This window comes from Ureibacillus thermophilus, from assembly GCF_004331915.1.
GTDB lineage: Bacteria > Bacillota > Bacilli > Bacillales_A > Planococcaceae > Ureibacillus > Ureibacillus thermophilus.
The window spans coordinates 2,953,112-3,010,782 of record NZ_CP036528.1; the positions used below are offsets into that span (position 1 = coordinate 2,953,112).

Consider the following 57,671-nt stretch of genomic DNA (forward strand, 5'->3'; position numbering starts at 1 on the left):
TCCACCCACTATTGTTCCGATGACAACATATATTGCAATTTTCTTTTTGTGGTTTGTCGCTACGCCATTTAATACTTGCTTTCTTACAATGGCGGCAAATCCAACAAAGGTAAAGGCAAAGACATAATCTAGGAGAGCTTGCGCCCAATGGACAATATACGGATTAATCGTCATATTTAGCAGTCCAACTAGCAAGCCTGTAATAAGCCCAGCTGATAGTCCCCAACGAATAGCGATTAAAATAATGGGCAGCATCACAAAACTTACAGAACCGCCTTGCGCCCAAATGGAAAATTTGATTTGGTCCAGCACGTAGCCAATGGCGGCAAACAAAGCAATCTCAATCATCCATAATAATTTTTTATTTCTCATTCTACATTCTCCTTTCTCTTCGTTACTGGAACGCGAGAGAAGGATAGAAAAGAAAAAAGCGTTCGGACAGATCCGAACGCATTTGTTTCGGTTTCTATCCCACATCCCTACGCAAGTACTAACTTACAGGTTCAAAGGGTTAGTGCAATACGGCACACTCTCAGCTGACTTCATCAGCACCCCTTGTGGTACACCTAAACTATTCTGTTGGGAACAATGCCATTGTATCAAATTATAAAAATATTTCAACACTTTATTATTTTAATAGAATGGTTGTTTTACTATAGCCTTCTTTTAATTTTTCCACGTGTAAAACAGCAGGCATTGCAGATTTTAACTCTTCCACATGAGATATAACCCCGATCATTCGTCCGGATTTTTGAAGTTCGATGAGCGTGTCGATTGCTTTCATTAAAGATTCTTCATCAAGGGAGCCAAATCCTTCATCGATAAACATTGTCTCAATATTGACATTTCCTTGGTAGCTTTGAATGACATCTGCCATCCCGAGCGCCAAACTTAAAGAGGCATTAAATTTCTCTCCGCCAGATAATGTTTTGACATCCCTTGTTTGCCCAGTATACGTATCATATACATCCAATCCTAACCCGCTTGCTCGTCCATAAGATTCTACCCGGTCTGAAACTTGCAAGTAATACTGGCCGTTTGATAAGTTTTTCAGGCGCAGATTGCTCGCTTCGGTAATAAGCTCCAAATAACCCATTTGCACGTAGCGTTCAAAGGAAATTTTTTTGCTGTTTTGTCCACGGAGCAAATTGTAAAGGTCGATGATTTGATTGGATTTCTCCTCCATCCGAAATATATCGCTTGCTACTTGCTCCAACTTTTCTGCAAAGTCAATGCAATGCTTTTCACAAGCTTTGGAATGATTTAAAGCGTCCAGAGCTTTTTCATAATTGGACTGAAGCACTTTCAACTCTCTTTCTGCTTCGGTTAAGTCCACCTTTTCTTTGCCTTTCAGCTTTTCTTCCCCTTCCCTCACTTGGGTTTCCAATGAATGAAGTTGTTTTGAATAATCTTCATATTGCTTTTGCAATGATTCTATTTTTTGCGGCGAAAGCTGGGCCTGCAAAAATTCTTCCGTTGAAGCAAATTGCGCTTCCTTAAGGGCAGATAGAAAAGCTTCTTTCACCTTTTGAACTTTTCTTTGAATATGGTCTGCTTGTTCCGTTGTTTGTTTAAATGCTTCTTCAACCGCTGCGATTTGTTTAGAAGCTTCCTGATATGCAATTTGCGCCCGCTCCCAAGATTCTTTTAACTGACCTTTTAGACGGATGGCTTCTTGCAATGCGGTTTTCAATTGAGAAAGATCATGGATTTCTTCAGGAATGGATTTTTTTTGCTGCTCAAGTATTGTTTTTTCCTTCGTATATTTTTCATGGACTTCATTATATTTTTGTGCACTTTCCTTTTGAAGCTTCTCAACCTGCTCTTTTGCTTCCTGCAGCCTTTTTAGGTGTTTTTTGCTGGAGGAGAGCTCTTCTTTTTGTCCTTCCACTACTTTTACCTTGTTTTGAATGGTTTGCAATTCATTAATGAATTTCTCTTCTTCAGCAATCGGTGCATTTAAGGTGATGAATATTTCTTCGATTTCGCTCAATTGTTGACGCTTTGATTCCAATTGACCTTGTACAGCAAATTTATGTTTCTGCGCTTCGTCCAAAGCCGCTCTCAGTTTTTTCAATTCATCCTGTTCTATTATTTCTATCGTTTCTTTATGTTGGATGGAATGCTCCGTGCTGCCGCAAACCGGGCATGGCATTCCAGGCTTAAGGTTTGCTGCAAGAATCGCCGCTTGGTTATTCAGCCATTTTTCTTCTTCCTTCGCATAGATTTCATGAATATTTGTATAGGTTTCGTTGGCGTTTTTGTATTCATCTTCCAACTTTTGAATCTTTGACTTTGTTTCATGATATTTGGAGAAAGCATCTGCAATTTCTTTTAATCGGCGCTCCTCTTCCAACAGTTCATTATAGGTTTCTGTGGCTTCTTCAAGCTTTTCGATTTTTTTGCTTAGCTCTAAAGCAGCCGCAGTTTTCTCTGCTAATTGCCGCTCTAAAAGTTGAATGTGGGATTGCAATTGATTTTGTTCAGCCCATAATTTTTCTACCAGGACGCTTTGTTCATTCATTTGTTCATAGATTGGAACAAGGTTTTCCAATTCTTTTACCCGTTCATTGGTCCGTTCCCGTTCATTTTCTTTTTCCGCTTCCTGTTCATAGCGTTCTTTTGCTTCCACCAAAATTTGATTGGCCTCTTCTAGTTGTTTTTCCACACCCAAACGTTTTTTCTCAAGCTCCGTTTTTTCTTTCTCTAGTTCTAACAGTTGGGAATAGATTGGTGAAATTCTGCTTGCCCGATTTGCAGCATCAATCGTTTCCTTTACTTGTTCATAATGCGCGCTTTGTGATTGCAGTCGGAGCAGCTGGTCTTTCTTCATTTCAAAGATTTCAATCTCATCATTTAATTTTTTGTTTGCTACATAGACTTCATATTTTTCTTTATGCAGATTGAAAGCTTCTCGATAGCGCTGGTCATCTTCTTTAATTTTTTCCTGATAATATTGCTGCTCTTCCGCCAACCCTTCAAGTATTTGATAAATGTTTGAATTTTGGCTAAGCGCTAGAAATAAAGCCGATTCCCTTTTTGGAAGCGCCCCTTCGATTTGGCTGATATAGCTATTTTTCAATGCACTAGCTTCATTCAGCTGCTGGTCCATCGCCCTCTTTTTCTCTTCCAATTTATCCGCCATTTGAATGAAACGTTCCGTTCTAAAAATTTTTCTTAAAATCTCTTCTTTTTCATCCGACTTCGAAGTTAATAATTTTCGAAACTCTCCTTGGGGAAGCATCACAATTTGGCAAAACTGGTCGTAAGTCAACCCTATGAGCTCTTCCAATTTTTGATTAATTTCCGATACCCGTTGCCGCTCCACCGCAGGAATTTCTTCATTGTTAGGCAAAACTTCAAATAGCTCATATTTTTCCCCTGTTGCTGTTTTTCTTCCTTTTTTCACATGAGGGAGTCTGCGCAACACCCGGTATTTCTTTCCGCGTATCTCAAAGATGAATTCAACTGCTGTATGAACATCATCATCGGCAAAATCACTTCGTAGCATCTTTGGTTCTTTCCGGTCTTGTCCGCTCGCACAACCGTATAAGGCAAAACAGATGGCATCAAAAATCGTTGTTTTTCCTGCGCCCGTCTGCCCGGAAATGACAAAAAGCTTCTTCTCTTCCAGCTTCGTAAAATCGATGACCTCTTCATCTTTGTAAGGCCCAAAGGCTGTCATTTTTAATAAAATCGGCTTCATTTCACCACCACCGCCTCTTTTGTTTCTCTTTCTTCACTCAGCAATTCTTCCAACACTTCTGTAAATAATTGAAGGGCTTCTTCTGTCGGTTCTGTACCGACAATTTCTTGATGGAAAGCTTTAAATAAAGTGAGTTCATCCAACTGCTCCCGCCGAATGTTGATACGTTCTTCTCCGCTTTCCGTTTTGTGGATGGTTTTTCGCTCTACATGCATGGCATTTGGGTATACAGTGCGGATTTGCTCCATCGCTCCTACAACAGGCGTTAAATCCGTCAGCCTAACAAAAACGTAATCTTCGCAGTAGTCGTGTTTTAAAATTTCCTGGATGGAACCTTCAATGATTCGCAAATCCCTTCTTGGTGTGAAATTGCGCTTTTCAACGGAAACTTGTCCTTTTTCATCTAAATAGACAATGAGAAATCCTTTTTGATGATTTGCTTCAGATGCAGAATATTTTAGCGGAGAGCCGGCATATCGAATGGTTTCATTCAACACATAATGCGCTTTATGAAGATGCCCTAGTGCTGTGTAGTGAAAGGATTGAAAATAATGGGCATTGACACATTCTGAACCGCCAATGGCAAGTGGACGCTCAGAGTCGCTAGTATTTTCCCTTTGTTCTCCTGAAGGTGTAACAAAGGCATGCCCCACCAATACATGCCGCTTTGTTCGATCCATTTTTTCTTCAATTTTTTCAATGATGGCTTTCATCGCGTCATCATATGTATGAATGGATTCGCATTGGAACACATTTCGCACCGTAGAGGGCTCTGCAAAAGGAATGAGGTGAAAATGCACTTCTCCAAATTCATCTTGCAAAATGATTGGTTCTAATTGGTAATCTACTTCTCCCACAATGTATAATCCGCTTTCCTTCATCAATCGGCTGCCAAATTCAAGGCGGGTTGGGCTGTCATGGTTTCCTGCAATGCTTAGTACAGGAACTTTCCGTTTTAACACAATTTCCTCCAACACCTCATTCAGCAAATCCACTGCTTCCACCGGTGGAAGGGCGCGGTCGTATAAATCTCCTGCAATGATGACAACATCCGGCTTTTCTTCATCGATTGCCTGTATAAATTGGTTCAGCACATACCGCTGATCATCAGTCATGTAAACTCCTTGGACAAGCTTCCCTAAATGCCAATCTGCCGTATGAAAAATTTTCATCTTCAATCGACCTCCCCTTTTTGCTTTGTTTCTATTGTAGCATGGGATAAATAAAGGTGGCTATATTTTTACGAATATATGTTCTGTATTTTTTGGACATTTATTTTTAGAAATCCTTGCGCTTTCATAAAAAAACCACATCCTCCCCCGAATTAAGGAAGAATGTGGGTACATTACCTTATTAAAAAGCCCAATTTCCGTTTCTAAAAATCGGCTCTCTTGTACCATCCGGCAAAATTCCATCAATATCCATCTCGCTGCTGCCAATCATAAAATCCTCATGGGTGATTGAAACATTGATTCCTAAAGACTCTAGCTGCCCTTCCTCTAAATCGCGGCCGCCTTCAAAGCATGTTGGATAGGCTTCTCCAATCGCTAAATGATTGGATGCATTTTCATCAAAGAGCGTATTGTAATACAAAATATTAGATAACGAAATTGGTGATTCATGAGGTACTAACGCCACTTCTCCTAAGTAGGCAGACCCTTGATCTGTTTTGATTAATTCCTGCAATAATTCATTGCCGACTTTTGCGTGGGCTTCAACAATTTTTCCTTTTTCAAATGTGAGCGTAAATTCATCGATAATGTTTCCTTGATAAACAAGAGGCTTCGTATTGCTCACATAGCCGTTTACACCGAATTTGGAAGGAAGGGTATAAACTTCTTCTGTCGGCATGTTGGCAATGAATGTTACTCCTTCTGGTGTTTTGCTTGAGCCAGTGCACCAAATATGCTTATCAGGTAACTCAATTGTTAAATCCGTACCTGGGGCTTTGTAATGCAATTTGGCATATTTTTTGCTGTTTAATTGTGTTGCACGCTTTTCTAAATTTTCGAGATGTTTTCTCCAATTTTCAACCGCATCCCCTTCTCCAATGCGGACAGCTTTAAAAATTGCTTCCCAAAGAGCCGGCACTTGCTTTTCTTCCGGCAAGTCTGGAAAAACTTTTTTCGCCCATTTTTTTGAAGGCACTGCAATAATAGACCAGGCAATTTCATCATTCATAATAGCTTTCCGATAGTTCACAAGCGCCTCTCCACTGGCCTTTTGCTGAGCTGATATGCGGCTTACAGGAATGCCGCTCAATAAATCCGGATCTTCTGAATCAATCCAAAGAAGAGCGCCTTTCCGTTCAATGCATTCATCTCTTTGCGCTACAATCCATTTTGGAAACTTGCTGAATTCTTCTTCCGCTCCGTGTTCATAAAAGGCGCGGGTAATCTCTTCATCAGTAAAGTTGACATGGACCCTTCCGGCACCAGCTTCGTAAGCTTTTTTCACAACCAATCTTGTAAAATCCAACGTGTCTATAGTTGTGTTGATTAATAAATATTGACCTTTTTGAATGTTCACACCGACTTTTACAGCCAGCTCCGCGTATTGTTCCAATTTTTCTTCAAACGTCACGTCTATTCCCTCACTTTTTTGAAACGGTTTTGGAGTTCCCTTCCATCAATTGTCCCTTGTAAATCACCTTTTGCACAGGTTTTTGCCCTACTTGTCTCAACAATTTCTTATAATTTTTCTCATCTTTGTATGAAAGAAGTGTCAACACTTCCCCGTCAGCACCTGCTCTTCCGGTGCGCCCTGAACGATGCAAATATTGCTCCACTGTATGCGGCAAATCCACATGAATCACATGAGTCAGTCCTTCAATATCCAATCCCCGGGCAGCTAAATCAGTGGCAAGCAAGATGCGCGCTTCTCCCTTTCGAAAATCCTCCAACGATTTTTTCCGCTGTTCCTTCGTCATATCCGCATGCAAAGATACTACTTTTGCATCTTTATATTTTAATTTCATTTCTTTCAATAACAGCTGATCTAAATGATTGACAAAAGCAAGGCCTCGAACGCCTTCTATATTAGCGAGCCTTCTTAACGCATCCGTTTTATCCCGCTCTTCTACTTTCACAAAAGAATGGACAACTTTCCCGACTTTGACCATATCTTCCGGCTTAATTTGAATATTCAAAGGTTCCTTCATCATTCGGCTTGCCACCAACCGAATTTCATCGGTAATCGTTGCGGATACTAATACCACTTGCCGATTAGGGGACGCCCCTTCAATAAAGGATTTCACGATGACCCGATACTCTCTGCTCAACAATTGATCACATTCGTCTAATACAACGATTTCAATTTCTCTCAATTTTAATTTATTAGTTCTGACTAACTCATTGATTCGGCCAGGGGTCCCTACTACAATAGTAGGCTTTTTCTTCAATTTTTCTATTTGGCGTGCTATGTTTGCTCCTCCAATAAGCTGTTGAACGGTGATATTTGTTCCTTCACTCCACTCACGAATCACTTCTACAATTTGCATTGCAAGTTCTTGAGAAGGTGCAACAATCAATCCTTGAGTGCTTTTTTTTGAACCGTCCAATTTATGAAGCATTGGTAGCACATAAGCCAGCGTTTTCCCAGAACCTGTTGGGGATTCCGCCACGATATCTTTTCCTTCAAGCATCGCTGGAATCATTTCATCTTGAACTTTCATCGGTTTTTCAAATTTCCATTTTCTCTGTAATGTTTCGTTTAATAATTTTATGACTGACATGGTTTCCCCACCTTCCCATCTTTAGTTTACCACATATTAACAAGACTCCATTGCACCTTTCTTATAAGTGGGATGAAATGATGAAAAAAGAATTCGCTATTTGTGCTAGAATTCTTTAGCACAATCCGAATTCTTTTCAATTCATTTTATTTTTTTACTTCATATCCGCAGCGGATGATGGCCGTCTCTGCCAACACTAGCAACGAATCAATATAGCGTTCTCCCAATTGTAAATTTTTATTTACTACAGAAAGTTCGGTGCATCCTAAAATAATGCGGTCGCAATCGAGGTCGAAAACCGCTGCTTCAATGTCGCTCCATTTTTCCCTCGTTACTTCTTTCCCGGATTTTACATGATCATAAATGATCGACATCACCAATTTTTGCGTATGTTCATCCGGAATGACCGGCTCAATCCCTTCTTCCATCAGCGCCTTTTGATACACTTTCGAATAGATGGTGCCATCTGTAGCTAAAATCGCTGCTTTTTTTGCTTCTAGACTTTTCGCCCGTTTCGCTGTCTCACGAATCATGTGAATCACAGGTATAGGCGAGCCCTGTTGGATTTCTTCGTAAAAAGAGTGGGCCGTATTGCATGGGATGCATACTAAATCGGCGCCATAGGAAGCGAGTTTTCGCGCATCTTCAATAATGACAGGCACCGGATTTTGATTGGATTTCCCTAAAATGAAAGCGGTGCGGTCGGGAATTCTTGTATCATTGTCAATAATGGTATGAAGATGTTCTTGATCGTTTTTTGCATTTGTCAGGCGAACAATGGCTTCCCCTAGAAACATTGTTGCCAAGGGACCGACTCCGCCTATAATACCTAACGTTTTTTTCATTATTCCGCCAAACCTTTTTTATTAAAGTATTTTTTATATTTTCGATAGTAATTTAATTTATTTAACGTGAGCTTAATCCACCGTTTTGGATTCATATCGTATGGATAATAGAGGGAGTTTGTATATCTTCCTTCACGGATTAATTTTTTTGCTTCGATTTTCAATTTTTCATTGGTAGCATATTTGAACAAAACCCCTTTTGGGATGACAAGCCATAGATGTTTGTTGTTCGCATAAGTTAATTCTTGTTTAATATTAAACACATAGTCATCTGCCACATATTTCATTAAATTGTAGCCTGCCGCTGTCACAAAATAGCTGGAACGGCCGTTTCGCAAGTTAATCTCAAACAAATTGTATTGCCCAGTTCTTGGATCTTTTTTCATATCGAAATTCGCAAAACCGGTAAATCCAATGTCTTCAAGGAAATAACGTACCTGGTCCATCAATTCTTTATCATAAGTTGTAATTATTGCCGCATAGCTTCCTATTCCTTCAGGAGAATGCTCCTCTAAAATCGGATTGCCCAAACACATTAGTTTCACTTTGCCGTCTTTTCCAACATAAGCGTTTAACACGCGCATATAGGAATCGTCTCCTGGAATAAATTCCTGGATGATTAAATTATCTTTATAAGTGGAGCTGTAAATGGCGTCTAATATTGCATTTTTCTCTTTTTCATCATGGGCGACAAACACTTTTTTCTTTCCAGGGAACTTGCATGCCCAATAAGCGACGGAATTGGAAGCTTTAATGATGATGGGATAATCGAACGGAATTTCAAAGTCTTTATAATTTTCATAGCTGATAATCGTTGTTTTCGGATATTTAAAGCCGTATTTTTCGCACATACTATAGAAATTTTCTTTTAATAAAATTTGATCCATCAACGATTCATCAATATAAGGCACGATAAAATGTTTCTGCAATTCAGGTTTATTTTTAATGATTAATTTTGCATAATCATCTCCGCAAGCTAGGAGCAGAAGTTTCGTATCCTTATATTTTTCTGCAATTTTTTCTAATGCTGGCAAAAATACTTCTTGTTTATTGAATTGATCTACTTGTTCAAAGATGATGATTTTGCTGTCTTGCGTCGCTGTTAAGTGGGAGCGGCCCACCACTAGGGACTTTATTCCATAAGCTTCATGGAAGGCACGAGCCATTCCATAGGCATTCATGTCTGAACCGCATAAAACTGGCAAGAATGGTTGAGTCATTGTTTCTTCATCTCTCTTCATTACTTTATTTGCATACATTTTTCTTGACTAAATTGAAAGTAGCATGAAATGGTATCAAAATCAATTATTTGTACAAAGGAATTATTGAACTGTAATCATTAGAAAAGTTAAAAACATTCTGCCTTTTTGAAATAAAAAACGAGGTTGGGACAAATCTAAAAAGAGGCTGGGACAAATCTAAAAAAGGGGCTGGGACAAAAGATAAAAAAGGGGCTGTCTAAAAAGTCCATTTTAGTTGAAAATCCGCCAAAATTAAAACCCAAAGAATGTTGATTTTACAGCATTCTTTGGGTTTGCTTTTTTTAGATTTCGGGATTAAATACTACTTTTCGGACAGCCCCTTCTTACCTCTAGTCAAGTGTTTTTTATTAAATAATTTGGTTCACATAGATTTTATTTTGGAAGGAAGGGGTACCCCTTCCTTCCAAAATAAATTTTCGCATGACAAATAGACCTCACGATTTCCATTTTTTTCGCCAGGTCTTTGTGATATAATCTTACTTACGATTACTGATGCATTGTTGCCTTTTCGTAATCGTATTTCAGATTATGTGTGATAAGGTGATAAGCCGATTTCAAGAACTTATTCACGCATGCTATGGACGCAACTTTATGAGGTTTCCTCTGGGGTTGCGTTTTTAATTTATCATAATAATCTACAATATGATTTTGTGTATTTTTCCGTAGTTGGATCATGGTCTGGATCATGTAAAATAGAATCTTTCTAAGTTTGTTATTTCCTCTTTTATTAATCTTGTCTTTATAAAAGGTATTCCCAGATTGATATCTCATGATATCAATACCGACGTAAGCATTCAGTTGTTTATGGTTTTTGAATCGTCGAATATCTCCTAGTTCTCCAATTAAACGAACTGCAGTCGTTTCTCCGATTCCTGGAAATGAAATTAAAATCTGATACTCTTGTTTATCTTTCGATAATTTAACCATCTTTTGGACAAGTTGATCTCTTTTCTCCTTCAAGTCTGCAATCCGTTTGGCATAATCCCGCACTTGTTCGTGGACTTTTTAAAATTACAAGAGGCTTATTACCTAATTTTATAAAAGTTAAATTAAATATTATTTTCCATTAAATGTAACGTTAAGTTGATGACATTGGGCTCGAGCCTCCTCGGAGCTCAATTCTTCGCTCCTGCGGGGTCTCGAGACTCGGGCTGTTCCCGCAGGAGTCGCCCCGTCACTTCAATCAATTTTTAGTTATATCAATTTTTTATCAAAACTCTTTCAACTGCCCCTTTAATTTTTTGTTTATGTCCCAGCCTCTTGTTATCAAACTTTTTCAACTGCCCTTTCATTTTTTGTTTATGTCCCAGCCTCAGGCATTGTCAAAATGGTACTTTTCATCCGGGGATTCTTTTCGAAAAACTTCTTCAAGCAGCTCATCGCCTTCCGCTTTCACCCGCTTATTCAATTCATCGACCGGAATTGCATCCACCGTCTGCATATCCTCATGCAAATCAAAAATACTGACATTGTCTGATGGAACGCGGTCCGGTTTTTCTTTATAAGGCATTTCAGCAAATCGCTTTTTAGATTTTGGCAATGAATCTTTTTTCATCGTCAACACACTCCTTTACGGTAGTATGTGTTGAACATCCTTCTTTATTCAAGCCATCATATATTCTAATTTTTCGGCAAAACTTATATTGTTTGGATTCCATCTTCTATTTGGACATTGGTACACTTTGTAAGGCAGACCCAGGGCTCGAACAAATTCAGCAAATTTTCCATCAAACCAAGGCGGACTCCATGCGCCAGAACGACAAATATGTACCACGCTTGTTTTTATTCCTTTATATAAATCATCCCATTTTATATAATCAATGGAAAATGCTTTATTCATTTCTTTGAAAAATTCCGGTTTTTCTTTTGTGAAAGGACTATAAATGATATAGGCTTTTTTGATGATTCCATTTTGTAAAAGCTTTCCAAGCCAATTGGCGCAATTTACCTCAAATTTTAAAGAATCTAATCCACCATACCCCAAATCCGAATGGGCATCAAACAGATAGACTTCCTCCACGTCAAATTTTTCAGCAATTTTGTATGATAAAGCATGAGAATCCGATACGTAGATGTTCACATTCTGGTCCCATTTAAAAAATTGTTTGATTTTATCCCAAAATGAATCCACTTCATCGGAAAGGGAGAAAAATTTCTCAAAATCCTTTCCATAGGATTTGTATTGAAAATATTTTTTATACCATAAATCATGAATCGTCCGTTTGTTCTCAACACTTGATGCAATTTCTTGATTTTCAGCGGAAATGAAATAATCCCAGTCAATGGACAAAAGACTAGCCATTCTAATCCCTCCAAAAATCAAAGAGTATTGCTACTAAAATCGTAATACTCAAAAAATGGAAAATCAAATGATGGACTCTACTTATGAAAAGAAAACATATTTTTAGAGAGGAAATTTATATTCTGGTAGAATGGTAAATATAGAAAAAGTTAGGAGGGATTTATATGTATGATATAGCCATTATCGGAGCAGGTCCTGCTGGAGGAAGCGCTGCGATTTTCACAGCAAAAGCAGGAAAAAAAACAGTGATTTTAGATAGCGATCAAGGTGTTACAAAACGCGCAATGCTATACAATCACTACGGTGTAAAAGAAATTACAGGCCCTGAATTAGTGAAAACGGGAATTGAACAAGCGAAACATTACGGCGCTGAACTGATTGAAGCAAAAGTGACTGGCATCACTAAAACCGAAAATGGATTTAAAGTGCAATATGAAAACGGAGAAGTAGAAGCAAAACACGTTATCCTTGCCACAGGATTTTTAACTGACCTCGCTGAAAGCATCGGCCTTAAAACAAAACCTGGAACAGAACCAAGAGTCAAAACTATTTTTGATGTAGATGCAAACGGAAAAACAAATGTGGAAGGTATTTGGGCTGCTGGCACTTGTGCGGGAGTAAGCGTCCATACTATCATTACTGCTGGAGACGGCGCAAAAGTGGCGATCAATGTCATCAGCGAATTAAACGGCGAACGTTATGTAGATCACGATGTATTAAAATAATTGCTATTTTAATAACCGGGGAAGCGGTTCTCTTCCCCGGCTTTTTTATTTATATGGAAGCAATGTTTTTCCACAAAATCGAAAAATTTTTTGTATTCGCTTTCATGATATAATATTTCAAACAAAAGGTGTGATTGCAATGATTGCAAATTACACAAATATTTTAGTTGCCATGGACGGTTCAAAAGAGTCTGAGGCCGCTCTTCGGCAAGGAATAATAAAAAAATAATTTTCTTACAAAATAATGAAAACGCCTCAAAATGTAGAGGCGTTTTCGTTTAATCATTATTTATTTATTTTGTTTTTGCGGATTTGGATTAAAACCGCCTTCTTCTGCAATTTCTTCTCTTACTTTTTGGATGCTAGTTCCAGCGGCTGTCTTTGCTGGAGCTGGGCTTGGCTGAGCTTTACTTGAAAAACTGCTTTCTTGGGCAATCTCTTCTCTCACTTGCTGGATGTTTGTTCCAGCTGGTGTCTTTGCTGGAGTTGGGCTTGGCTGAGAAGAACTATTTCCAAAACCGCCCTCTTGTGCTATTTCTTCTCTTACTTTTTGAGGGTTTGTTCCAAAAGTTGAACTTGAACCTTGGGCATTTTGACGTTTTACTTCTTCCATATTTGTTCCAGTTTGTGTAAATTGTTTATTTTGATTCGGCATTTGTACACCTCCTAAAGTGTTATGCCTTTATCATGCTAATTTCTCATCAATTTATTCGCTGCAGCCGACACTTATTTTCTTCCAAGTAAAAAACATATTACTTGGCATAACGGGAGAAAATGTTTTAGAATATTTCCCTTGTAATCGGAACATACCAATTTTGCATTTTCTTATTTGTCCTTTCATACAATAGTGCATGTCCTGCGATGGAGGAATATCATGTACTATATACAGAAAGGACTAGCCATACTGATCGGCAGCATTTTATTATCAATCGGCATCAATCTTTTTCTGGCTCCTTATGAAATTTTAGACGGCGGCATTATCGGGCTTTCCCTCATTTTGCATTATTTGTTCGATTTAAAAATTGGATTAATGGTGATTATGTTGAGCTTGCCAATCTTTGTGATGGCATGGTTTAAATATAGACCATATTTTTACAACAGCATTCACGGATTGCTTGTATCTTCCGTCATTATTGATCTGTTGAAACCCCTTCGTTTTCTTTTGGATATTGGGGCCACTTACGCAGCCATTATTGGAGGAACCTTCGTCGGACTTGGCATTGGCATTATGCTAAGATTTAATACAAGCACCGGAGGAACGGATTTACTTGCCCAATTCATCAGCGACAAAACAAATATTAATGTTGGAGTGATTATTTTCATCATCGACTCCATCATCGTCCTCATTGGAGGAATTTTGCTCTCTGCCAGCACACTCCTATTGTCCATCGTCGCCATTACCTCCGTTGGTATTGCGACAAGCGCAGTTGCCAGAAAGGGATGATTCATAAAAACAAAAAGGGACTGTCCAGAAAGTGTAAAACTTTCAGAACAGTCCCATTTCTAATAGTAAAATGCTTTGAAAAATCTTCGCTCCTGCGGTGGTCACATTAAACGCATCTTCTCGTCGCAATTTATCTGCGGCGAAGCACTAGCTAAAGCCGCAAAGGGGACGTCTCAACTTTTCAGAGCCCCCTTTTTTATAAATCATTTGATTTCTCTTATATTTTTTACCGACTTTCCTTTGAGAAAATCAAGTTTTGTTTCAGCTAAAATAATAGCCGTCAAAATCAAAAAAGCTCCGACAATCATTCTTCCAGTCAATACTTCGCTTAAAATGATAATGGAGAAAACCATGCCCCACAATGCCTCTGTCGATAAAATAATCGCAGTTTTCGTTTCGTTCGTATATTTTTGCGCCATCGTTTGAAAGCAGTAGGCAAGGGTCGTTGAAAATAACCCTAAATACAATACAGATAATGTCCCTTTCCATTCAAGGGCAAACTCCACTTCCCCTTTGAAAAATAAGAATAGCCAACTAAAAAGAGCGGCTGCCCCCATTTGCGCAACTGTGAGCAAAATGGGATCTTCATCCTTCACATATTTGGCTGTGTAATAAATTTGATAAGCAAAACCAAAAGCACATCCTAATGTCAATAAATCGCCTAAATTGATTTCGGAAATGGATAATTCCAACGATAGAAAAGCAATGCCGATAATTGCCAAAAAAGCCCCGGACAACTCAAATCTATCAATTTTCCTTTTGTCCATAAAAAAGGCGATAAAAGGGACAATGACCACGTTAATCGCCGTAATAAATGCATTTTTCGATGGCGTTGTATATTGCAGACCGACTGTTTGCAAAAGGAAAGCCATATATAATAGCAAGCCTAAAATGAATCCCCGTTTGATGGTCGATTTCTTCATATTTTTTAACCGCTGATAAAAGATCAGACTTAAAATGAAAACTCCTATGGTAAAACGAACGGCTAATATTTGATAAGGTGTAAAATAATTCAACGAAATGGCGCTGAATGCAAAACCGCTTCCCCAAATAATCGCTGTTGTAAACAGCATAATTTCCCCTATATATTTCCCCATTGTTTCCTCCAATAAAGATTTATTCTATCTTTATATATTTTATCATGAAAATTTTTCTATATCTCAAAGGAATTTTCTATTTTTTTAATAACCGTTATGATAAACTTATTGACAGTTTAGATTTTTCTTGTTTTTGGAGTGCATGTTAGAAAGGAGGTAAACCTTTTGTTTCAATCCATTCTATCAAACATTGCAATTATTTTGCTGATGCATTTAACCATGACCTTCATATCTGATAATCATAAAAAAATTCCTCTCTTTTTTCGAAAAGTGATCACCGTCTCATTAGTTTCCTGTTGTACAATTATCCTTTTTTATTTGCCAATCCATTTGAATGAAAACTTTTTTGTGGATATGCGATTTATTCCTCTTATTTTTTTAGCGTATTTGCAGGGATGGATTGCTATCCCAGCACTATTGATAGCTTCCGCCTGGCGATTTTTCATGGGTGGAGCTGGTACGGTTCCAGGCATTGTATTTGGCATGGCACTTCCAACAATCATCGCCCTCGCCTTTCATCCACGCTCTCATTTGAAAAAACACTATATCGAAAAAATTTCAATTGTTCTTTTATGCTGGATTGTTTGTGATTTTCCTATTATTTTCATTGTACCAAATGGATGGGAAATTTTTAAGAATACCGCTTTGTTTCGCGTCACATCCTTTATTGTTACTGCCGTCATTCTATACATTTTTATCATGCAAGACAGGCAGAGAAGATTTTTAAATAGCCAGCTGGAAAAAATGGCAGATGAAGATCCGTTGACGAAGCTTTTAAATAAGAGGAAGTTTTATGAAGTGGTTGAAGAAAAGAGACATACTTTAAAGCCAAAACATTACATCGCAATGCTGGATATTGATCATTTTAAAAAAGTAAACGATACCTATGGCCATTTATTTGGAGATAAAATTTTAGTAGAAGTAGCAAACATTTTAAAAAAATACGAATCCGATCAACTCGTTACCGGGCGCTTTGGAGGAGAAGAATTTATTATTTATCTTGGCGAAACAAACATCAATTCAGCTACAAATCTGTTGGAAAACATTCGATTGGATATTAAACATACTTCCTTTCCTTATAAGGAAATTGAAAGCGTCAGCATTACGATTTCAACTGGTGTCTCTGAATTTAAAGATGACAATATACTCGAAGCTGTTTATTCTGCAGACCAAAACTTATATAAGGCAAAGAGAAGCGGACGGGATTGTCTAGTGGGCCCTGTACAAAGATACATAAATGAACCATCCAGACGAAACTTTTAGAATATGAATTCATTGAACATTTCATGATTAGCACCGATAGCCTCTGTTCTGAATACTATGTATTTAGTGAATGGGCGGGAGGTGTAAAAATGATTCATTATGTGAGACCCGGGGAAACGCTTGCGCAAATTGCAAGGGATTATCGGGTGGAATATTTGATTTTATTGGAAAACAACCCTCAAATCACAAACCCGGATTTGTTATATATAGGTCAGCCGATTAATATTCCGGGTTTGCCAGACCCAAGTACAATCCCTTATGAAATTGATGTGTCAATCAATAACCGCACTCTATCTTTATATAACAATGGGGTTTTAGTGAAAACTTATCCAATTGCGGTGGGACGGATGTTATATGAAACGCCTACGGGAAATTTTGTTATTGTCAATAGAGCCCCGAATCCAGGTGGCCCTTTTGGTACGATGTGGCTGACGCTTTCCAAAGAGACTTATGGAATACATGGGACAAATGATCCCAGCTCGATTGGTTATGCTGTTTCTAAGGGCTGCGTCCGGATGTTAAATGAGGATGTGGAAGAATTGGCAAGCATCGTGCCAAATGGAACAGCCGTATATATCCATTATTGATCCATTGGGGGCGTCTAATACATGTAGATGTCCCTTTACTCTTCAAAATATAATAACCCTCGGCACTCCTTCCTTGCCAAGGGATTTCCTTCAGGATCAATTGTGAGCCCAGTTGTTTACTGCTATTTTTTCGATTTCTCGTGATCCCCTTTTAATGGTGACGCTGATTTTTTGATGCCAATTTTTGCATTCCTGCCAAATTTCCTCATACTCTTCCGAATCCTTCTCAATTCCCTTCTTGTCTTCAAAAAAGACAAATTCAATCAATGGCTTCGACAAATCATCTACAATGATTTTTAAGCTTAATTTATGAATGGTATCCTCTTCTTTAAAATCTTCTTCATTATAAATTTGGGCATCGTAATTAATGATTGACCATCCGTGGGTGCCGCCCTTTGAAATTAATGAGCATATACTGTCGTTTACGGCAATGGCACATTCGTAGATTTCATCAAATGAGTAGCTTTTCTTTTTAAAGTTTGATTCCACATCATCCCGTTCTAGATAGTAAAAAGTTTTGGATAGCTCGTCCAATAAAATGGCCGATAAACAATCATCAGAAACTGCTCTTCGGTTGTGAGGAATTTTTTCTAGCTTCTGAATCGTCTCCTGCTCAATTTTTTCTTGCCGAAGCCGCGCCTCCCTTCTCATTTCATAAATCCACCAAAGGAAAATTCCTAATGCAATAAAGAAAAACAACTTATTTCCTGACCCCATCCATAAAAATAAATAGACTATTTCCAACACACAAATAATCAGTGTCATTTCCATATCACCTCTAGCAAAATCATTCGCCAAAACTCCAATCCATCTACTATTTATTAACCATACTATTCGATAAAAAGAGATTTATGATTGTTCAAGTAAATATTTTTCTTTGAATATGAAAGAAAATCATTTCCCATAATGATAAAAGGAAATTAAATGGATTGAGGGGATGATTTTGTCATCTAAAAATATGCTTTCAATTTGTGCTTTAGGCGGTGTATTAATGAAATCAGGAAAAACATGTATGTCATTGAATACGGAGTCAAGTGACCTTTTTTAAAGTAAGCCATTATTCCAGATTGTTTAGGGATTGTCTTCCATCCTCCTGAAGGAAAAGCCGTCCTTTTATATTAACAAAATTTCAAATAAGTTACCTAATTTAAGAGACATTAAACCATTTTATGCATCATAGCAAGTTTTAAAAAAACGATTCTATCATTTTATAAATGTTATCATATAAGGAAATAATGAAATTCATCATCTTAATTTTTCTAAAAAAATTAAGCCCATGAATATTTCATGAGCTCGTTCAACCATCCGTTCATAACGTCCTCCTTGAATTTCTCTTTCCATCATAGGAATAGAGAACAGGCTTCCCTTCTACAATAGTTTCTAAGTGGACTGAACGCCCCCAAAGCTGGTAAACATAAGGCAATACATTTTCTAAATAATAAGGGTCCAGCTCCATTCCTTCATAGCTATGCTTCAAATACAGCTCACCATTTCTTTGATAATCCCCATCTTCGACCACGATATATGGAAATCCTCCATTTACCCGCATCGACACAAGCTGATCCCGAACTCTTTCAAAATCTTTCGTTGTAATTTGATACGAATTGCCTTTTTTCTCGAATAAATATAAATCCTCTTGTTCTACTAATTCCTTTGTTAAATAGTTGCGGATAAAGGAAATATCCGATTCGATTTCGCGTACTTCAAAAATTTTTTCCCTTCCTGAACCCGGTTTAACCCCCATTTTTTTCATTTCTTCCGTCGGATTGTCGTATCGTCTTTCAATATCTTCGAAGATTTTGAGTCCTAGATAATATGGATTGATGGACGTTCTTGAGGGCTGGAGCACCCCGGCATTGAGCTTTGCGTATTCGATCGTTTCAGCTGTATCCAAGTCCAGCTCCCTCATAATCCGTTGATGCCAGTAAGAAGCCCATCCTTCATTCATAATTTTTGTCTCAAGCTGCGGCCAAAAGTATAGCATTTCTTCCCGCATCATTGTCAAAATATCCCGTTGCCATTCTTCCAGTTCTCTGCTGTATTGTTCAATGAAAAGCAGCAAATCTTTCTCAGGTTTTGGCGGGAATTTTTTCTTTTTCGTCTTCTTCTTTTCTTCTTTTTTCCCTTCCAACCGTTCATCCAACTTCCATAAATCATCATATGGCGTCGGAATGACGATGTTTTCCTCTTCATTCTCATCTTCTTCATCATACATTAACTGAGGTCGAATTAAGGATGGATTAATATGCTCTTGGATGGACAGCACCGCATCTAAAAATTTTTCCACTTCATATTGTCCATACTGCCGTTCGTAGCTGGCTATGCGTTCAGCTGTGGCTGTCATGCTTTCCACCATATCTCTTCTTGTATTGGAGAAACGAACGTTATTTTTAAAGAAGTCGCAATGGGCTAACACATGAGCAACAATTAATTTGTTTTGCGTCAAGGTGTTGGATTCCAACAAGAACGCATAGCAAGGATCAGAGTTGATGACAAGTTCGTATATTTGGCTCAAGCCTAAATCATAATGCAATTTCATTTTGTAAAATTGCTTTCCGAAACTCCAATGGGAAAATCTTGTCGGCATCCCATAGGCGCCAATTGTATAAATAATATCTGCTGGACAAATTTCATAGCGCATTGGATAAAAATCTAACCCGAATCCGCGAGCAATTTCCGTAATTTCATCGATTGCTTTCTGAAGCTCTTTATCCACTTCCTTCCCCCCTCTAAGCGTTGGCTTCCTGTTTGCGGAACATGCTCTTTAACGTCTCATACACATCGCTTTTTTGCCGAATCACATAATGGCGAAATTTCGGGTTATTGATTTTTTTATACGTATTCATCAAAGTGGAGTAACGATTTAATGCGTTCACTTCCCCGTAGCCAAACATTTGGGAAACTTCCATCAACTCGCCCACTAGTTTTAAACAATTTTCATTGTCGCTGGACATATTTTCGCCGTCTGAAAAGTGGACAGGATAAATATTGTAGCGACTTGGACTATATTTTTGTTTAATCAATTCAAGGGCCTTCAAATAGGCTGATGAGCAAATCGTTCCCCCGCTTTCACCCTTTGTAAAAAATTCTTCTTCCGTTACAATTTTGGCTTCTGTACTGTGGGCAATAAATTCAATTTCCACTTTTTCGTATTTTGTTCGCAAGAAACGGGTCATCCAAAAAAAGAATGTCCGGGCGCAATATTTTTCAAAATTTCCCATCGAACCGCTCGTATCCATCATGGCCAATACAACCGCATTGGATTCCGGCTTTACGACTTCATTCCATGTTTTAAACCGCAAATCTTCCTCTGTTATCGGGGAAATTTGCGCTTTTCCCCTAAGCGCATTGCGTTTAATGGCAGAGAGAATCGTACGTTTCTTATCAATATTTCCCATCAGCCCTTTTTTGCGGATATCGTTGAATTCAATTTTTTCTGTTATGCTATTGGACATTTCTTTTTGCTCCAAATTTGGCAATTCCAATTCACTGAATAAAATATTTTGCACTTCTTCCAAACTCACTTCTGCTTCATAGTAGTCTCTTCCTGGAAGATTCCCTGCTTCTTTCCCTTTTCCTGGACCTTGGGCTCCTCCTTGCGAATCCCGCGCAACAATGTCGCCGATTTTGCTATTTCCTTGCCCTTGCCCAACGTGTTTTGATTTTCCATAGTTATAGCGAATTTTATATTCATCCAGTGAACGAATTGGAATTTTTATCACTTCTCGGCCGTTTGACATAATGATGCTTTCTTCGCTGATTAAATCAGGTAAATTGTTTTTAATAGCTTCCCTGACCTTTTCCATATGACGCTGTTGATCTTGATATCCTTTTCGATGCAAAGACCAATCTTCCCGAGAAACGATATAATCTCTTTTGTTATCTTTTGTCATTCGATCATCACCCATCTTTCATGATTTTCCGACTTCCGGAAAATCACTTTTTGTATCATATGCGGCAAAATCCCTCAATTACCACAACATTTTGGTATGAAAAAATGTGCTAAGAAGCGTTCTTAGCACATACATTGTTTGATGGTGTATTCAATTTATCGGTTCAATAAACTTCCAACATAACGCAGCAATTCATTCGCTGAAGTGGAGTTATAGCCGTATTCATCAATTAATCTAGCAATCACTTCATTGATTTTTTTCAACTGGGCTTCATCCGGCGTTTTAGTAGATGTCGTAATTTTGACTACATCTTTCAAGTCGGCAAACAATTTCTTTTGAATTGCTTCTCGGAGTCGTTCATGGGAATTGTAGTCGAATTTTTTTCCTTTTCGGGCATAAGCGGAAAGACGAATGAGAATTTCTTCGCGGAATGCTTTTTTCGCATTTTCGGAAATGCCAATTTGTTCTTCAATGGAACGCATGAGTTTTTCATCTGGCGGAAGTTCTTCACCCGTTAACGGATCTTTAATTTTTTGCTTATTGCAATAGGCTTCCACATTATCTAAATAGTTGTTAAGAAGAGTTTTAGCCGATTCCTCATAGGAATAGACAAAGGCTTTTTGCACTTCATTTTTGGCGATTTCATCGTATTCCTTTCTGGCAATGGCAATATAGTTCAAATATTTTTCCCTGTCTTCCGGCGTAATGGATGGATGCTGATCTAGTCCATCTTTTAATGATCTTAAAACATCCAATGCATTGATGGATGGCACTTCTTTTCGAATAATCGCCGATGAAATTCGGTTGATGACATAGCGCGGGTCAATGCCTTGCATTCCTTCATTTGGATATTCTTTTTTCAATTCCTCGACATCTGCTGAATTGAAGCCTTCCACTGTTTCTCCATCATAGAGCCGCATCTTTTTCACGATGTCAATGCCTTGCTTTTTCGGCACTTCGAGTCTTGTCAACACTGAGAAAATAGCCGCCACTCTTAAAGCATGAGGCGCAATATGCACGTGGGCCATGTCGCTTTCCTTAATCATTTTTTCATAGATTTTTACTTCTTCACTTACTTTTAAGTTATAAGGAACAGGAATAACGATAATTCTTGAATGAAGCGCTTCATTCTTTTTATTGGCAATGAAAGAACGGTATTCGGTTTCGTTAGTGTGCGCCACGATGAGCTCATCTGCTGAAATTAAAGCGAACCGTCCAGCTTTGAAGTTTCCTTCTTGTGTTAAAGATAATAAATGCCACAAAAATTTTTCATCCAACTTTAACATTTCTTGGAATTCCATAAGCCCACGGTTGGCTTTGTTTAATTCTCCGTCAAATCGATAAGCTCTAGGGTCAGATTCGGAACCATATTCAGCAATTGTGGAAAAATCAATGCTTCCTGTTAAATCGGCAATGTCTTGTGATTTTGGATCCGATGGGGTGAATGTTCCAATTCCAACGCGCTTATCTTCTGAGAAGAAAATGCGCTCTACCATTACATCTTCAATGCGGCCACCATATTCTTGCTCCAATCGTAATTGATTTAATGGCGATAAACTTCCTTCAATGCGTATTCCATATTCTTTGTAGAAATCCTCCCGCAAATGGTGGGGGATTAAATGCAGAGGATCTTCATGCATCGGACAGCCTTTAATCGCATAGACCGCTCCTTCATCGGTGCGGGTGAATTTTTCCAATCCTCTTTTCAATAAAGTAACAATCGTTGACTTCCCACCGCTGACTGGACCCATAAGGAGCAAAATCCGTTTCCGTACATCAAGCCTTTTCGCTGCAGGATGAAAATATTCTTCTACTAGCCGTTCAATTGTTGACTCCAATCCAAAAATTTCATTGTTGAAAAATTTATATATCTTTTGTCCATTTTTTTCCTCTATTCCTGCGCTTTTTATCATATTGTAAACCCGGGCATGAGCGGATTGTGCGACTTCTGAGCGTTTTTTTACAATTTCCAAATACTCGGCAAAGGTGCCTTCCCACTTCAGCTTTTCCTCTTCTTCTCTATGCTCTTTGATTTTCTTTAAAATTTCGATAGCGCCTTCCCTCCATTCAGGGCTTTTAAAACATAGTATGTTTACGTTTTGTTTCTGATACCAAAGATTTTTAATTTGCGGTTTTTGAGATAGAAAAAAGCTCCCCTAAGAGCACAATCGCTTTAGGAAAGCTTTTTCAATATCATATTATGTGGATGCGCTATTTTTATGAAAAAATTTTAGCCTCCATAATAGAATCCTGTTTCTTTCATTGTAAGCGGATCTCCTTCTCGATGAACGCCCGCATTGATTACTTCGCCAACATAAATGTAGTGGTCTCCTTTTTCAATCTTGTCCATCACTTTGCATTCAAAGAAACTTAATGCATCTTTAAAAATCGGGCAGCCTGTTTCTTCTGTGTAGAATTCATAGCCTGCCAATGTATTGCCTTCTGGCTGCAAAGATTTAAAGAAGGCAGTCACCATATCTTTTTGCCCGCTTTCTAAAATATTGACGCTGAATACGCCGCTTTCAGCAATTTGTTTTTGGGAGCGAGTGCCTTCCTTTACTGCAATCGCAACAAGCGGCGGCTCAAAAGAAGTTTGTGTTAAAAAGTTGCCAGCAAATCCATTTACTCCTTCTGCATCTTTTGTTCCGATAATATACAACCCATATGTGATGCCTCTTAATGCCGTTCTTTTTGCCTTTGGATCCATTTCCATTCCCTCCTGCAATGCTTTTAATAATTTTCCAATTTTATTATACAAACTTTAGCCTCCACTTTTCCACATTTTAGGACTTGCCTATTAATCTACAGAACAATTTTACAATGAACTGCCATAAAAAAAGCTGCCTAGAAATATACTCTTCTAGACAGCTCTTTAATTCCCACTATTTTTTGCTTTTTCTTTTATATAAAATACCTAATGTATTGGGTCCGCAGTGAGTGGAGATGGTGCAGCCGGCAGTTGTTTCAATTATTTCATCGAACTTGGCATATGTTTCAACTGCTTCCCTTACTTTTTGGACCGTTTCCGGCGAGCAGTAGGAATGGGTGATAAATACCCTTGAATAATCGATATCATCGTTATTTTCAAGACGATCCTTTACATAATTCACAATGCAGCGATCAAAATTTCCTCGATATTTTTTGCCGACAATCATTTTTCCGCCGACCACTTCGATGGAAGGTTTAATTCTTAACAAAGTGGCGCCGAACGCTTCAACACCTGAACAACGTCCGCCTTTTCTTAAGTATTCCATTGTATTAATAACGAAGCTGGCATCCACTTTAGGAACCAACTCTTCTAAATGTTTCACAATCTCTTCTGCTTGAACTCCCCCTTGTGCTAATAAAGCCGCTTCATAAACAATATGACCGCTTCCAGTAGAAAGATTTTGCGAATCGACAACATACACATTGTCAAACTGTTCAGAAGCTATTTTCGCATTTTGGTAGCAAGATGAGAAACCGGAACCTAAGCTAATATGTATCACAGCATCATATTTTGGCGAAAATTCCTTGAAAAAATTTTCATATTCAAAAGTATTCACTGCAGCCGTTTTGCATGATTTTCCTTCTTGGCCAACATAACGGAATATATCTTTCGGTTCAATATCAATTCCATCGCGAAAATCTTCATCATCAATCAAAACATGCAAAGGTATTAGTGAAATATCAAATTGCTTAATAATTTCAGGAGATAAATCACAAGTACTATCAGCTGTAATTTTTATCATGAAGTTCACCTCAAAATATTTTTCATATCCCACAAAATTTTTTCAATTGTAACATATTCCATAGGAGTAAAAGCATTATCGCGCTTTCTTCCTTTAAACATTTAATTTTTCATTTTCCTTAACTGTTCAAAAATTTTTGAATAATATTTGAAATTCTGTTATCACGCTTTTAATCTTTACATTTTCAGGTTAAAATTTAACAAAAGGATGGATGGATTACAATTCCTACATTGTTGCCCCATGCCTTAAATCCTTACTTTCAAAACCCCTTTCTTATCTACTCCCTTTTGGTGCGGGTACTTCCTCGCACCACTTTTTTATTGCTTCTTTTTTGGATAGAAAAAATGGATTCTTTCATCCTCCTCTATTTGATAAACTAAAAATAGACTTGCAAAAAATGAAGAGGATGGAAAGTAGGTTCAACAATGAGTATTCAAAGGATATCCATAATCGGTTTAGGGGCATTAGCAATATGGAATCGACACACCTATAAATAAAATGTTGTATGAAAAAATTAAAGAAATGGAAGCTGAATACGTTCATTAAACAAAAAGAGGTTGGGACAAATCTAAAAAAACATTATTTTCTCCAAGGAGAAAATGATGTTTTTTTGATATGTTATTAAAATTGATTTCCGTTCCGGGGACGCTTTCCGCGGGCCCGGCTCGAGCCTCCTCGGAGCTCATTGCTTCGCTCCTGCGGTGTCTCGAGACACGGGCTGTTCCCGCAGGAGTCGCCCCGTCACTTCAATCAATTTTTAGTTATATCAAATATTTATCAAAACCCTTTCAACTACCCCTTTAATTTTTTGTTTATGTCCCAGCCTCTTTTTAATTCTAAAGAGGAACGAATTGGGATGCCCCAATCCGCAATGCACTTTTTTAAAACTCGATTTGTCCATTTCCTTCCGCTTCCCACTTCGCAACTTCTTCCCTGACAATCGGCGCAACTTCTTTTCCCAACAATTCGATGCATCTCATCACATCCTCATGAGCCATGGAACCGACAGGACAGTGAAGCATAAATCGGGTAACACCTACATTTTTGCGCAAGAATATGATTTTTTCAGCAACCGTTTTGACATCGCCGCAATACAACGCGCCTTCCAAGCTTCTTGCATAATCAAAAGTCGCCTGCGTATATGGACCCCATCCTCGCTCTCTGCCTAAAACATTCATGGCATATTGAGTTGGAGGGAAAAACTTTTCAACGGCCTCTTCTGTTGTTTCAGCAACAAAACCGTGGGAATGGGTGGCCACTTTTAATTTTGAAAAATCATGCCCCGCCTTTTTCGCCGCCCGATAATACAGCTTTACTATAGGTTCAAATTGCAATGGACTGCCTCCGATAATCGCTAAACATAAAGGCAATCCTAGCGTTCCTGCCCGAACTGCCGACTGCGGAGTTCCGCCGCTTGCAATCCAAATTGGAATCTCATGTTCTGGTCTTGGATATACACCGCGTCCATTAATGCTAGGACGATGTTTCCCGTTCCAATGAATAATTTCGTTTTTTTGAATTTGCAGCAATAATTCCAACTTCTCTTCAAATAATTCATCATAATCCTTTAAGTCATATCCAAATAACGGGAAGGATTCAATAAAAGAACCGCGCCCTGCCATAATTTCTGCTCGTCCCTCTGAAATCGCATCGAGCGTTGCAAATTGTTGGTACACCCGAACCGGATCATCAGACGAAAGCACCGTTACAGCACTTGTCAGCTTGATTCGTTTTGTTTTCGTTGCCGCTGCTGCAAGGACAACTGCCGGAGCTGAACAGGCATAGTCTTTTCGGTGGTGCTCCCCAACTCCATAAACATCCAAACCTACTTCATCAGCCAGTTCAATTTCCTCCACCACTTCCCGAAGCCGCTCTGCATGGCTGATCACTTTTCCTGTTCTCACATCCGGCGTAGTTTCAACAAAAGTTGTTAATCCTATTTCCATCTCTCTTCCCCCATTTATTTATCTCGAAATTGAAATGTTTTTCTTATCTTACACAAATTTCGGAAAGAGAATCAATCATTCTGTTTTCTGAGAATATATTTTGCACAACAAGCAAACAATAAAAATAAAAACAAGGAATGAATGATGATGAGACAAAAAACATTTGACTCTAAAGCCATTGAATTTATAATGATGTTAATATTCAGCTTCGGCATTGTGATTGCCCTTTTCAATTTGCTTTCCATCGAGCTTAACATGTATGACTTCAAATTATATTTTATGATTTTCATCTTCATGATTATTTTTTATAAACCTTTTCAAAAGGCAAGTTTCTGTTTCCTTTTCTACTTCATTTTCCGCATGATTCGCTTAATAAAAAGTCATCATATAGAAGTGAATATGCAGGAAATTGGAAACCCGGATGAATTAAAAAGCCTTTTCGAAAAACAAGGATACGTGGCCATCCCGGCGCAAGAGTTGGGAATCAACGATGTAGACTTCTTATTATGGAAAGGTGCCAAAAAATACATCGTAAAAGTCTATCCGGATGTTGTTGATATTCGATGCGTTCAAAGAGTTTCCGCAAAAAGAAACAGCAATAGTGCCGATGAAGCAATAATCATTGCCAACCATTCCTTTACATCGGCTGCCAAAAAATTTGCCTCATTGCATCGAATTCAGTTATTAGATCAGGATGACCTAATGAAAATGATGGATGGCGAAAGAAAAAAATTCTTTTTTCAAACAGCCTTATCCTTTATTTTGCACCATAAATAAAATAATTCGCTAGCTTTCCCACAAAGCTAGCGAATTCCTTTGATTAATGTTTCCATAATGCCGGAATCAATCCTCTTAATACCCCTAATTTTTCAAAAGCATCTGCATTGCCGTTTAAGAAGCCATACTCACCTAAAGGTTTTTCCGATTGATGGACAGCTTTAACAACGCGGTCTGTAATGGAGCGATTCAATTTCCATACTAAATTGGCAAGCCGCTTCTCGCCTTTTAATCTGCCGCCAAGCACTTCATCAATGTGTTTTTCATATTCATCCACGTTGTTTTCCTCAATGCATTCAATGGCGATTTTTCCTGAGATGCAAGCACAGTCAATGCCACCGCCATGCAAAGCGGAAACAAGCCCTGCAGCATCGCCGGTTAATAACACATTGTCATATACTAACTTCTTCGGACGGACAACTGGACAAATGCCTCCTAATTTGCGGGATCTTTCATAATCGGATAAGCCTTCTTTTTCAAGAATGCGTTCAAGTTCTTGCCAAGGATTTAAATCATTTTCTGTAAAAAAGATAATACCTATATTTGCTTCCTGTTCAGATTTCGGGAAAATCCAATAATAACCATTATAATGTTCTTCCAATGCAGCCTTTAACCGCCCCAACCATGAACTAAAATCTCCATGGAGCGTATATTGAGCCGTAATACCTGCATTCTCCTTGTAAAATGTGCTAAAACCATAAACTCGTGATGTAACCGATGGCGCCCCTGTACTGTCTATAACCCAATCATAATGTTTTCTTAATTCCTCATATTTTTCTTTTGAAATCGGCGAATTTTCAATTACATTGACGCCCAAGCTTTTTGCTTCCTCTGCCAATCCTCTTTGCCATTCACTCCGGTCAATCATCCAAATGTTCACTTTTTCATCTAATGGAAAGGTGTATAAATGTTCAATTTCCAATTCCAGCTGGTCCACTTTAAATCGAACCCCGTATTTTGGCTCTCCCAATAAATTTAACGTATCGAAAAAGCCTTCTGCACAGCGGATATCATCACCCACTTTGTAACGTTCAAACAAATCCACCTGAAACCCTTTTTTTGCACCTTCTATTGCTGCCGTCAATCCTGCTGGTCCACCGCCAATAATCGCAACTTTTGTCATTGGAAGCCCCCCTATATAAAAAAATATTTTCTTTCTCCATTTTAACATCCTTTATTTTCTAATTTGGAAAATAAGACCAAACAAAATAAAATTCTATTTAAATCGCAACAAGAGTAAATTCTTATTTTTTTAATTATACACTCGAATAGTCTAAATTTTTCTGCATTTCATATAATAAAGAAAAATATATACTGCCTAAATCATTAATTAATATTGCATTTCAAATTAAAAGAATATAAAATGAATTTAATTATATATCGACTTATTTCAATTCAATATTGTTTTGAAGTAAGGATAGAGGTGCAAAGACCAAGAGTACACAGTTTGAGGATAATGAGGTCCTATGACAATTGTGGAAAGGGGGATTTGCCGAAGTCTCTAGAAACTCATTTTTCTAGAGGCTGGTTCTGCATTGAATAAGTGCAGGACTGTCATATAGGAAACTATATGGAGGGCTATCTTACGCAAAAAATTTATTCTTTTTTGCAACAGCGAGGCTCTTCGTTGTTGCTTTTTGCGTTTAATTGAAAATTGCCCTTCTCCATTACAAAAAATGAAAAGGATGTGGAGAAGAAATGAATTTTGGAAGAGTATTAACTGCAATGGTAACGCCATTTGACCAAAATGGTGACGTAGATTTTGAAGCTACGGAAAGATTAGTTCATCATTTAATGGAAAACGGAACAGATGGTTTAATCGTCTGTGGAACAACTGGAGAATCTCCTACATTAACAGAAACCGAAAAAGTCGAACTTTTCAAATTTGTCAAAAAAGTCGTAAATGGCAGAATTCCAGTAATCGCCGGTACAGGTTCTTATAACACAAGAGCCTCCATTGAACTCACAAAAAAAGCGGAAGAAGCTGGCGTTGATGGTGTCATGCTTGTCACTCCATACTACAATAAGCCAAATCAAGAAGGTATGTATGAACATTTTAAAAGCATTGCACAAAGTACAAAACTTCCAGTGATTTTATATAACATCCCTGGACGCAGTGTAGTCAATTTATCTGTTGACACAGTGGCCCGTCTTGCAAAAATTCCTAATATTGTTGCCATTAAAGAGGCAAGCGGGAATTTAGAGACCATGGCGCAAATTATTGAAAATACGCCAGAAAATTTCTCCCTTTACAGTGGAGATGACAGTTTAACATTACCTGTATTAGCAATTGGAGGAATTGGCGTTATTTCCGTTGCTTCTCACATTATTGGGAACGAAATGCAAACCATGATTCAACATTTCTTAAACGGCAATATTCAAAAAGCAGCAAAAGAACATCGAAGACTATTACCGGTTATGAAAGGAATGTTCATCGCTCCAAACCCTGCTCCGATAAAGGCAGCCTTGAACTTAAAAGGAATTTCTGTTGGAGGCGTGCGTTTGCCTCTAGTGCCATTGAACGAAGAACAACAAAAAACAATGGAGTTCTTGTTAAAAAATTTTGATTTAAAATTAGAATTGATCTCTTAATCCTGCCCATTTCTGGCAGGTTTTTTTATTTTTCATTTACGCTGACATGAATAATGAAGTGATAGGAAAAACAAAATCAATATTGTAAAATAGCACTTGTGAAACCAAGACATCACAACATTTCAGCTGACTTGGAGGATTCTATTTTGCTTAACTTAGTTTTAGCCCTCTTCATTTTTATCCTTACACTATTCCTCATTATTCGGCAGCCAAAAAATATCAATATCGGATGGATTGCTTGCGGCGGTGCAGCCCTTGCATTGCTAGCAGGTGTTGTAGAATGGAAAGATGTTTTTGCAGTCGTGGATATTACCTGGAATGCCACCTTGTTATTTATTGCCATTATTATCATTTCATTAATATTAGACCAAATCGGTTTATTTGAATGGGCTGCATTGCACATGGCGCGCATCGCAAAAGGAAACGGCATCAGAATGTTCGTTTACGTTACAGTTTTGGGCGCTTTTGTTTCAGCCTTTTTCTCCAATGACGGGGCGGCATTAATTTTAACGCCGATTGTTCTTGCGATGGTTCGAAATTTGCAATTTAGCGAAAAGATGATTTTCCCTTTTATTATGGCAAGCGGATTTATTGCGGATACGACTTCCCTTCCCTTTTTAATCAGCAATTTAGTGAATGTGATTGCAGCTGATTTTTTTGGAATAAGTTTTAAAGAATATGCTTTGCGGATGATTGTGCCGAATTTATTTTCATTAATAGCAACAATCGTTGTGCTCTTTTTATATTTCCGCAAATCCATTCCATCAAAGTACGATGTCAAAATGCTTAAAAATCCTCAAGAAGCCATTCGGGATAAAAAGTTGTTTATATTGGCATGGCCGGTGATGATAATTTTATTAATTGGCTATTTTACGGCGGAACTTATACATATTCCTGTTTGCATCATCGGTTGGATTATGTCCATTTTCTTATTAGCTTTAGCTTGGAAAAGCCCTGCCGTCAATTTAAAGGCGGTCATTAAAGGAGCGCCATGGAATATTGTCTTTTTCTCCATCGGAATGTATTTAGTAGTCTACGGTCTTGGGAATGCCGGCTTTACTAAAGCTATTGCTTCTTTAATCGAATGGACTGCCCAGGGGGGGTTATTTGCGGCAGCGATTGGAATGGGCTATATTTCGGCTTTTCTTTCTTCTATTATGAACAACTTGCCGGCAATCATGATTGACTCATTAGCCATTGCAGAAACAAACACATCCGGCGCCATTCGAGATGCGCTTATTTTCGCCAATGTCATTGGTTCGGATTTAGGACCGAAAATTACACCGATTGGCTCCCTTGCCACCCTTGTATGGCTGCATGTACTGAAAACAAAAGGAATCAAAATTTCCTGGGGTACTTATTTTAAAATGGGAATTGTACTGACGATTCCAATATTATTTTTCACATTAGCCGGTTTATATTTAACCTTGTTATTGTATTAATTTTTTCCTACGTCTAATATTTGTCATGATGGTTAAAATAGTATCGTATATAAAAAACGAAAAAAGAGACTGTCCATAAAGTGTAAACTTTCCGGACAGTTCATTCTAATCGTAAAATTCTTTGAAACATCTTTGCTCCTGCGGTAGTCACATTAAACGCGCCTCCTCGTCGCAATCTAAACTTGTGCGACAACCGCAAAGGGGGCGTCTCAAAATAACTTTTCAGACGCCCCTTTTCTACAAACTCATTATTCAGATTTTCCTTGCAATTGTTGCTGCGCTATTTGCACAAGACGTTTCGTAATTTCCCCACCAACAGAACCGTTAGCACGAGATGAAGTATCTGGTGAAAGATTTACGCCAAACTCTTGTGCGATTTCATATTTCATTTGATTTAAAGCAGCTTCTGCACCAGGGAACACCAATTTATTTGAACTGCGGTTTGCCATGTTGTTCACCTCCTTGTGCCTTTAGAATGTACAAGGAGAAAGTTTTAATACTTTAGAAATCAAGGGAACATTGAGAGTGCTTGGAAAACGATTATGAAATGATGCGTATACAAAATCTTCCTTCCAAATGGTATCATGAAATAAAAAGGGTACCAATGGGAGGACAAAAATGATTAAACTGCGTGGTCATCATCTTTTTTGCCTTGTGGGTTTTAGAGGAATGGGCTATTCAGAAGAATTTGCAGAAAACATGAAAAACATTCATGAAGAGTTAAGAAAGAATCCAAAAACCTTAATTCAACTTATTGATGGTGTAGATCATATTTGTGAAAAATACCCAAAATACAAAGAATATCATTGTCTTGATCAAAATATTTTTGATAAAGACAAACAAATATTAGATAAATTAAACTTGCAGGTTGGACAAACATTAACATGGGAAGAAGTAGAAAACTGCATTCGCAAATATGTAACGCCCGAAGATATTGACGTCATATGCTATCGATGTTCCTGGCGTTCACATGGTTTATGCAAAGGCGGAATCCAAAGAATTCTTAATGGAGCAGGCTTGTGGGAAATAAAGTAAAGTTTTTCTTAAAAATCTCCAAATAAAGGAGATTTTTTATTTTGTCAAAATAAATATATTTTTCCCACTATTCTAAAATAACAAAATTTTTAAGGGTTTCAAAAATTCGTGCTAAACTAGAATTGTCCTTTTGGAGAAAACAATTGTATTTTCACCGAGTATTAATCTTTGGAGGTTTTTATGAAAAACATTTGGAATATATGGAGTAGGATTAGTTTAGTCAGACGAATATTAATCGGATTAATTCTAGGTATTCTTTTAGCAATCACAGTACCTAACGCTTTCAGTTGGTTATCGATTTTTGGAAGCTTATTTGTCAGCGCCTTAAAAGCGGTTGCCCCAGTGCTTGTGTTTGTATTAGTCATCCAGGCAATTGCCAATCACACAAACAGCGGAAAGACAAATATGAAAATGATTTTAGTTCTTTATGCAATCGGTACAACAGCAGCAGGTGCCATTGGGGTTATTGCCAGCTTCCTTTTCCCTATAACATTAACATTAAAAATGAGTGCGGAAGATGTAACACCGCCTGAAGGAATTGCAGAAGTTTTTGAAACATTGCTTTTTAATATTGTTTCCAATCCTGTCAGCGCACTAATGAATGCCAATTATATCGGCATTTTAGCTTGGGCTGTTGTTCTTGGGATTGTGCTAAAGAAAGCTGCTGATACAACGAAAACCATGATTGACAATCTTTCTGAAGCCATTTCAACCATCGTTAAATGGGTTATTGAATTGGCTCCAATAGGTATCATGGGGCTTGTATTTAATGCAATCTCTACAAACGGACTTTCTGCTTTGCTTGAATATGGGAAATTGCTATCCGTATTGCTTGGCTGTATGTTCTTTGTTGCTTTAGTGGTAAACCCGCTTATCACTTTCATTTGTACGCGCCAAAATCCATATCCTCTTGTTTGGATGACGCTCAAAGAAAGTGCCATCTTTGCCTTCTTTACTCGAAGTTCCGCAGCCAACATCCCAGTAAATTTAGCTTTATGTGAAAAATTGGGTTTAAATAAAGATACATATTCTGTATCGATTCCATTAGGCGCCACAATTAATATGGCTGGTGCTGCCATTACCATTTCTGTATTAACTCTTGCAGCAAGCCACACAATGGGAATTGAAGTCGATGTGATGACAGCTATCATTTTAGTGGTGATTTCAGCTATTTCAGCTGCCGGAGCTTCAGGGGTTGCAGGAGGATCATTGTTATTAATTCCAGTTGCATGTAGTCTATTTGGTATTTCCAATGATATCGCCATGCAAGTGGTTGCAGTCGGATTTATTATCGGGGTATTGCAAGATTCTTGCGAAACAGCATTGAACTCATCTTCTGACGTATTATTTACGGCTACTGCTGAACTTGCGAAAAAACGCAAAGAAGCAAAAGCAAACTAAATATGTATAAAATGATTAAGGCACTGCTCGCATTCTTTGTTTACGGAGCAGTGCCTTTAGTCAAATTCGTCAATATCACCATACAATTCAACGTGTTTTTCCAATTGTTAAGTTGCCTCCTTCAAAAATCGCTTATTATTTTCTAATATTTTAATTACTTGCTGTAGGATTTTCTCTTCCACCACGGGGGTCGAATTTATTTCCTTCCTTATAATTTTGTTCAACTCCAAAATTGTGCTGACTTCGAGACGATGCTTTTCTGCTAACTGAAAAGCCCGCTCTAACTGACCGGTTATCATCGACATTCCTCCCTTAAAATATAAATATTATTGTTATTATAACTATATTTTATGATGTTTTTAGAATTTTTTCACCTGTTTTTAAACATTTTTTCTTCTATATATGTTATTATAACATTTTATTTCCTCCATTGATGACCACAAGCCTACAATCAAAAAAACTTCATAAGTTTCCAGAATAACGAATATACAAGTAAGTATAATTCGCTTATAAAAAGGAGAGTTATTTCTTGTATAGGAAACTTAACGAAATAAGGAGCCCATTATTTTTTCATTCAATTCATGATAGACCATTTTCTTCCACAAACAAAAATATCTTCCCTGATGCCCATTCAGTGAATGTTTCATATTTTGACGGACAAAAGGGGCGCTGGCTAACAACCCTGAATCCTGAACAACTGGAAAAAGCAAAACTAGATGGCAATGAACTTTTAGCGCCTATTTATTGGGGAAATCCAGAAAAAGTAACCGGTTGGCACCAAATGTACAAACCAGCCAAAATTACTGGCACGCAAATAACTGGCGCTTTTGAAGATGCTCATTTTGTCATTCGCGTTCCTGACCATTGGAATGGAAAACTGGTTGTTTCCGGTATCCCGGCAACGAGAAATGAAACAGCCACAGACTTGTTATTTAGCGATTTTGTCCTTGCAAAGGGATATGCCTTTGCTGCCATCGATAAAGGTTCGCCAGGAAAAGAAGTGGAAGGAGATCCTTTAGCAAAAGTAAAAAATGCACTGGCTGATGAAAAAGATTCCATAAAAGAATGGCATCTTCGCTTCAGACAAATAACGAAAGCTGCCCAACATTATTTAACAGAACATTTTAGCCACCATCTCATTGACCCAAAGGATACATCCAATCCTGCAAGCAAATTAATCCGTCCTGATCATCCAGTGCCGACCTATGCCATTGGAATTTCAAATGGCGGCTATGTTGTTCGCTATGCCCTTGAAAACGATCACCCAGAAAATACTGGAGAAGGGCGTCTCTTTGATGGAGGCGTCGATTGGGAAGGCGTTCTTTGGACAGAAGAACCCCCAAATCTTATTAGTTCATTGATTCCTGTCGTTAATCATGCGCAACAGGCAATTTATGGAAGCGAAAAAGCAAAAGAAGAAGCCATCAAGGAATTATATCAAGCAGGTGTACCAAAAGGTTCTGAAAAGTTATGGCCTTACTATGACCAAATCTATTGGTTTATCACTTTAAACATTTATAGAGACCATTTTGACCCGCAAGCGCCAAACCGCTTAAATTGGCAAAATTACTTAAAGTTCAATGAAAATGGCGTCCGCGACCGTTCATTGGATTACATTTTCAAAAATTATCATTACGACGAAAGAAGAAAATTCATGAGAGAAAGAATTAAAGAAATTGAAAACACCGGAAATATAAATGTGCCCCTCATCAGCATCACCGGTTCATTAGATGCGCTCATTTTTCCAGACATCCATGCAAAAGGCTATGAAAAATTGGTCAAACAAGCTGGAAAACAACATTTCCACCGATTATATGTCATCGAAAAAGGAAATCATGTAGATGGACTCGTTTGGAATCCATTAACAGATGCCGAAAAAGAACTGCAGCCATTGCTTCCTTATGCCCATCAAACATTTTTGTTGCTTGTGGATTGGGTGGAAAAGGGGCTGAAACCTCCTAATAGCCAAACCATTCCAACTCCAACAAACCGTGAAAAAGTGATTGATTTAAAAACAGGCAAAGAAGTAGAGCCTCGTTTTTAAGTGAACATAAGCTTTAATTAATCTTCGACATTTGAATAAACTGTACTAATCCAAAAACATCGAAAGAAAGGTAAGATGGATGAACTGTGACAGAATAACCGACGGAACCTTTCAAAACCTAAGCCGAAAAAACATGACGTTCGAGGAAGTGTTTGAAGCGATTGTACAGTTTATAAAAAAAGATCCTACCGGCAACTTCACCTTAATGTTTGGAACAGATTCGCAAGTTTTCAGTAAAGAAACAAAATTTATTACCGGCATAGTCATACAACAAAAAGGCAAAGGGGTTTGGGCTTGTTTCCGCAAAGTTATTGTGCCGAGAAGAATGATGAATTTGCATGAACGCATCTCCTATGAAACCTCCTTAACGGAAGAAATCGTGTCGCTCTTTACGGAAGAGAAAAAAGAACAGCTGATTAACCTCGTATTGCCTCATGTGTATAAAGGAGCCAGCTTCACTATTGAAGGGCATATTGACATTGGATGCGGAAATCGGAACAAAACGAGCGTCTTTGTCAATGAAATGATTGCCAGAATGCACTCTCTTGGCATTGAAGCGAAAATCAAACCGGATTCCTTTGTCGCTAGCACTTATGCCAATCGTTTTACGAAAAAATAATAAAGCATTCTGTAATTCAAATTTTCTCAAATATGATAAAATTGGAAATAAACATATGGAGGAAATAGTATGTTAAAAAATTTCGATGAACTGTTAAGAAAATATGCAAAGCTTTTAGTCACAAAAGGAATCAATGTCCAACCAGGTGATTGGGTAAAAATGACCATCGCTGTAGACCAAGCACAACTTGCCCGATATATCACAGAAGAAGCCTATGCATTAGGAGCCGAAAAAGTCATTGTCAAATGGAACGATGATGAAATCACAAAACTGCATTATCTACACCAGCCAACAGAAGTGCTGACGGACATTCCTCCATATGAAATCGAGGAATCCGAAGACCATGTGTTAAATAAAAAGGTTTCCAGATTATCCATTCTATCAAGCGACCCAAGCTTGCTCGACTCAGCGGACCCTGCAAAAGTTGCTGCATTCCAAAAAGCGGCAACTCAAGCTTTTCATGCCCAACGAAAAGCAACACAAAACAACGATATTAAATGGACGGTTGCAGCAGCGGCTGGCAGCGCTTGGGCAAAAAAAGTGTTTCCTCATTTAAAAACAACGGAAGAACAAGTGGATGCGCTATGGAATCAAATTTTTAAAACTTGCCGTGTATATGAAGAAGATCCAATTGCTGCTTGGGAAGCCCATAAAAACAAATTGAATGAAAAAGCAAAAAAACTAAATGAATACCAATTTGATGCATTGAATTTTAAAGCCCCAGGCACAGATTTCAAATTAGGACTGCCAAAAAATCATATTTGGACATGCGCAGAAAGCTATAATCCAAAAGGTGAAGAATTTATTGCCAATATGCCGACAGAAGAAATCTTCACTGCACCGGATACCCGCCGCATGGAAGGGGTTGTTCGCAGCACAAAGCCTTTGAGCTATGCAGGACAATTAATTGAAGGCATAGTTGTCCACTTTAAAGACGGAAAAATTGTGGACATTTCCGCTGAAAAAGGCGATGAAGTTATGAAAAAACTTGTCTTTGAAAATGATGGAGCTACCGGCTTAGGAGAAGTGGCGCTTGTTCCAGATCCTTCGCCAATTTCCCAATCCGGCGTAACTTTCTTTAATACTTTATTTGATGAAAATGCCTCTAACCATATCGCCATCGGTTCTGCTTATCCTTCTACTATTGAAGGAGGCACAAAAATGAATGAAGAAGAACTGCGTGCCCAAGGTTTAAACATATCCAATGTCCATGTTGACTTCATGATTGGCTCTGCTGAAATGGATATTGACGGTATCCAAAAAGATGGCTCTATTGTACCAATCTTCCGAAAAGGTGACTGGGCATTCTAAATGGGAAAAGGAGAATTTGAGTTTCCTCAAGTTCTCCTTTTTTCTATATATCACGCAAAAAGATTTTCTTTGTAATTTTCTCTTCTTATACCATAATAAAAAAGAGTTTAATTTTTATGGAGGAAATCAAATGCAACAACTAATCGACATAGGAGTCAATTTAACCGATAAACAATTTAACAACGACCGGGAAGAAGTAATTGAACGGGCCCTTCAAAGCGGAGTCGTTCAAATGATTCTTACTGGAGCAAGCTTAAAAAGCAGCCAACACGCATTCGAAATTACAAAGAAATACCCAAAGGTTTTGTTTTCAACAGCCGGCATTCATCCCCACGACGCCAAAACTTTTACAAATACAACTATTGAAGAATTAGAAAAGTTGGCACAACATGAGGAAGTAGTGGTAATTGGGGAATGCGGCTTGGATTTCAATCGCCTGTTTTCTCCTCAAAACATTCAAGAGCAATGCTTTGAAGCCCATTTGCATTTAGCTAGAAAGCTCTCAATGCCCCTTTTCTTGCACGAACGGGATGCCCATGAGCGCTTTTGCGAAATATTTGCAGGCTTTCGTGATTTAGCGGAAAAGTCCGTAGTCCATTGCTTTACCGGCAATAAAGACCAGGTGAAAAAATATGTATCAATGGGATTTTATATTGGTGTGACCGGCTGGATTTGCGATGAGAGAAGGGGGCAAGATTTGCAAGAAGCAGTAAAATATATACCTCTTGACCGTCTGTTGATTGAAACCGATGCCCCTTATCTTCTTCCACGCAACATGGAAAATAAGCCGAAGAACCGCCGGAACGAACCAGCCTTCTTGCCTCATATCGTCCATGAAATTGCAAAAAATATGGGCGTTGAACCGGAAGTGGTTGCAAAACAGGCAACGGCAAATACTAGAAAATTGTTCAATCTTCCAGAAATTTAGTTCAAGAGAAAAAGGAGATTTGGGAATTCGCCCAAATTCTCCTTTTATGATTGTAAACCTTTTCAATTTACTGTAGTCTTCGTATCAGTCCACACCGGTTTCCGTTTTTCAAAGAATGCGCGGATTCCTTCTTGAGCATCAGGGTGCTTGCTATTTAACGCAATCACTTCTGTAGCGTAATTAAGTGCTTGGAAATCTTCCATATGAATTTGCTGATAGAATTGCCGCTTTCCTAATTCAATAATATTTAGACTTTGCTTTGCCACTTCTTTTGCCAATTTTTCCGTTTCTTCATCTAGCAATTCAGCCGGAACTACTTTATTGACAAGCCCATGTTGGAGAGCTTCTTCCGCCGTAATGAAATTCCCAGTAAACAGCATCTCTACAGCTTTTTTTCTTCCAATATTACGGCTTAAAAATACTGCTGGCGTGCTGCAGAATAAACCGCTATTAATGCCTGGTGTGGCAAACTTAGCATCTTCACTTGCAACCGCTAGATCACTTGCCGCCACTAATTGGCATCCTGCTGCCACAGCAGCTTTTTTAACTTTTGAAATCACCAGCTGAGGCATTTCACGCATTGTTCTCATTGCTCGATAACATGTTTGGAAAAGTTTCAGCACTTCATTTTCTGTTTTCTCTTCAATTTCCCGTAAGCTATGCCCTGCACAAAAGACTTTGTCGGAACCTTCAATTACAATGACTTTAACTTCCCTGGCCTTTGCAATTTGATGTAATAGCTCGTCCAATTCCTCAAGCAGTGCCATCGTTAATGTATTAAATTCCTGCATATTGTCAATGGTAATATAACCAATCTCCCCTGTTTGACGATATTGTAAATACTCCATTTCTCCACCCCTTTTCATTTATACCTTTATTTTGAATCTTCTGATATTTATGGTCAAGAAAATTTCATTTATTTTTTTCTACAATATTTTCGTAGAGGTTAACAAATGCGATTTTCTAGAGAACCTAGCATCATCTTTGAGCAAATCCTCTATTCTTGTGCGGATACGATTTCAAATGAACCCCCCCAATAAAACATGAATATATTACTATTGTATGTATGCCTAAAATCAGAACACGTTAGGTGTTTTTTTAAAGGAGGCTCAACTTTATTATGTCAATGCCCAACATTCCTGACATTTCCCCAAACATTCATATTAACCGTGAAGATGTTATCAATCTATTATTAGCATCTATCGCATTGGAAGAGATTGGTTTAGCACATATTATCAACGCTGAAGGTGAAAAAATACAATTTGCCATTCAGAAATTAAACGAAGCGCCATCAAATCTTTCAACAGCTGCCGAATTAATATTAAAAATCAATGCAAGCGTCAACCACACATTATCATCTGCCATCAAAAAAGAACTCTTATTAGATCAAAAATTAAAACAAGTAATTGATTTAATGGATAAACCTAGTTATTGAAAAATATTAATAAATAAATATTAATAGACTTTGCTTCAATCATAGGCTTTTATTCCTTATCTCCTTTCCAGCATCGAATAGATTATTAACGACCATTTTAACTCCGGTCATTCATTTCATCATAGCTTGATCAAATGCAAGCTTTAGATTAAAGGAAAGGAGAGAAAGAATGTCTCAACCCAACCTACCGAATATTACTCCCAATATCACTATCAACCGAGCTGACGTTATAAATTTACTCCTTGCTTCCATTGCAATGGAAGAATTAAGTTTAGCGCATATTCTTAATGCTGAAGGTGAAAAAATACAATATGTTTTGGGAACAATTCCTGGCATTTCCGGGCTATCACCTGCAGCAAATCTTGAAGACATTTTACAAATTAATGATAGTGTTCAAGATACCATCGCAATGTCGATTAAAAAGGAATTATTATTAGACAATAAGCTTAAACAAATTACAGACTTAATTCCTCCAGAAGGTATAGGACCAACTGGACCGACTGGACCTCAAGGTACTCCTGGACCGACTGGACCTCAAGGTGCTCCTGGACCAACTGGACCGACTGGACCTCAAGGTACTCCTGGACCAACTGGACCGACTGGACCTCAAGGCGGATACTGCCTCGTTTCGTGCGTTTACTTCCTCCATTCGTGCGGATACTGCCTCGTTTCGTGCGTTTACTTCCTCCATTCGTGCGGATACTGCTCCATTTCGTGCGGTTGCCTCCTCCATTCGTGCGGATACAGCTCCAATTCGTGCGTTTGCCTCCTCATTTGGAGCGGATACTGCTCCATTTCGTGCGGTTGCTTCCTCAATTGGTGCGGATACTGCCTCGTTTCGTGCGTTTGCCTCCTCATTTCGTGCGGATACCACTCCATTTCGTGCGGTTACCTCCTCATTTGGAGCGGATACTGCTCCATTTCGTGCGTTTGCCTCCTCATTTCGTGCGGATACTGCCTCGTTTCGTGCGGTTGCCTCCTTATTTCGTGCGGATACTGCTCCATTTCGTGCGTTTACCTCCTCCATTCGTGCGGATACTGCCACGTTTCGTGCGTTTACTTCCATATTTCGTGCGTTCGCTCCCTCTTTTCGTGCGTTTACTACACTATATAGTACGGTGGCTGCTAGTTTTAACGAAGTCCAACCAAAAAAACACCTTCGAATGAATAACTTCATTCAAAGGTGTTCTTCCAACTAATTATTTTCCATATAAACTTCTTGTTCCAAGGGATGCTTCAACGTCAATTCCTATATGCTCTTTCTCCGTCTTACTGATAGCGGAGGCAAGTATTACAAATCCTAACATTAGAATGAAAATTAAATCCAACAATCCCGTATGAATAGAAACCGTAAACATTGTGATCACAAAGGCATAAGCAATCGTATGGAAACTTTTCACTCCTGCCTGTTTCACTTTATTATACAGCATCGATACAATCGCTCCATATAGCAAGAAACCAATCGCTACCAATAAGTAGCCGCCATCCAAAAACAACTGGCCAATAAACGTTGGCGTTGTTGTTCTTCCAGGGCGAGTGATGTATTTTCCTTCCTCCACACTTAATGAGTTTACGACTTCTGTTACTTTCATCCGAGGAGAAATTTGTTCGCCCGGCAATACTGTACTAAAGATGCCTTTATGAATTTCGCCATGGAAATAGTCTTCTTTTTCGGTATACTCAATAATTTTGCTTAATACAATATGTCCTGTCACCATTTCCCCATTCAACGCTAAAATCCATTTTGGAGTCGCGTTTACCCGCTGTTCAGCTGTTAATAATTTCTCCAATTCTTCTTCTTCCATATGCTCCCGATCTGGCTGTTCGCGCGTATTAAATTCCTTCGACGTATCTTCCATTAACACGCGGAAAAAACCAAACAGTGCAAAGGAAATCGCCACAACGGTTAAAAACGTTAGGAACCAAGTGAGTTTGATACGTTTTACCACATAATGGAATACAATAATTCCCGTAAACATCATTAATGCCAATGGAGTTCGATAACCCATTAATAAGAACAGACCCATTACAAGACCAAATAAAAGGACATAAATAATTGCTTTTTTAACCGTCATAGTTTTTTCTTTAATCATCTTATACGAAAGAAGAATCAATACCCCGTACCACAACAAATGACTAAAGAAATTCAATTTTGGGTCTAAATTTCGTCGAACCGATTCATCTGAAAGTCCGATCATCCCTTGAGCAATCATCATTCCATATGCTACTAACCCAATAGCTGTCAATAAAACCACAAAATGAACAATAAACTTGCTCAATTTAGACAACCCAAACGTCGGCAATGTCCAATTTTTACGGTCAACTACATACACACCTATGTAATAACATAACACCGCCAAAATCACGGCTGGCCAGATGGATTTTCTGACATTGAATAAATCAAAACGCCAAAAGTCAAACAAACTAATGATAAAATAAGCCATCAAAATAAATGGAAAAAAGAAATACGGCGAGAAAGTATCTATTTTATTTATATTATGAATAGTTGCTTTAATCCTATCTTTCATATTTCCCCGAACATCAATTCCAATCCTAGATGCTCTTTGCTTCCCTCTCTTCATTATGGTTTTTTTATAAATCAAAGGATATTATAGCACAAGTCAATATAGCGAAATAAAATATTATAAAAAAATCAATAGATTCAAATGATAGGAGAAATGGATATGACTCACTTGCTCCTACGTCCACATTCTTGCATTTTACATGATTCGACAATGATTCGCAATCGGTAGGGAGAACTAACAGGAGCAGCACAGCAATCCTCTCATCCCTGTTACATTTTCAGTATGGTCTTGTCCATTTCTTTTATGAAGAGAAAACATACAACAAATCATGTAATTCTTTTCAACATTTCACATGTATATTGCGTATGCAAGAAAATTTTTAAATCTATAGGATGAACGATCATCTGACAAAGCGGCAAAAGGTCAGATTCATCTATTATATTTAACGTATTTCATCTATATTTCGTTCCATCTATTTGTAAAATTTTTTCGGATATTCTCCTTTTGATGACAATCACTTTGTGCAAAGAAAAGCTGCCTGAAAAGTTTTCTTTCAGACAGCTCACTCCATTAATTTTTATAGTAATTCACGATTCCTTGATAAATTGCATTGGCAAAAATCGCTTGATAGTTACTGTTTACAAGTTTTGAAAGATCTTCGTTATTTGAAATAAAGCCTAACTCCACTAAAACAGATGGGAAAACGGAATGGCGGATTACATAAAAGTCTTCCCGCTTTACGCCGCGGTTCACCATATTCGCCTGCTTGACAATCTCATTGTTGATGTTTGTTGCTAACACTTTATCTTCCAGTTCATTTTCATTTGCGGTAATGCTGTAATACGTTTCTGTTCCTTTAGCGCTGGCACTTGCAGATGCATTCACATGAATGCTGACAAAGATTTCAGCATATTTTTGATGAGCAAAATCCACCCGTTCCTTCAATGTCGGATATGTATCCCCTTCTCGAGTCATATACACGATGGCGCCATCTTTCTCCAACTTTTCTTTCACTAAACTAGCCACCGATAAAGCAATTCGTTTTTCAGCATAGCTGCCATTTACAGCCCCTGAATCTTTTCCTCCATGGCCAGGGTCAAGCACGATAATCCGATTTTTTACCACGGAACCACTTTGATTGATTAATTTCAAATAAGTTTTATGTACATATCCAATGGAACCTTTATAATTAACTTTTGCCCACCAGCCATTAATAGAAAGAACATTGACCTCATCGCCTCGATTTAAAATGCCCAGGATGGATGAACTTGCATTGGCTGCACTTCGGACATTTAATCCATTTACCGTTGCACGTCCAATCGTTTCAGTCTTTCCAGGAGATGGATTGCTGCAGCTTTGGCCATTTACCGATTTAACTGCTAAACGAAATTTTGCATCCATTGCCCGGGCAACAAATAATGCAAATTGTGACCGTGTTAAATGGTTGTTTGGATTAAACTTTCCGTTGCTTCCTTGGGAAAGGCCATTGTAGTACAAAGCATTAATATATTTAAAATACGGATAGCTTGTTGAAATATCGCAAAATGGTGATGGATAGGACGCATAGCGATTCACATCTAATTTAAACGCCGTTGCAATCACCTTGCTCATTTCCCCTCGAGTCAGCGGAACATTCGGGTTGAAGCGTTTATCGGATATATTATCGAAAAGACCTAGGCTGGCCGCTCTTTCAACAAAACCGGACAATTCAGGTTCTGTTTTAGGATTAATGTCCACAAAGGAAGATTGTGCAACTTTCAACGGTTGATAATCAGCCCCGAGCACAACCATTTTTGCGGCTTGTCCACGAGTTACAGGATTATTTAATTTAAACAGTTGTAAGCCATTCTCATTGTACCCTTTAATAATTCCCTTATCCGCCAAATAATTAATATGCTGATACGCTTCATGGGTGGAAGGAACATCCGCAAACCTTTGACTGGAAAAGGCTTCCGTACTAACTCCCCCCATCCATGCAAGAAAAAATATTGAAGTTGCTATTATCCACTTTTTCAAACCTTTTCAATCCCATCCTTCTAAATGATTATTTTTTATGTATTTTGCATTGCCTAAGGAAGAGATGAATTCTCTTCTAGGCAATGCCATATTGAAGGTTATTGGAAATTCCTTCTTTACTAATGGAATTTCTTGTATTTAATTGTGCAATAAGCCGTTTTTTCCTATTTCGTTGCCCGATTGATAAATGTTTCCAACTGTGTATTCGATACATAATCATTTGGTCCATAATTGCCATTTCCTTTTCCAATAGTGATGCCGTGCTGCGCTAAGATTTTAATATAGTCATAAGCCCAGTGGTTCTTATCAACATCACGGAATTCTGTTGTATTCTTTCCAGTCGGTTTTAAGTTAAAGGCTTTTACCAACACTTTTGCCATTTGGGCACGGGTAATTGGCGAGTTTGGATTAAATCTTCCCTGCTCATTTCCTTCGAAGATTTTTAATTTATTGAGCGCTGTTACAGCTCCTGCTACTCGATCTGATGATTTTATATCAATAAATGGAGAATTTGTATCAGTTGTATCAAGACCAAGCCCTTCCGCTAATCGGAATGCCACCTTCTCACGGGAAGCATAGATTGTTAAATCAACAGTTGATGCCTTTACTTCAGGTGTTGAATTTGGAAAATCTACCATCCTTTTTGCCCCCATGTAACGGCCTTTCCAATAATTACTATCAAGGGAGGCAATGCTGACACCTTTGCTGGAAGAGGCATGGATAAACTGATTGCTGCCTATATAGATGCCTACATGGGAAACGCCATTTCCAGATGTATTAAAAAATACAAGATCTCCAATTTGTAAATTTTCCTTTGATATAGGAATTCCTTGAGAAAACTGCTCCTGAGATGTTCGATTGATGGTATATCCCAAATCGGCAAATACTTTCTGGGTAAATCCCGAACAATCAAATCCGCTTGTTGTTGTACCTCCCCATACATACGGAACACCTATGTATTGTTTTGCCGTTGTAATCAATTCTTGTGGTGTAGCAGCTTCTGCATCAACAATAGATGAAGTAAAAATCATAAAAGATGCAAAAACTGGGATGAGCCATCTCTTTTTCACTGTCAAATTCCCCTCCATTTTCCTCGTTTCTCAATCTATTTCGAGCCTACCATAAATATTGCAATTATGATTTTTCATTTATGTAACGAATTATTATCAACGTTTTCGAGAAAATTATTGATTTAATTAGAATATTTTTGTTTTTTCGATTAACCTTTGATAATGCGAGTAACACTTTGTAATACGACTGTAATATTTTTATTAAAATATTGATAATTTATAAAAGGAAATTGAGGATAATGTTGGATTTTTATTATATTTTAAGGTTAATTTTACATTATAAGGAAATCAGGAGGGGGTTCTGCTCCAATTGAGGAAATATACGCACGAATTGAATTCGGATCCGACTAATTGAGAAGGTAAACGCACGAATGGAGGAAGCAAACGCACGAAACAATGCAGTATCCGCACCAAATGAGGAGGTAAACGCACGAAACCAAGCAGTATCCGCACCAAATGAGGAAGTAAACGCACGAATTGGAGCTGTATCCGCACGAAATGAGGAGGTAAACGCACGAATCGGGGCAGTATCCGCACGAAATAAGGAAGCAAACGCACGAATCGGGGCAGTATCCGCACGAAATAAGGAAGCAAACGCACGAATCGGGGCAGTATCCGCATCAATAAAAATTAGTACCCCACCCAAACAAAATTAAAAAATGGAGAAACGTGATGTTCCTCCATTTATCTATGTTTATTTTTGATAATATTCGACAATTCCTTTGTAAATAGAATCTCCAAAGATTTCGATATATTCGCTGTTTGTTAATTTTGCACGATCATCTGGGTTTGTTATAAACCCTAATTCCACCAATACAGATGGTAACAGCATATTGCGGATGACATAATAATCTTGTTTTTTCACACCACGGTCGTGCATACCCGCATTTCTTACAATTTGATTATTGATGGCTTTCGCCAACACTTCATCTTCTTCCACATTCACATTGCCTTGTACACTATAGTACGTTTCTGTACCTTTTGCACTTGTGCTGGAAGCGGAGTTGACATGGATGCTTACAAACACTTCTGCATGGTGATTCAATGCGATGTTTACCCGATCCTCAAGTGTTGGGTATGTATCGCCTGTTCTTGTCATAATGACTTTTGCTCCAGCAGCTTCCAATTTATTTTTTACAACGGTTGCCACTTTCAAAGTAATTTCTTTTTCCACAGCACCGTTGCTGGAAGCACCAGGGTCTTTGCCGCCGTGGCCTGCATCAATCACGATAATCCGATCTTTAACTGGGCTGCCGCTTTGATTAATCAGCTTCAAATATGTTTTATGCACATATCCTTTTTTCCCATCGGATGTCGTGATATTAGCCCAGTTTCCCGTAATGGAATGAACTGTTACCACATCTCCCTTATTCAATGTTCCAAGGGAGTTAGATGAAGCATCCGCTTTTTCACGGATATTTAAAGCATTGGTTGTGACACGACCAATTGTACTTGCAGAAGTAGCAGGCGGCGTTTCCACTTTTCCTGGCTCTTTTGGCACAGTTTGATTTGGATTTTCAGCTGTTTTTTCTTTTGTCAGTGATATTTGCACGTATCCAGGAATGCCATTTTTCGCTGTTAAATAATAACTTCCAACAGTTTTATACACAGGGATTTCTTCCCCACCGTTGAAGTAGCCAATCACTTTAGAATTTTTATTGCTAGATTTATAAACATTAACTCTTTCGTTCGCATTTACTTTTTTCACCACATTGCCAAGGGGTTGTCCGGAATCATCCACCACTTGCGCATAGTCGCTGGAAATATATGCAAATTGATCTTTGTACATCACCTTAAACCAACCAGATTGAACTTCAAATAAAGGAAGCGTATCGCCTTTATTGATTTGTCCAATTTTATTGTCATTAGATGTAGCATCTTGGGAACTGCGGACATTTAAATTATTCACAGTCGCCATTACCGTTCCAATTGCATCATTAATATTCGGCGCTTGCACACCTTGCACTGGCAATTCTAAACGGAATTTGTCTTCTCTTGCACGAGCAATGAACATGGCAAATTGTGCCCGCGTTACATTTGATTGCGGCATAAATACTCGATTGTTTCCTGAAGTGCTGCCTTGAGTGATTCCGTTATAGTAAATCGCTGCAATGTATTTGTAATATGGATGGTCTTGCGGCACATCTTTGAATGGAATGGATAATTTTGCATACTTTTCAACATCTAAATTAAAAGCAAGCGCTAAAGCCTTAGCCATTTCCTGGCGAGTTAAAGCCGCATTAGGCGAAAATTGTCCCGTACGATAAGCACTGATAAAGCCTTCCTTATAAGCTCTTTCCACATAACCTGAAAGCTCTGTACCCGCTTCAACATCAGTAAAATTGGATCTTGTAACACTCAATGGTTGCAGCCCTGCAGAAACGACCACCATTTTAGCTGCTTGTCCCCGTGTTACAGAATTATATGGTTTGTAGTAAGTGCCGTTTTCCGTTTCGTATCCTTTAATAGCTCCCAAATCAATTAAATATTGAATTTCCTCATATGCCTCATGGGTTGACGGCACATCCACAAATTGTACTTTTGCATTTGCCGTATGTAAGTTCAATATGAAAGAGATGCACAATACAAAAGCCATGATGAAAAAACTTTTTCTTTCCACAATCAAATTACCTTCCCGCCCTTCTAAGATAGTAATTTTATTCTACCAAAAGAATTATTTAGATTCATCAGTCTTTTCTACCGGATTCGCCATTTTCCCCCTAAGAAATATCTAGAAACTCCCTTAGTTCAATCATTTTTCACTCATTTCGACAAAATATAAAAATCGGCAAAAAGGCTTGATTACAAGAAAAAGAAGTTCTCCTTTCACATGACATGAAATGATAAAATTTTACCATTTTTATTAAGGATGCGTATATTTCCTTAAAATTGGGTAAAACTGAAGTAAGATAAATCGGCTCCCTCTCCGATAAAAAAGAGAGGTTCCTTAAAACCTCTCACCCTTTTTTATTTTCATTCCTACAAGATAAACGTTGGTAGCTTATTCAATTATTTTAAATTTTGAATGCGTTCGATAAAAATGTCCAAGTGTTCTAATGTTGCGTAGTCATCTACACCAAATGTTCCGTCATTTTTTCCAAATGCGATGCCGTTAGAAGCCAAAATGCTTACATATTCATATGCCCAATGATCTGCTGGTACGTCCGCAAATGTCGGTGCTTCTCCTTTTAATTCCAAGCCATAAGCTAATACTAATACTTTTGCCAATTGACCGCGTGTGATTGGTGAACCTGGATTGAATTTACCGTTATCGTCACCTGTAAAGACTGCTAATTTTTGTAATGCTGTTACCGCTCCAGCATATTTTGCTTCAGGCTTCACATCCACAAAAGAAGAGTTTGTATCGCTTGTATCTAAATTAAGAGCTTGAGCCAATCGAGTTGCCACTTCACCGCGTGATGCATAGATGCTATAGTCAATTGCCGCTTCTTTTACTTCTTCTGCTTGCTCTGTTGTAAATTCTGCCACACGTCTTGCGCCAACATAACGTGAACCCCAATAGTATGGGTCGTTGATATCATCAATATCCACTCCATCAGAAGTTGTAGCGGAAATGAATTGGCCGTCTCCTAAATAAATGCCTACATGGGAAATGCCGCTGCCGGATGTGTTAAAGAACACTAAATCCCCAGGCTGCAAATCGCTTTTAGACACAGCTGTGCCTTGTGTATATTGTTCTTTGGAAGAACGTTTTAACGTAATGCCGAATTGAGAAAATACATATCTTGTAAAACCAGAGCAGTCGATTCCCGTTTGAATATTTGTTCCTCCATATTTATATGGAGCCCCTAAATATTGCTTGGCAGTACTTGTTAATTCTTCTGCTGTTGCTGCTTCTGCGGCATTTATTCCGATTCCTGATACAAGCATAAATGATGCAAATATTGACAATAACCATTTCTTCTTCACGAACATTTGGCCCCTTTCAACGATATCCGTTCTCTATACTCTCACAGTACTTAGACTACCATAGAAAAAACTCTAGTAACTTTTCAATTGTGTAACTTTTTTGGTATATAAATGAAAAAGCCGAAACCCTTGGTAATAAAGGGATTTCGGCTCTTCTATTAGAAAATTTATGAAATTCCTTGTCTACTTTTGTAACATTCCTGTAATAAAAGAAAAACTTTTTTTACAGTTACTTGCTAGAAAATAGCTGCACCCAATAATAATTTCCGTGGGAATCAGCTTTAATGCCAACGCCAATGTTAGTATAGGTTTCCTTCAACATATTTTCCCTGTGCTCCTCTGATGCCATCCATGCGTCTACTACATCTTTCGGCTGCTTGAAGTTGCGTCCAATGTTTTCTCCAAATCTTGTAAATTCGTAGTCAAAAAGGATAGCCATATCCCAAGGATGCCCGTAGTATGGAGAGTAGTGGTCAAAGTAATTCCGCTGTATCATATCCTGGGCTTTAATAATCGCCAATTGATTAAGGGCAAAATCTTGGTTAAGGGCTGGAACCCCTGCTTTTTTCCGCTCTTCATTCACTAATTGAACCACTTCATTTGTCCAGCTGACTGCCGTGTTCACGGTGGAAATATAATGTTTCGATAAATAATCATAAGCTAATTGATATGTTCTGACTTTATTTTGAAAATCCATGCCCCGGTCAACGAAAGTGGCCAATTGGGCTCTCGTTACAAAGGTATTGGGGGAAAATGTCGTTGGGGATGTTCCTTTAATAATCCCTATATCCGCCAACGATTCAATATAATCCTTTGCCCAAAAATCTTTCGGATAATCTTGGAAGGAAGTTTTATTAACCGAATCTACTTTTACGCCGTAAGTAAGGGCAATCATTTTAGCAATTTGCGCCCTTGTCAGCGGTTCTTCTGGGCGAAAATGTTCGCTATTTTGAACAATGCCCAACTCTGCCAATTTTCGGATTTCTTTATAATATGGGTGGTTTGGGGCAACATCTTTGGCTTTAAATTGGAAATCTGATTCAAGCGGCACTTTCATGGATCTCGCTAATAGGCTCGCTGCTTCAGCACGTGTGGCATTTTGATTCGGCTTAAAGGTGCCATCCTCATAGCCGCTGATATACCCTTTTTCCGTCAGTGCCATAATGGATGCCGCAGCCCAAAAATTGCTGCTGACATCTTTATATGAAGATTTTGATGCTCCTAAAGCAGCCGCATCGATGTGTAAAAAAATTCCATATACAAAGACAATGAAAGTGGCGATTCTGATCATTTGTTTCATAAACGCTCTCTCCACTCTTAAAAACAATTTAAATATATATTCTCTATTTTCATCGGAATAACCTTTATTTTAGTAACTATTTCTGTAAAAAATTTATAATTTTGTAATATGTAATATAAAAAATGCATTATCACAAGTTCCTCCATGCTACACTTGAGATAATGCATCACTCAGAATCTTCCAACCGGGACTATTCAACCCCAATAAATTCGAAGTTTGCTGCGTCTACTGCATCAATGGCTCTTTTTAGGAATGTCGCCAATTGGCCGCGCGTCAAGGACTGATATGGACTAAAGGTCGTTGGAGTCGTACCTGTCGTAATTTTATAATCCACAAGGGTTTGAATATATTGTCTCGTCGGAATATCTTGAATTGTATTGACATCTTCAAAAGGAGTCGTTGTATTTTTTGAGATGTCCAATTCAAAAGCCAACGAAAGCATTTTTGCGATTTGCGAACGTGTCAACGGATGATTCGGTTTAAATGTGCCGTCCGGATAGCCGCTGATGATCTTTTTTTGGCTAAGGACCGCAATCGCTCCATAATATTTGCTTGATTTTGGAACATCTTTAAACCCAGGGTCTTCTCCATCGAACGTATCGAATTGAAGGGCATTAACAATGAATAAAGCAGCTTCTTTGCGTGTGACAGCTTTATAAGATTCAAAGGTTTTGCTGCTTGTCCCCTCCACAATGCCTTTGTCGAAAAGTTCTACAATGGCTTGATAATGTGCATCCTTTGGCGAAACATCAACAAATGGATTTTCTGCTGCTTTTGCTGGGGGAGAAATACAAATTGCCGCAATTCCTATAATGAAGGAAATCCCCCATTTTTTTATAAATTTCATATATCGTTCCTCCCATTCTATAACCCCTATTGTAGCGTAGATGTTTTAAGGATTCTACACAAATTTTGCCAGAAAAATAACATCGGGGGGCAGAATTCTAAAAAAATCCGCAATTTCGCTGCTTAAAAAAATCGGCCGAACGGAAAAGCATTTGTTTTCCATTCGGCCTTTCTATTAAAACTTTCCCTGCAATTTTCGAGTATTAGTTTTGGTTGGCAGCCTGAAAACTAATACTCATAAGCAGATTGGGGGACAAAACCAATTGCGCTTGTCCGTCTGCTTCAGTATGGCAACAGAAAAAATTGCTGCCCACTTATAGTGGATTATTCAGCAGGAACTTTTACATCTACTGTAGTGCTTGCTAATGCACTAGCAGAACCAGCTTTTTTCACTACTAATACTACTTGGCCATTGTTGCCACGAGAAAAGCTTGTTTGAATATCAGTTAGATTGTAAGTTTTTGCTGAATCCACGCGATCAAAGCCAGATAATGCAAAATCTACTGATGCGATTGAAATAGTTCCTAATAAAATATCAGAACCAACTGTGTAGCCATTTGCTTTTGAGCTTGTTTCAACATAAACAATGATTTCTTTGTCATTGCTTCCATTTACATCAAATGAAACTTCCACATCTTTTGTAAGTTCAACAGATTTAATCCATTGATCAAGCGTTACAGCTTCAGAAGATGTAACTTTTAAATCATTGTTGAATGTTACAGTTGATAAAGTTGGGTTAGTGTTGATTACAGTTACTGTCAATTCATCAACTTTAATGCCGCCTTCGAAAATTTGCACTTTAGCAGTACCTGTGCCGACTGCTGTAACTGTGCCATTTGAGCTTACTGTAATCACATTAGTGTCTGAAGATTTAATTTGATATGTTTTGTTATCTCCAAGAGTCTCTTTGCCAATTAAGTAGCCAGCTTTATTGTATTGGTTGTATGCTACTTTTAATGTTTGATCTTTTTCCAATGGATTTAAGTCTAAAATTAAGTCTTCTCCATCAACAAGTTCTAATTTTCTATACGCAACTTCTCCTACTTCATCTACAGTGATTGGAAGTGTAAATAAAGTAGTTGTTCCTTCTTTAATGGCAAAGTTTCCTACACCTTTTGCATTTGCTGGTAGAGCAGTTACTTTCACAACTGCTTCACCTTTTTCATCAGTAACTACTTTTCCATGGGTTTCAGCGTTTTTAGCCACTGTTGCGATTGCAGTTGGTGTTGTTTCTTCTGTTGAAACAGTTACTGGTGCATCTCCAACAATTTCATAGCCTTTCAACGGATCACCAAATTGGTCTTTTACTGTTAATGCAACTGTAGTAGAAGCGCCATTCACTAATTTTACTTCGTTTGTATTAGCTGTTACTGTAGTTGCAGTACGTGTAGCATCTTTCACTTCCACTGTTACTGATTTTTGAACATCGCCAGCTTTAATTGTGAATGTAGTTGTACCAGCAGAAAGAAGTTCGATTGTTCCATCCGCTTTAATTAGAGCTACTCCAGGATTAGATGAAGAATATGTGATGTCGGATAAAGGTTGATCGACTTTGCCATTTTTTAATGTACCTTTTACGTTTGCGATTTTAGGAGCTGCATCATTTAAAGTTAACACATTGCTTGTAAGCACAACGCCATCATTTTGAAGCTCAAAAGATGTAATTTCTGTTGGCACTTTTGAATAATCTAGAGATTTAACCTCTACTACTGCTGATTCCGCTACAACTTCACCATCTTTAAAGATGACAACTTTGTATTTGAAATCTTGGTTTTTCACAGCTAAAACGCCAGTAGCAGATGTTTTGGAAGAATCCGCAAATACAGCTTTAGTCGCTTGGAATTCTACTTGATATCCTGCTTCTTGAAGTTTTGCTAAAGATGCTGGTTCATTAGAGCCGTTGATTGCAAACTCCAATACTGCTTCTTTAGCATTGCGGTCGATTGTAGTAGTTAACGCTTGAACAGTTTGAACGCCTGCTTCCACTTTCACTGTTTGTTGATATCCAGTTACGAATCCTTTAACCGCTTGAACAGTGTCATTCGGAACAACAACTTCATATTCGCCGTTAAAGAATCCGTTGTTTGTGATTGTCAATGTTTTTCCATCTTCGCTTAATGTATAAGTTAAAGAATCAAGGGCTTTGCCGCTTTCTTTCTCATACACTTTTACTTGTTGAAGATTTGATGCTTCATTCAAGATGGCATTTGTGAATTCAACTTGCAATGTATTCACATTAATTGCTGCCACTGATTTTACTTCGGTTGTGTATGTTTCTGTGTCTGATTCGTTCAATTGAAGAGTACGGTAAATGAAAGAAGCAAATTGTGCGCGCGTTACTGGAGCATTAGGCTGGAATTTTCTTACATTAGAGATTTTCAAGTCGCGCAATGCTTGTACAGCTGCTTTGCGGTCTTCGAAAACTTCGTCCATATCTTCAATTACTTCATCTTCAATGTCTTCAGCCAAGTCTACTAAAGACACGCCGTATAATTTTTCATAAACTCGGTTCAATACCAACGCGATTTGAGAACGAGTCATGTTTGTATTATGCAATAATTTTTTGTTTGAACCAGTGAATACGCCTTGATCCATTACAAGTGCAGCGTATTTTACTAATTCTTGGTCTGGGAAATCTACTGGCAAGTCTAGGAAGCGCTGATTTGTATTCCAGTCTTCCGGAATTGTATATCCTTCTGTTTCTAACCAGCGGCCAATCATTTTCACAACGTTGCTGCGCAATAATTGTTTTTCCGGCTTGTATGTACCATCCTCGTACCCTTTTACAATGCCCATTTCTGATAAAGTTTCAATGGCTACTTTATGGCTATTATCGTCTGTTACATCTGTAAATGTTGCAGCGCTTGCAGCTGGAACGATTGCTGAAGCAACTAATGTAGCTGTTGCAGCAGATGATAGAAATTTTTTATAAGACATGATTGATAGACCTCCTATAAATATCAATTATTTATCATTATTTGAAAAACATTAGTTGATTACCATCAACATCTATTAGTATATTTTGATAATTCCATTTCGTCAAAGGTAATATTTAGTTGTTAAAATATAGGATAATTTAGTTAATTTTAGATAAAAATTTATTATTTTCATAATATCAATGAAAAATCCAGACAAAGTGGAATGAATGGATAATTTTGTATTATTTTGATATTAAACAAAAAAAGGAAGAGGCTGGGACATAAACAAAAAAGAAAGGGGCAGTTGAAAGCGTGTTGATAAAAAATTGAACTAACGAAAAATTGATTGGCGTGACGGGGCAAGTTTCTGTCGCGCACGCTTAGTCGCAAAGCGGAGCAAGCTCAAGGAAGTAAATTCAAAGCTTTCCTGCGACGAGCCCTCTCGAGACCACGAGGAGCGAAGGAATGAGATCCGAGGAGGCTCGAGCCGGGCCCGCGGAAAGCGTCCCCGGAACGGAAATCAATTTTAATAACATATCAAAAAAACATCATTTTCTCCTTGGAGAAAATGATGTTTTTTTAGATTTGTCCCAACCTCTTCCCTGGGCTACCAACCTTTGATTTTCTCTTATGTTATAGAGGAAATATCCTTATACCTATTATTTATTCTACCACTTATAAAAAAAGAACAAGCCACTTTAAACTAAATTATGATGTTGAAAGCCCTTTCAAAAAATAGGGCTATGACGATGTGCCATAGCCCATTCAGACAATTATTTAATTTGAATGCGTCTAGATGAAGAATCATCGCCAGGTTGAAGTTTTGGAAGCGTAATTTTTAATACACCATTTTCTAATTCTGCTTCAATGCGATCTTGATCCACATCATGAATATAGAAAGAGCGGTAGAATTCACCGAAATGGCGTTCTTTGCGGATAATGCGGTCATTTTCATCCCGTTCTTCTGTTTGGTCATCACGTTTTGCACGGATTGTTAAATAGTTGTTCTCTATATCGATTTGAACATCGTCTTTATTAAAACCAGGCAAATCAGCTTGTACAATGTAGGCATCTTTTGTTTCGGTAATATCTGTGCGGAGCGATTTGAAATCTTGCCCTAAATCCGGTAAGAAATCGTTTTCAAATACATCGTCAAATACTTTTTTGAAACGTTCAAATAAATCTTCATTTCTTCTTCGGAATGGTCTTAAATCAAACATCTGGAACTCCTCCTTTAATATTGTACAAGTATTTTTACACTTGTATTATACACCATTTTTGTATTTAAATTCGAATATTTTATAAGTATATGAAAAATAATCAAATTTTTATCGTACTTTTGCCAATTTTTTATTACGATTTTATCAAAATTCCTCCACATTTTTGTAATCGTTTTCTTATGTCATAAGCTTGTATAATAAAGTTAAGAAGAGTAAAGGAGGGAAGCGGGATGCAACAAGAAAAACCTGTACCGCAAGTGTTTATTAAACATAAGGAAGTTCAAAGCATTCAAGAATTTGCCATGATGCTAGAAAAAATGGCGCAAAAGCTGAAACAGGAAGGCAAATTCACATTCGTACAGGGGACAGAGCAAGTCGAAGTGGCACCTAACGAGCAGGTGAAAGTCGATTACAAGTATGAGGTCAAAGGCGAAAAACACCAATTCGAAATCGAAATCGAATGGTCTCCTACCCTTGCAGCTCCAAGTAAAATGTCTATTGAATAATATTATGGTTGATAAAATTTTTGAAAGCGGTTACAATATGAGTAGATAATTATACATGGGATTAAGGGACCTCCATGTATAAGATGTTCCAATCACAATTGGTTATACATCCAATTGTCCTCTTTTACTTAAATAGAGAAAATGACAACGCATTGATTGTTTTGTCCCCTAACCACATTTTCCATTAGGATGGGAACTCTTTAAAAGGAGTTTCCGATTTTTTTTGTAACCATATCATAGAGATCCGAAATTTTACTGGATTTTGTGACGATATCCCCTAATTTTGTGAACATATCGATGGGAATAATAAAAGATGGAGTTTTTGAACAGCAGTTCCACACCTCTTATATTTATCACCAAATAGGGGAACATACGCACTAATCATGGGAGTATACGCACCTAATGAGGAATCATGCGCACTAAATACAGGAGTATACGCACCAATTTAGAAGTTAACGCACGAATTGAAATAGCAAACGCACAAAAGAAAGAATCAAAAACACAAAACGGGAAAGTATACGCACCAATGAAAAAATCAAATGCAATAAATAAGAACAAGTTCTGCACTAACCCCTGCAAAAGCGGTTTTGGTCGGGCTCTTTATATAGTAGGAAGAAACTCCATGCGCCCTAATACCCTAGTTGTCTCTAAAGCGAATTCATAGCAATCACTACACTGCGTTTTTTCTCCTCTTCCCCTTGCGAATCGATATAGGAAGCTAGCCCTTCCGCCGCCCATCGAATGATATAGATGTTCATGCGATTCGTGCCAGCCCCAAGAACCCCGCGCATGCCACCTGTTCCAAAGGATAAAAATTGATAAAACCGGTCTTCAATGGCTGCCGCATCACCTTCCATTTGAATCAATTCATTTTTCAAATCGATTGGCAATTCTTCATTTTTCCATTGCTCATAAAGCTCTGTAACGTTCCTCTTCTTTGGCATTTCATGGTCTTTATTATGGCATAGAAAACATAAAAAGCCAATTCCATTCATAGAATCGGCTTTCATGGAGGGTGGTTGTCGTGATTGGCTTGTATGAATATTGCAACATCATTATGTATCAATTTTATAAGCTGATAAAACTTGGCTTTCCGGCTACATATTTTGTTTCAGATAATAAGGCAAGAGCTAGTCTTCTTCTCTCCCATACCTTATCTAATGACAACTTGATGAAAAAACGTTCCTTATTCCGGAACACCACATAGCAATGATTTTTATCA

General features: G+C 38.1%; 49 protein-coding genes, 3 pseudogenes and 2 riboswitches (2 of these 54 running past the window's edge). Of the genes and pseudogenes, 17 read left to right on the top strand and 35 right to left on the bottom strand.

Going from position 1 to position 57,671, the window contains the following annotated elements; all coding sequences use genetic code 11:
• From thiT to DKZ56_RS15015, 10 genes and pseudogenes are all read right to left on the bottom strand, one after another.
• A protein-coding gene (thiT, locus tag DKZ56_RS14970) for an energy-coupled thiamine transporter ThiT (protein WP_208650672.1) crosses the window boundary here: on the bottom strand, positions 1-372 show its 5' portion. It extends 192 nt beyond the left edge of the window; the window shows 372 of its 564 coding nt (coding positions 1-372); its start codon is at positions 370-372; its stop codon lies off the left edge, out of view.
• An 87-nt stretch (positions 373-459) separates the two neighbouring features.
• A riboswitch (TPP riboswitch) is annotated at positions 460-566 on the bottom strand.
• Between the two features lie 62 nt (positions 567-628).
• Positions 629-3,706 (bottom strand): AAA family ATPase, encoded by a 3,078-nt coding sequence (locus tag DKZ56_RS14975; RefSeq protein WP_208650673.1) that lies wholly within the window; start codon positions 3,704-3,706, stop codon positions 629-631.
• Entirely contained in the window at positions 3,703-4,878 is a 1,176-nt protein-coding gene (locus tag DKZ56_RS14980) for an exonuclease SbcCD subunit D (protein ID WP_208650674.1), read from the bottom strand. Before DKZ56_RS14980 ends, DKZ56_RS14975 begins: the two co-directional genes overlap by 4 nt.
• 181 nt (positions 4,879-5,059) lie before the next feature.
• Positions 5,060-6,289 (bottom strand): aminopeptidase, encoded by a 1,230-nt coding sequence (locus DKZ56_RS14985; protein ID WP_208650675.1) that lies wholly within the window; start codon positions 6,287-6,289, stop codon positions 5,060-5,062.
• 10 nt (positions 6,290-6,299) lie between these two features.
• Positions 6,300-7,439: a DEAD/DEAH box helicase gene (locus tag DKZ56_RS14990; protein ID WP_208650676.1), complete on the bottom strand. Its 1,140-nt coding sequence runs from the start codon at positions 7,437-7,439 to the stop codon at positions 6,300-6,302.
• A 146-nt stretch (positions 7,440-7,585) separates the two neighbouring features.
• Complete coding sequence (cuyB, locus tag DKZ56_RS14995; protein WP_425471028.1) at positions 7,586-8,284, bottom strand: cysteate racemase; 699 nt, start codon at positions 8,282-8,284, stop codon at positions 7,586-7,588.
• A complete protein-coding gene (locus DKZ56_RS15000) occupies positions 8,284-9,504 on the bottom strand; it encodes a carboxylate--amine ligase (protein ID WP_208650677.1) in 1,221 nt (406 codons plus the stop codon). The genes cuyB and DKZ56_RS15000 overlap by 1 nt, the downstream gene beginning before the upstream one ends.
• A gap of 528 nt (positions 9,505-10,032) precedes the next feature.
• Positions 10,033-10,542 (bottom strand): annotated as a pseudogene (locus tag DKZ56_RS15005) (transposase); the annotation flags it as partial.
• A gap of 316 nt (positions 10,543-10,858) precedes the next feature.
• A complete protein-coding gene (locus DKZ56_RS15010) occupies positions 10,859-11,101 on the bottom strand; it encodes a hypothetical protein (RefSeq protein WP_208650678.1) in 243 nt (80 codons plus the stop codon).
• 48 nt (positions 11,102-11,149) lie between these two features.
• On the bottom strand, positions 11,150-11,848 hold the full coding sequence (locus DKZ56_RS15015) for an arginase (RefSeq protein WP_208650679.1): 699 nt from the start codon (positions 11,846-11,848) through the stop codon (positions 11,150-11,152).
• Positions 11,849-12,012: 164 nt separating this feature from the next.
• Between DKZ56_RS15015 and DKZ56_RS15020 the strand changes: the two genes are divergently transcribed.
• Positions 12,013-12,573, top strand: coding sequence for an FAD-dependent oxidoreductase (locus DKZ56_RS15020; RefSeq protein ID WP_208650680.1), 561 nt, complete (start codon positions 12,013-12,015; stop codon positions 12,571-12,573).
• 289 nt (positions 12,574-12,862) lie between these two features.
• On the opposite strand, the gene DKZ56_RS15025 is transcribed toward DKZ56_RS15020, so the two are convergent.
• Complete coding sequence (locus tag DKZ56_RS15025; protein WP_208650681.1) at positions 12,863-13,228, bottom strand: hypothetical protein; 366 nt, start codon at positions 13,226-13,228, stop codon at positions 12,863-12,865.
• 219 nt (positions 13,229-13,447) lie between these two features.
• Here DKZ56_RS15025 and DKZ56_RS15030 point away from each other — a divergent pair, with 219 nt between their 5' ends.
• Complete coding sequence (locus tag DKZ56_RS15030) at positions 13,448-14,017, top strand: YitT family protein (protein ID WP_208650682.1); 570 nt, start codon at positions 13,448-13,450, stop codon at positions 14,015-14,017.
• Between the two features lie 203 nt (positions 14,018-14,220).
• Here the strand turns inward: DKZ56_RS15030 and DKZ56_RS15035 are convergent, their stop codons facing one another.
• Positions 14,221-15,114, bottom strand: a complete 894-nt coding sequence (locus tag DKZ56_RS15035; RefSeq protein ID WP_208650683.1) for a DMT family transporter — start codon at positions 15,112-15,114, stop codon at positions 14,221-14,223.
• A 165-nt stretch (positions 15,115-15,279) separates the two neighbouring features.
• On the opposite strand from DKZ56_RS15035, the gene DKZ56_RS15040 reads away from it, so the two are divergent.
• On the top strand, positions 15,280-16,377 hold the full coding sequence (locus DKZ56_RS15040) for a GGDEF domain-containing protein (RefSeq protein ID WP_208650684.1): 1,098 nt from the start codon (positions 15,280-15,282) through the stop codon (positions 16,375-16,377).
• 89 nt (positions 16,378-16,466) lie between these two features.
• Positions 16,467-16,964, top strand: coding sequence for a L,D-transpeptidase family protein (locus DKZ56_RS15045; protein WP_208650685.1), 498 nt, complete (start codon positions 16,467-16,469; stop codon positions 16,962-16,964).
• 96 nt (positions 16,965-17,060) lie between these two features.
• On the opposite strand, the gene DKZ56_RS15050 is transcribed toward DKZ56_RS15045, so the two are convergent.
• From DKZ56_RS15050 to DKZ56_RS15080, 7 genes are all read right to left on the bottom strand, one after another.
• Positions 17,061-17,729, bottom strand: a complete 669-nt coding sequence (locus DKZ56_RS15050; RefSeq protein WP_208650686.1) for a hypothetical protein — start codon at positions 17,727-17,729, stop codon at positions 17,061-17,063.
• Between the two features lie 544 nt (positions 17,730-18,273).
• Positions 18,274-19,680, bottom strand: a complete 1,407-nt coding sequence (locus tag DKZ56_RS15055; RefSeq protein ID WP_208650687.1) for a SpoVR family protein — start codon at positions 19,678-19,680, stop codon at positions 18,274-18,276.
• A 13-nt stretch (positions 19,681-19,693) separates the two neighbouring features.
• Complete coding sequence (yhbH, locus tag DKZ56_RS15060) at positions 19,694-20,857, bottom strand: sporulation protein YhbH (protein WP_208650688.1); 1,164 nt, start codon at positions 20,855-20,857, stop codon at positions 19,694-19,696.
• A 155-nt stretch (positions 20,858-21,012) separates the two neighbouring features.
• Positions 21,013-22,908 (bottom strand): PrkA family serine protein kinase, encoded by a 1,896-nt coding sequence (locus tag DKZ56_RS15065; protein ID WP_208652280.1) that lies wholly within the window; start codon positions 22,906-22,908, stop codon positions 21,013-21,015.
• A 179-nt stretch (positions 22,909-23,087) separates the two neighbouring features.
• Positions 23,088-23,564, bottom strand: a complete 477-nt coding sequence (locus DKZ56_RS15070) for a flavin reductase family protein (RefSeq protein ID WP_208652281.1) — start codon at positions 23,562-23,564, stop codon at positions 23,088-23,090.
• 175 nt (positions 23,565-23,739) lie between these two features.
• Positions 23,740-24,588 carry a DegV family protein gene (locus tag DKZ56_RS15075; protein WP_208650689.1) on the bottom strand — a complete coding sequence of 283 codons (849 nt, stop codon included), beginning with the start codon at positions 24,586-24,588 and terminating at the stop codon, positions 23,740-23,742.
• Between the two features lie 881 nt (positions 24,589-25,469).
• Positions 25,470-26,534, bottom strand: a complete 1,065-nt coding sequence (locus DKZ56_RS15080; RefSeq protein ID WP_208650690.1) for an LLM class flavin-dependent oxidoreductase — start codon at positions 26,532-26,534, stop codon at positions 25,470-25,472.
• A 147-nt stretch (positions 26,535-26,681) separates the two neighbouring features.
• Between DKZ56_RS15080 and DKZ56_RS15085 the strand changes: the two genes are divergently transcribed.
• Positions 26,682-27,311: a restriction endonuclease gene (locus tag DKZ56_RS15085; protein ID WP_208650691.1), complete on the top strand. Its 630-nt coding sequence runs from the start codon at positions 26,682-26,684 to the stop codon at positions 27,309-27,311.
• A 43-nt stretch (positions 27,312-27,354) separates the two neighbouring features.
• Here the strand turns inward: DKZ56_RS15085 and DKZ56_RS15090 are convergent, their stop codons facing one another.
• On the bottom strand, positions 27,355-28,434 hold the full coding sequence (locus tag DKZ56_RS15090) for an NAD(P)/FAD-dependent oxidoreductase (RefSeq protein WP_208650692.1): 1,080 nt from the start codon (positions 28,432-28,434) through the stop codon (positions 27,355-27,357).
• Between the two features lie 287 nt (positions 28,435-28,721).
• Positions 28,722-28,900, top strand: a riboswitch (Lysine riboswitch).
• A gap of 109 nt (positions 28,901-29,009) precedes the next feature.
• On the opposite strand from DKZ56_RS15090, the gene dapA reads away from it, so the two are divergent.
• Positions 29,010-29,903, top strand: coding sequence for a 4-hydroxy-tetrahydrodipicolinate synthase (dapA, locus tag DKZ56_RS15095; RefSeq protein ID WP_208650693.1), 894 nt, complete (start codon positions 29,010-29,012; stop codon positions 29,901-29,903).
• 146 nt (positions 29,904-30,049) lie between these two features.
• Positions 30,050-31,345, top strand: coding sequence for an arsenic transporter (locus tag DKZ56_RS15100; RefSeq protein ID WP_208650694.1), 1,296 nt, complete (start codon positions 30,050-30,052; stop codon positions 31,343-31,345).
• Positions 31,346-31,593: 248 nt separating this feature from the next.
• On the opposite strand, the gene DKZ56_RS15105 is transcribed toward DKZ56_RS15100, so the two are convergent.
• The gene (locus tag DKZ56_RS15105) at positions 31,594-31,794 is read right to left on the bottom strand and encodes an alpha/beta-type small acid-soluble spore protein (RefSeq protein ID WP_208650695.1); all 201 of its coding nucleotides are present in this window, start codon (positions 31,792-31,794) and stop codon (positions 31,594-31,596) included.
• A 169-nt stretch (positions 31,795-31,963) separates the two neighbouring features.
• Between DKZ56_RS15105 and DKZ56_RS15110 the strand changes: the two genes are divergently transcribed.
• Positions 31,964-32,380, top strand: coding sequence for a DUF1284 domain-containing protein (locus DKZ56_RS15110; RefSeq protein ID WP_208650696.1), 417 nt, complete (start codon positions 31,964-31,966; stop codon positions 32,378-32,380).
• Positions 32,381-32,560: 180 nt separating this feature from the next.
• On the top strand, positions 32,561-33,781 hold the full coding sequence (sstT, locus tag DKZ56_RS15115; protein ID WP_208650697.1) for a serine/threonine transporter SstT: 1,221 nt from the start codon (positions 32,561-32,563) through the stop codon (positions 33,779-33,781).
• Positions 33,782-33,888: 107 nt separating this feature from the next.
• Here sstT and DKZ56_RS15120 read toward each other — a convergent pair whose 3' ends face one another.
• Entirely contained in the window at positions 33,889-34,080 is a 192-nt protein-coding gene (locus DKZ56_RS15120; RefSeq protein WP_208650698.1) for an ABC transporter permease, read from the bottom strand.
• Between the two features lie 278 nt (positions 34,081-34,358).
• On the opposite strand from DKZ56_RS15120, the gene DKZ56_RS15125 reads away from it, so the two are divergent.
• From DKZ56_RS15125 to DKZ56_RS15140, 4 genes are all read left to right on the top strand, one after another.
• The gene (locus DKZ56_RS15125) at positions 34,359-35,825 is read left to right on the top strand and encodes an alpha/beta hydrolase (protein ID WP_208652282.1); all 1,467 of its coding nucleotides are present in this window, start codon (positions 34,359-34,361) and stop codon (positions 35,823-35,825) included.
• Between the two features lie 79 nt (positions 35,826-35,904).
• A complete protein-coding gene (locus DKZ56_RS15130) occupies positions 35,905-36,444 on the top strand; it encodes a ribonuclease H-like YkuK family protein (RefSeq protein ID WP_208650699.1) in 540 nt (179 codons plus the stop codon).
• A 69-nt stretch (positions 36,445-36,513) separates the two neighbouring features.
• Positions 36,514-37,755, top strand: a complete 1,242-nt coding sequence (locus DKZ56_RS15135) for an aminopeptidase (protein WP_208650700.1) — start codon at positions 36,514-36,516, stop codon at positions 37,753-37,755.
• Between the two features lie 130 nt (positions 37,756-37,885).
• Entirely contained in the window at positions 37,886-38,683 is a 798-nt protein-coding gene (locus DKZ56_RS15140) for a TatD family hydrolase (RefSeq protein ID WP_208650701.1), read from the top strand.
• A 62-nt stretch (positions 38,684-38,745) separates the two neighbouring features.
• Here the strand turns inward: DKZ56_RS15140 and DKZ56_RS15145 are convergent, their stop codons facing one another.
• Positions 38,746-39,531 carry an enoyl-CoA hydratase-related protein gene (locus DKZ56_RS15145; protein ID WP_208650702.1) on the bottom strand — a complete coding sequence of 262 codons (786 nt, stop codon included), beginning with the start codon at positions 39,529-39,531 and terminating at the stop codon, positions 38,746-38,748.
• 272 nt (positions 39,532-39,803) lie between these two features.
• Between DKZ56_RS15145 and DKZ56_RS15150 the strand changes: the two genes are divergently transcribed.
• A complete protein-coding gene (locus DKZ56_RS15150; protein ID WP_208650703.1) occupies positions 39,804-40,118 on the top strand; it encodes an alpha-helical endospore appendage domain-containing protein in 315 nt (104 codons plus the stop codon).
• Between the two features lie 169 nt (positions 40,119-40,287).
• A pseudogene (locus tag DKZ56_RS16035) lies at positions 40,288-40,572 on the top strand (alpha-helical endospore appendage domain-containing protein); the annotation flags it as partial.
• Between the two features lie 9 nt (positions 40,573-40,581).
• Here the strand turns inward: DKZ56_RS16035 and DKZ56_RS15845 are convergent.
• The 4 genes from DKZ56_RS15845 to DKZ56_RS15170 all read right to left on the bottom strand — a co-directional run bounded on the left by DKZ56_RS15845 (position 40,582) and on the right by DKZ56_RS15170 (position 45,729).
• The gene (locus DKZ56_RS15845; RefSeq protein ID WP_208650704.1) at positions 40,582-41,295 is read right to left on the bottom strand and encodes a hypothetical protein; all 714 of its coding nucleotides are present in this window, start codon (positions 41,293-41,295) and stop codon (positions 40,582-40,584) included.
• 22 nt (positions 41,296-41,317) lie between these two features.
• Positions 41,318-42,646 carry an oligosaccharide repeat unit polymerase gene (locus tag DKZ56_RS15160; protein WP_208650705.1) on the bottom strand — a complete coding sequence of 443 codons (1,329 nt, stop codon included), beginning with the start codon at positions 42,644-42,646 and terminating at the stop codon, positions 41,318-41,320.
• A gap of 567 nt (positions 42,647-43,213) precedes the next feature.
• Positions 43,214-44,659: an N-acetylmuramoyl-L-alanine amidase gene (locus DKZ56_RS15165; RefSeq protein ID WP_245989523.1), complete on the bottom strand. Its 1,446-nt coding sequence runs from the start codon at positions 44,657-44,659 to the stop codon at positions 43,214-43,216.
• Between the two features lie 164 nt (positions 44,660-44,823).
• On the bottom strand, positions 44,824-45,729 hold the full coding sequence (locus tag DKZ56_RS15170) for a C40 family peptidase (protein WP_208652284.1): 906 nt from the start codon (positions 45,727-45,729) through the stop codon (positions 44,824-44,826).
• A 371-nt stretch (positions 45,730-46,100) separates the two neighbouring features.
• Between DKZ56_RS15170 and DKZ56_RS15175 the strand changes: the two genes are divergently transcribed.
• A complete protein-coding gene (locus tag DKZ56_RS15175; protein WP_208650706.1) occupies positions 46,101-46,385 on the top strand; it encodes a hypothetical protein in 285 nt (94 codons plus the stop codon).
• A gap of 38 nt (positions 46,386-46,423) precedes the next feature.
• Here the strand turns inward: DKZ56_RS15175 and DKZ56_RS15180 are convergent, their stop codons facing one another.
• The 6 genes from DKZ56_RS15180 to DKZ56_RS15205 all read right to left on the bottom strand — a co-directional run bounded on the left by DKZ56_RS15180 (position 46,424) and on the right by DKZ56_RS15205 (position 55,943).
• A complete protein-coding gene (locus DKZ56_RS15180; RefSeq protein ID WP_245989525.1) occupies positions 46,424-48,349 on the bottom strand; it encodes an N-acetylmuramoyl-L-alanine amidase in 1,926 nt (641 codons plus the stop codon).
• A gap of 389 nt (positions 48,350-48,738) precedes the next feature.
• Positions 48,739-49,659 carry a C40 family peptidase gene (locus DKZ56_RS15185; protein WP_208650707.1) on the bottom strand — a complete coding sequence of 307 codons (921 nt, stop codon included), beginning with the start codon at positions 49,657-49,659 and terminating at the stop codon, positions 48,739-48,741.
• Positions 49,660-49,888: 229 nt separating this feature from the next.
• On the bottom strand, positions 49,889-50,959 hold the full coding sequence (locus tag DKZ56_RS15190) for a CAP and S-layer homology domain-containing protein (RefSeq protein ID WP_208650708.1): 1,071 nt from the start codon (positions 50,957-50,959) through the stop codon (positions 49,889-49,891).
• Positions 50,960-51,149: 190 nt separating this feature from the next.
• The gene (locus DKZ56_RS15195) at positions 51,150-51,806 is read right to left on the bottom strand and encodes an S-layer homology domain-containing protein (protein WP_208650709.1); all 657 of its coding nucleotides are present in this window, start codon (positions 51,804-51,806) and stop codon (positions 51,150-51,152) included.
• 323 nt (positions 51,807-52,129) lie between these two features.
• Positions 52,130-54,742 carry an S-layer homology domain-containing protein gene (locus DKZ56_RS15200; RefSeq protein WP_208650710.1) on the bottom strand — a complete coding sequence of 871 codons (2,613 nt, stop codon included), beginning with the start codon at positions 54,740-54,742 and terminating at the stop codon, positions 52,130-52,132.
• 754 nt (positions 54,743-55,496) lie between these two features.
• Complete coding sequence (locus tag DKZ56_RS15205) at positions 55,497-55,943, bottom strand: Hsp20/alpha crystallin family protein (protein WP_208650711.1); 447 nt, start codon at positions 55,941-55,943, stop codon at positions 55,497-55,499.
• A gap of 230 nt (positions 55,944-56,173) precedes the next feature.
• Between DKZ56_RS15205 and DKZ56_RS15210 the strand changes: the two genes are divergently transcribed.
• Positions 56,174-56,449, top strand: coding sequence for an amphi-Trp domain-containing protein (locus DKZ56_RS15210; protein WP_208650712.1), 276 nt, complete (start codon positions 56,174-56,176; stop codon positions 56,447-56,449).
• A 653-nt stretch (positions 56,450-57,102) separates the two neighbouring features.
• On the opposite strand, the pseudogene DKZ56_RS15215 reads toward DKZ56_RS15210, so the two are convergent.
• Together DKZ56_RS15215 and DKZ56_RS15220 are read right to left on the bottom strand one after the other, a co-directional pair.
• Positions 57,103-57,393: pseudogene (locus tag DKZ56_RS15215) on the bottom strand (phospho-sugar mutase); the annotation flags it as partial.
• Positions 57,394-57,517: 124 nt separating this feature from the next.
• Positions 57,518-57,671: the 3' end of a competence protein ComK gene (locus tag DKZ56_RS15220; protein WP_208650714.1), read on the bottom strand. The gene runs 341 nt beyond the window's last position; the window shows 154 of its 495 coding nt (coding positions 342-495); the start codon falls outside the window, past its right edge; the stop codon is at positions 57,518-57,520.

What these genes read in the sequence shown, in the direction of transcription:
- DKZ56_RS14975 (WP_208650673.1), bottom strand. Translation starts at nt 3,706, where the DNA reads ATGAAGCCGATTTTATTAAAAATGACAGCCTTTGGGCCTTACAAAGAT.
- DKZ56_RS14980 (WP_208650674.1), bottom strand. Translation starts at nt 4,878, where the DNA reads ATGAAAATTTTTCATACGGCAGATTGGCATTTAGGGAAGCTTGTCCAA.
- DKZ56_RS14990 (WP_208650676.1), bottom strand. Translation starts at nt 7,439, where the DNA reads ATGTCAGTCATAAAATTATTAAACGAAACATTACAGAGAAAATGGAAA.
- cuyB (WP_425471028.1), bottom strand. Translation starts at nt 8,284, where the DNA reads ATGAAAAAAACGTTAGGTATTATAGGCGGAGTCGGTCCCTTGGCAACA.
- DKZ56_RS15000 (WP_208650677.1), bottom strand. Translation starts at nt 9,504, where the DNA reads ATGACTCAACCATTCTTGCCAGTTTTATGCGGTTCAGACATGAATGCC.
- DKZ56_RS15010 (WP_208650678.1), bottom strand. Translation starts at nt 11,101, where the DNA reads ATGAAAAAAGATTCATTGCCAAAATCTAAAAAGCGATTTGCTGAAATG.
- DKZ56_RS15015 (WP_208650679.1), bottom strand. Translation starts at nt 11,848, where the DNA reads ATGGCTAGTCTTTTGTCCATTGACTGGGATTATTTCATTTCCGCTGAA.
- DKZ56_RS15020 (WP_208650680.1), top strand. Translation starts at nt 12,013, where the DNA reads ATGTATGATATAGCCATTATCGGAGCAGGTCCTGCTGGAGGAAGCGCT.
- DKZ56_RS15025 (WP_208650681.1), bottom strand. Translation starts at nt 13,228, where the DNA reads ATGCCGAATCAAAATAAACAATTTACACAAACTGGAACAAATATGGAA.
- DKZ56_RS15030 (WP_208650682.1), top strand. Translation starts at nt 13,448, where the DNA reads ATGTACTATATACAGAAAGGACTAGCCATACTGATCGGCAGCATTTTA.
- DKZ56_RS15035 (WP_208650683.1), bottom strand. Translation starts at nt 15,114, where the DNA reads ATGGGGAAATATATAGGGGAAATTATGCTGTTTACAACAGCGATTATT.
- DKZ56_RS15045 (WP_208650685.1), top strand. Translation starts at nt 16,467, where the DNA reads ATGATTCATTATGTGAGACCCGGGGAAACGCTTGCGCAAATTGCAAGG.
- DKZ56_RS15050 (WP_208650686.1), bottom strand. Translation starts at nt 17,729, where the DNA reads ATGACACTGATTATTTGTGTGTTGGAAATAGTCTATTTATTTTTATGG.
- yhbH (WP_208650688.1), bottom strand. Translation starts at nt 20,857, where the DNA reads ATGACAAAAGATAACAAAAGAGATTATATCGTTTCTCGGGAAGATTGG.
- DKZ56_RS15070 (WP_208652281.1), bottom strand. Translation starts at nt 23,564, where the DNA reads ATGGATCCAAAGGCAAAAAGAACGGCATTAAGAGGCATCACATATGGG.
- DKZ56_RS15075 (WP_208650689.1), bottom strand. Translation starts at nt 24,588, where the DNA reads ATGATAAAAATTACAGCTGATAGTACTTGTGATTTATCTCCTGAAATT.
- DKZ56_RS15080 (WP_208650690.1), bottom strand. Translation starts at nt 26,534, where the DNA reads ATGGAAATAGGATTAACAACTTTTGTTGAAACTACGCCGGATGTGAGA.
- DKZ56_RS15085 (WP_208650691.1), top strand. Translation starts at nt 26,682, where the DNA reads ATGAGACAAAAAACATTTGACTCTAAAGCCATTGAATTTATAATGATG.
- DKZ56_RS15090 (WP_208650692.1), bottom strand. Translation starts at nt 28,434, where the DNA reads ATGACAAAAGTTGCGATTATTGGCGGTGGACCAGCAGGATTGACGGCA.
- dapA (WP_208650693.1), top strand. Translation starts at nt 29,010, where the DNA reads ATGAATTTTGGAAGAGTATTAACTGCAATGGTAACGCCATTTGACCAA.
- DKZ56_RS15105 (WP_208650695.1), bottom strand. Translation starts at nt 31,794, where the DNA reads ATGGCAAACCGCAGTTCAAATAAATTGGTGTTCCCTGGTGCAGAAGCT.
- DKZ56_RS15110 (WP_208650696.1), top strand. Translation starts at nt 31,964, where the DNA reads ATGATTAAACTGCGTGGTCATCATCTTTTTTGCCTTGTGGGTTTTAGA.
- sstT (WP_208650697.1), top strand. Translation starts at nt 32,561, where the DNA reads ATGAAAAACATTTGGAATATATGGAGTAGGATTAGTTTAGTCAGACGA.
- DKZ56_RS15120 (WP_208650698.1), bottom strand. Translation starts at nt 34,080, where the DNA reads ATGATAACCGGTCAGTTAGAGCGGGCTTTTCAGTTAGCAGAAAAGCAT.
- DKZ56_RS15130 (WP_208650699.1), top strand. Translation starts at nt 35,905, where the DNA reads ATGAACTGTGACAGAATAACCGACGGAACCTTTCAAAACCTAAGCCGA.
- DKZ56_RS15135 (WP_208650700.1), top strand. Translation starts at nt 36,514, where the DNA reads ATGTTAAAAAATTTCGATGAACTGTTAAGAAAATATGCAAAGCTTTTA.
- DKZ56_RS15140 (WP_208650701.1), top strand. Translation starts at nt 37,886, where the DNA reads ATGCAACAACTAATCGACATAGGAGTCAATTTAACCGATAAACAATTT.
- DKZ56_RS15145 (WP_208650702.1), bottom strand. Translation starts at nt 39,531, where the DNA reads ATGGAGTATTTACAATATCGTCAAACAGGGGAGATTGGTTATATTACC.
- DKZ56_RS15150 (WP_208650703.1), top strand. Translation starts at nt 39,804, where the DNA reads ATGTCAATGCCCAACATTCCTGACATTTCCCCAAACATTCATATTAAC.
- DKZ56_RS15845 (WP_208650704.1), bottom strand. Translation starts at nt 41,295, where the DNA reads ATGAAGTTATTCATTCGAAGGTGTTTTTTTGGTTGGACTTCGTTAAAA.
- DKZ56_RS15160 (WP_208650705.1), bottom strand. Translation starts at nt 42,646, where the DNA reads ATGAAAGATAGGATTAAAGCAACTATTCATAATATAAATAAAATAGAT.
- DKZ56_RS15175 (WP_208650706.1), top strand. Translation starts at nt 46,101, where the DNA reads ATGGAGGAAGCAAACGCACGAAACAATGCAGTATCCGCACCAAATGAG.
- DKZ56_RS15190 (WP_208650708.1), bottom strand. Translation starts at nt 50,959, where the DNA reads ATGAAACAAATGATCAGAATCGCCACTTTCATTGTCTTTGTATATGGA.
- DKZ56_RS15195 (WP_208650709.1), bottom strand. Translation starts at nt 51,806, where the DNA reads ATGAAATTTATAAAAAAATGGGGGATTTCCTTCATTATAGGAATTGCG.
- DKZ56_RS15200 (WP_208650710.1), bottom strand. Translation starts at nt 54,742, where the DNA reads ATGTCTTATAAAAAATTTCTATCATCTGCTGCAACAGCTACATTAGTT.
- DKZ56_RS15205 (WP_208650711.1), bottom strand. Translation starts at nt 55,943, where the DNA reads ATGTTTGATTTAAGACCATTCCGAAGAAGAAATGAAGATTTATTTGAA.
- DKZ56_RS15210 (WP_208650712.1), top strand. Translation starts at nt 56,174, where the DNA reads ATGCAACAAGAAAAACCTGTACCGCAAGTGTTTATTAAACATAAGGAA.